56 protein-coding genes, 1 tRNA gene and 2 pseudogenes (2 of these 59 cut by a window edge) are annotated in these 56245 nt (G+C 69.6%); 12 read left to right on the forward strand and 47 right to left on the reverse strand.

Annotated elements, in window-relative coordinates; genetic code table 11:
• From AB0383_RS23975 to AB0383_RS24030, 12 genes are all read right to left on the reverse strand, one after another.
• A protein-coding gene (locus AB0383_RS23975; protein ID WP_364176511.1) for an AraC family transcriptional regulator crosses the window boundary here: on the reverse strand, positions 1-851 show its 5' portion. 151 nt of this gene lie to the left of the window's left edge; the window shows 851 of its 1002 coding nt (coding positions 1-851); its start codon is at positions 849-851; the stop codon falls past the left edge of the window.
• Positions 852-1004: 153 nt separating this feature from the next.
• Positions 1005-2714, reverse strand: coding sequence for a carboxylesterase family protein (locus AB0383_RS23980; RefSeq protein ID WP_366188634.1), 1710 nt, complete (start codon positions 2712-2714; stop codon positions 1005-1007).
• A complete protein-coding gene (locus tag AB0383_RS23985) occupies positions 2690-3652 on the reverse strand; it encodes a PDR/VanB family oxidoreductase (RefSeq protein ID WP_364176505.1) in 963 nt (320 codons plus the stop codon). The genes AB0383_RS23980 and AB0383_RS23985 overlap by 25 nt, the downstream gene beginning before the upstream one ends.
• Positions 3653-3731: 79 nt before the next feature.
• Positions 3732-4349 (reverse strand): nuclear transport factor 2 family protein, encoded by a 618-nt coding sequence (locus AB0383_RS23990; RefSeq protein WP_366188581.1) that lies wholly within the window; start codon positions 4347-4349, stop codon positions 3732-3734.
• A 19-nt stretch (positions 4350-4368) separates the two neighbouring features.
• The gene (locus AB0383_RS23995) at positions 4369-5613 is read right to left on the reverse strand and encodes a cytochrome P450 (protein WP_364176499.1); all 1245 of its coding nucleotides are present in this window, start codon (positions 5611-5613) and stop codon (positions 4369-4371) included.
• Positions 5614-5977: 364 nt separating this feature from the next.
• Complete coding sequence (locus AB0383_RS24000) at positions 5978-7192, reverse strand: acyl-CoA dehydrogenase family protein (RefSeq protein WP_366188582.1); 1215 nt, start codon at positions 7190-7192, stop codon at positions 5978-5980.
• A gap of 185 nt (positions 7193-7377) precedes the next feature.
• Positions 7378-8301 carry a VOC family protein gene (locus AB0383_RS24005; protein ID WP_366188583.1) on the reverse strand — a complete coding sequence of 308 codons (924 nt, stop codon included), beginning with the start codon at positions 8299-8301 and terminating at the stop codon, positions 7378-7380.
• Between the two features lie 25 nt (positions 8302-8326).
• The gene (locus AB0383_RS24010; RefSeq protein WP_366188584.1) at positions 8327-9172 is read right to left on the reverse strand and encodes a fumarylacetoacetate hydrolase family protein; all 846 of its coding nucleotides are present in this window, start codon (positions 9170-9172) and stop codon (positions 8327-8329) included.
• Positions 9169-9852, reverse strand: coding sequence for a 3,4-dihydroxy-2-butanone-4-phosphate synthase (locus tag AB0383_RS24015; protein ID WP_366188585.1), 684 nt, complete (start codon positions 9850-9852; stop codon positions 9169-9171). Before AB0383_RS24015 ends, AB0383_RS24010 begins: the two co-directional genes overlap by 4 nt.
• Before the next feature lie 40 nt (positions 9853-9892).
• Complete coding sequence (locus AB0383_RS24020) at positions 9893-10291, reverse strand: YciI family protein (protein ID WP_364176484.1); 399 nt, start codon at positions 10289-10291, stop codon at positions 9893-9895.
• Positions 10292-10353: 62 nt separating this feature from the next.
• Positions 10354-11568 (reverse strand): acyl-CoA dehydrogenase family protein, encoded by a 1215-nt coding sequence (locus tag AB0383_RS24025; RefSeq protein ID WP_366188586.1) that lies wholly within the window; start codon positions 11566-11568, stop codon positions 10354-10356.
• 58 nt (positions 11569-11626) lie between these two features.
• Positions 11627-12124: a flavin reductase family protein gene (locus tag AB0383_RS24030; RefSeq protein ID WP_366188587.1), complete on the reverse strand. Its 498-nt coding sequence runs from the start codon at positions 12122-12124 to the stop codon at positions 11627-11629.
• 128 nt (positions 12125-12252) lie between these two features.
• Here AB0383_RS24030 and AB0383_RS24035 point away from each other — a divergent pair, with 128 nt between their 5' ends.
• Entirely contained in the window at positions 12253-12948 is a 696-nt protein-coding gene (locus AB0383_RS24035; protein WP_366188588.1) for a GntR family transcriptional regulator, read from the forward strand.
• Between the two features lie 28 nt (positions 12949-12976).
• Here AB0383_RS24035 and hisC read toward each other — a convergent pair whose 3' ends face one another.
• The 6 genes and pseudogenes from hisC to AB0383_RS24065 form a co-directional block, all read right to left on the reverse strand.
• Positions 12977-14071 carry a histidinol-phosphate transaminase gene (gene hisC / locus AB0383_RS24040; RefSeq protein WP_366188589.1) on the reverse strand — a complete coding sequence of 365 codons (1095 nt, stop codon included), beginning with the start codon at positions 14069-14071 and terminating at the stop codon, positions 12977-12979.
• Positions 14072-14273: 202 nt separating this feature from the next.
• Positions 14274-14801, reverse strand: a complete 528-nt coding sequence (locus tag AB0383_RS24045; protein WP_364176474.1) for a hypothetical protein — start codon at positions 14799-14801, stop codon at positions 14274-14276.
• 865 nt (positions 14802-15666) lie between these two features.
• Positions 15667-15903 (reverse strand): annotated as a pseudogene (locus tag AB0383_RS24050) (hypothetical protein); the annotation flags it as partial.
• Positions 15904-16432: 529 nt separating this feature from the next.
• Positions 16433-16909 (reverse strand): (2Fe-2S)-binding protein, encoded by a 477-nt coding sequence (locus AB0383_RS24055; protein ID WP_364176471.1) that lies wholly within the window; start codon positions 16907-16909, stop codon positions 16433-16435.
• 9 nt (positions 16910-16918) lie between these two features.
• Complete coding sequence (locus tag AB0383_RS24060) at positions 16919-19249, reverse strand: molybdopterin cofactor-binding domain-containing protein (protein WP_366188590.1); 2331 nt, start codon at positions 19247-19249, stop codon at positions 16919-16921.
• Between the two features lie 165 nt (positions 19250-19414).
• Complete coding sequence (locus tag AB0383_RS24065) at positions 19415-20614, reverse strand: helix-turn-helix domain-containing protein (RefSeq protein WP_366188591.1); 1200 nt, start codon at positions 20612-20614, stop codon at positions 19415-19417.
• 599 nt (positions 20615-21213) lie between these two features.
• Here AB0383_RS24065 and AB0383_RS24070 point away from each other — a divergent pair.
• The 3 genes from AB0383_RS24070 to AB0383_RS24080 are packed head-to-tail and all read left to right on the forward strand — an operon-like array spanning position 21214 to position 23460.
• Positions 21214-22011: a helix-turn-helix transcriptional regulator gene (locus AB0383_RS24070; RefSeq protein WP_366188592.1), complete on the forward strand. Its 798-nt coding sequence runs from the start codon at positions 21214-21216 to the stop codon at positions 22009-22011.
• A gap of 31 nt (positions 22012-22042) precedes the next feature.
• A complete protein-coding gene (locus tag AB0383_RS24075; RefSeq protein ID WP_364176460.1) occupies positions 22043-23158 on the forward strand; it encodes an exo-alpha-sialidase in 1116 nt (371 codons plus the stop codon).
• Positions 23155-23460 (forward strand): MoaD/ThiS family protein, encoded by a 306-nt coding sequence (locus tag AB0383_RS24080; protein ID WP_366188593.1) that lies wholly within the window; start codon positions 23155-23157, stop codon positions 23458-23460. The genes AB0383_RS24075 and AB0383_RS24080 overlap by 4 nt, the downstream gene beginning before the upstream one ends.
• 478 nt (positions 23461-23938) lie before the next feature.
• Here AB0383_RS24080 and AB0383_RS24085 read toward each other — a convergent pair whose 3' ends face one another.
• The gene (locus tag AB0383_RS24085) at positions 23939-26668 is read right to left on the reverse strand and encodes a glycosyl hydrolase family 65 protein (protein WP_366188594.1); all 2730 of its coding nucleotides are present in this window, start codon (positions 26666-26668) and stop codon (positions 23939-23941) included.
• Between the two features lie 518 nt (positions 26669-27186).
• On the opposite strand from AB0383_RS24085, the gene AB0383_RS24090 reads away from it, so the two are divergent.
• Positions 27187-27477, forward strand: coding sequence for a hypothetical protein (locus AB0383_RS24090; protein ID WP_366188595.1), 291 nt, complete (start codon positions 27187-27189; stop codon positions 27475-27477).
• Between the two features lie 254 nt (positions 27478-27731).
• Here AB0383_RS24090 and AB0383_RS24095 read toward each other — a convergent pair whose 3' ends face one another.
• On the reverse strand, positions 27732-28235 hold the full coding sequence (locus AB0383_RS24095; RefSeq protein ID WP_366188596.1) for a DUF6461 domain-containing protein: 504 nt from the start codon (positions 28233-28235) through the stop codon (positions 27732-27734).
• Positions 28236-28603: 368 nt separating this feature from the next.
• Here AB0383_RS24095 and AB0383_RS24100 point away from each other — a divergent pair, with 368 nt between their 5' ends.
• A complete protein-coding gene (locus tag AB0383_RS24100; protein WP_366188597.1) occupies positions 28604-29065 on the forward strand; it encodes an ATP-binding protein in 462 nt (153 codons plus the stop codon).
• A 135-nt stretch (positions 29066-29200) separates the two neighbouring features.
• Here AB0383_RS24100 and AB0383_RS24105 read toward each other — a convergent pair whose 3' ends face one another.
• The gene (locus AB0383_RS24105) at positions 29201-29329 is read right to left on the reverse strand and encodes a hypothetical protein (RefSeq protein ID WP_364176444.1); all 129 of its coding nucleotides are present in this window, start codon (positions 29327-29329) and stop codon (positions 29201-29203) included.
• Between the two features lie 175 nt (positions 29330-29504).
• Positions 29505-29577 (reverse strand) — tRNA-Asn (locus AB0383_RS24110).
• Positions 29578-29700: 123 nt separating this feature from the next.
• Here AB0383_RS24110 and AB0383_RS24115 point away from each other — a divergent pair.
• Positions 29701-29919: a hypothetical protein gene (locus AB0383_RS24115; protein WP_364064724.1), complete on the forward strand. Its 219-nt coding sequence runs from the start codon at positions 29701-29703 to the stop codon at positions 29917-29919.
• Positions 29920-29966: 47 nt separating this feature from the next.
• Here AB0383_RS24115 and AB0383_RS24120 read toward each other — a convergent pair whose 3' ends face one another.
• Genes AB0383_RS24120 through dnaG form a run of 3 tightly spaced genes read right to left on the reverse strand, consistent with a single transcriptional unit; the run spans position 29967 to position 33237 of the window.
• A complete protein-coding gene (locus tag AB0383_RS24120; protein ID WP_364172795.1) occupies positions 29967-30731 on the reverse strand; it encodes a trans-aconitate 2-methyltransferase in 765 nt (254 codons plus the stop codon).
• A 54-nt stretch (positions 30732-30785) separates the two neighbouring features.
• Positions 30786-31310: a hypothetical protein gene (locus AB0383_RS24125; protein ID WP_366188598.1), complete on the reverse strand. Its 525-nt coding sequence runs from the start codon at positions 31308-31310 to the stop codon at positions 30786-30788.
• Between the two features lies 1 nt (position 31311).
• Entirely contained in the window at positions 31312-33237 is a 1926-nt protein-coding gene (gene dnaG / locus AB0383_RS24130; protein WP_364172800.1) for a DNA primase, read from the reverse strand.
• A 43-nt stretch (positions 33238-33280) separates the two neighbouring features.
• On the opposite strand from dnaG, the gene AB0383_RS24135 reads away from it, so the two are divergent.
• Entirely contained in the window at positions 33281-34237 is a 957-nt protein-coding gene (locus AB0383_RS24135) for a sigma-70 family RNA polymerase sigma factor (RefSeq protein ID WP_364172803.1), read from the forward strand.
• Positions 34238-34250: 13 nt separating this feature from the next.
• On the opposite strand, the gene AB0383_RS24140 is transcribed toward AB0383_RS24135, so the two are convergent.
• The 11 genes and pseudogenes from AB0383_RS24140 to AB0383_RS24190 form a co-directional block, all read right to left on the reverse strand.
• The gene (locus AB0383_RS24140) at positions 34251-35117 is read right to left on the reverse strand and encodes a GNAT family N-acetyltransferase (protein ID WP_366188599.1); all 867 of its coding nucleotides are present in this window, start codon (positions 35115-35117) and stop codon (positions 34251-34253) included.
• 65 nt (positions 35118-35182) lie between these two features.
• The gene (locus tag AB0383_RS24145) at positions 35183-35749 is read right to left on the reverse strand and encodes a carboxymuconolactone decarboxylase family protein (protein WP_364172808.1); all 567 of its coding nucleotides are present in this window, start codon (positions 35747-35749) and stop codon (positions 35183-35185) included.
• Positions 35750-35855: 106 nt separating this feature from the next.
• Positions 35856-35972 (reverse strand): annotated as a pseudogene (locus tag AB0383_RS24150) (CPCC family cysteine-rich protein); the annotation flags it as partial.
• A gap of 3 nt (positions 35973-35975) precedes the next feature.
• On the reverse strand, positions 35976-37772 hold the full coding sequence (locus AB0383_RS24155) for a glycosyl transferase (protein ID WP_364173487.1): 1797 nt from the start codon (positions 37770-37772) through the stop codon (positions 35976-35978).
• Between the two features lie 35 nt (positions 37773-37807).
• Positions 37808-38896 carry a serpin family protein gene (locus tag AB0383_RS24160; RefSeq protein WP_366188600.1) on the reverse strand — a complete coding sequence of 363 codons (1089 nt, stop codon included), beginning with the start codon at positions 38894-38896 and terminating at the stop codon, positions 37808-37810.
• A 376-nt stretch (positions 38897-39272) separates the two neighbouring features.
• Positions 39273-40550: a deoxyguanosinetriphosphate triphosphohydrolase gene (locus tag AB0383_RS24165; protein ID WP_366188601.1), complete on the reverse strand. Its 1278-nt coding sequence runs from the start codon at positions 40548-40550 to the stop codon at positions 39273-39275.
• Between the two features lie 44 nt (positions 40551-40594).
• Entirely contained in the window at positions 40595-41236 is a 642-nt protein-coding gene (locus AB0383_RS24170; protein WP_364172819.1) for a YdcF family protein, read from the reverse strand.
• A gap of 52 nt (positions 41237-41288) precedes the next feature.
• Positions 41289-41894: a response regulator transcription factor gene (locus tag AB0383_RS24175; RefSeq protein ID WP_366188602.1), complete on the reverse strand. Its 606-nt coding sequence runs from the start codon at positions 41892-41894 to the stop codon at positions 41289-41291.
• Positions 41891-43114 (reverse strand): histidine kinase, encoded by a 1224-nt coding sequence (locus AB0383_RS24180; protein WP_366188603.1) that lies wholly within the window; start codon positions 43112-43114, stop codon positions 41891-41893. Before AB0383_RS24180 ends, AB0383_RS24175 begins: the two co-directional genes overlap by 4 nt.
• A 22-nt stretch (positions 43115-43136) precedes the next feature.
• Entirely contained in the window at positions 43137-43877 is a 741-nt protein-coding gene (locus tag AB0383_RS24185) for an ABC transporter permease (RefSeq protein WP_354874136.1), read from the reverse strand.
• A complete protein-coding gene (locus AB0383_RS24190) occupies positions 43874-44833 on the reverse strand; it encodes an ABC transporter ATP-binding protein (protein ID WP_366188604.1) in 960 nt (319 codons plus the stop codon). The genes AB0383_RS24185 and AB0383_RS24190 overlap by 4 nt, the downstream gene beginning before the upstream one ends.
• Positions 44834-45034: 201 nt before the next feature.
• Between AB0383_RS24190 and AB0383_RS24195 the strand changes: the two genes are divergently transcribed.
• Together AB0383_RS24195 and AB0383_RS24200 are read left to right on the forward strand one after the other, a co-directional pair.
• Positions 45035-45214 carry a hypothetical protein gene (locus AB0383_RS24195; RefSeq protein WP_366188605.1) on the forward strand — a complete coding sequence of 60 codons (180 nt, stop codon included), beginning with the start codon at positions 45035-45037 and terminating at the stop codon, positions 45212-45214.
• A gap of 6 nt (positions 45215-45220) precedes the next feature.
• Positions 45221-45403: an Imm1 family immunity protein gene (locus AB0383_RS24200; RefSeq protein ID WP_366188635.1), complete on the forward strand. Its 183-nt coding sequence runs from the start codon at positions 45221-45223 to the stop codon at positions 45401-45403.
• Between the two features lie 128 nt (positions 45404-45531).
• Here the strand turns inward: AB0383_RS24200 and AB0383_RS24205 are convergent, their stop codons facing one another.
• The 4 genes from AB0383_RS24205 to AB0383_RS24220 all read right to left on the reverse strand — a co-directional run bounded on the left by AB0383_RS24205 (position 45532) and on the right by AB0383_RS24220 (position 49492).
• Positions 45532-46920 carry a glycine--tRNA ligase gene (locus AB0383_RS24205; RefSeq protein ID WP_364173490.1) on the reverse strand — a complete coding sequence of 463 codons (1389 nt, stop codon included), beginning with the start codon at positions 46918-46920 and terminating at the stop codon, positions 45532-45534.
• 91 nt (positions 46921-47011) lie between these two features.
• The gene (locus AB0383_RS24210; protein ID WP_366188606.1) at positions 47012-47662 is read right to left on the reverse strand and encodes a class F sortase; all 651 of its coding nucleotides are present in this window, start codon (positions 47660-47662) and stop codon (positions 47012-47014) included.
• 75 nt (positions 47663-47737) lie between these two features.
• Complete coding sequence (locus tag AB0383_RS24215) at positions 47738-48376, reverse strand: class F sortase (RefSeq protein ID WP_364172838.1); 639 nt, start codon at positions 48374-48376, stop codon at positions 47738-47740.
• A 6-nt stretch (positions 48377-48382) separates the two neighbouring features.
• Positions 48383-49492 carry a hypothetical protein gene (locus AB0383_RS24220; protein WP_366188607.1) on the reverse strand — a complete coding sequence of 370 codons (1110 nt, stop codon included), beginning with the start codon at positions 49490-49492 and terminating at the stop codon, positions 48383-48385.
• Between the two features lie 280 nt (positions 49493-49772).
• Between AB0383_RS24220 and AB0383_RS24225 the strand changes: the two genes are divergently transcribed.
• Entirely contained in the window at positions 49773-50174 is a 402-nt protein-coding gene (locus AB0383_RS24225) for a metalloregulator ArsR/SmtB family transcription factor (RefSeq protein ID WP_364172843.1), read from the forward strand.
• A gap of 2 nt (positions 50175-50176) precedes the next feature.
• Complete coding sequence (locus tag AB0383_RS24230; protein ID WP_366188608.1) at positions 50177-50620, forward strand: Fur family transcriptional regulator; 444 nt, start codon at positions 50177-50179, stop codon at positions 50618-50620.
• A 6-nt stretch (positions 50621-50626) separates the two neighbouring features.
• On the opposite strand, the gene AB0383_RS24235 is transcribed toward AB0383_RS24230, so the two are convergent.
• The 7 genes from AB0383_RS24235 to AB0383_RS24265 all read right to left on the reverse strand — a co-directional run.
• Entirely contained in the window at positions 50627-51406 is a 780-nt protein-coding gene (locus AB0383_RS24235; protein ID WP_366188609.1) for a TIGR03943 family protein, read from the reverse strand.
• The gene (locus tag AB0383_RS24240) at positions 51403-52422 is read right to left on the reverse strand and encodes a permease (protein ID WP_364172851.1); all 1020 of its coding nucleotides are present in this window, start codon (positions 52420-52422) and stop codon (positions 51403-51405) included. The genes AB0383_RS24235 and AB0383_RS24240 overlap by 4 nt, the downstream gene beginning before the upstream one ends.
• A gap of 129 nt (positions 52423-52551) precedes the next feature.
• Positions 52552-52968: a YbjN domain-containing protein gene (locus AB0383_RS24245; protein WP_220242778.1), complete on the reverse strand. Its 417-nt coding sequence runs from the start codon at positions 52966-52968 to the stop codon at positions 52552-52554.
• Positions 52965-53801: an isoprenyl transferase gene (locus tag AB0383_RS24250; protein ID WP_366188610.1), complete on the reverse strand. Its 837-nt coding sequence runs from the start codon at positions 53799-53801 to the stop codon at positions 52965-52967. Before AB0383_RS24250 ends, AB0383_RS24245 begins: the two co-directional genes overlap by 4 nt.
• Before the next feature lie 43 nt (positions 53802-53844).
• Positions 53845-54606, reverse strand: a complete 762-nt coding sequence (gene recO / locus AB0383_RS24255; protein ID WP_285973984.1) for a DNA repair protein RecO — start codon at positions 54604-54606, stop codon at positions 53845-53847.
• 57 nt (positions 54607-54663) lie between these two features.
• Entirely contained in the window at positions 54664-55137 is a 474-nt protein-coding gene (locus AB0383_RS24260) for a CD225/dispanin family protein (RefSeq protein ID WP_364172858.1), read from the reverse strand.
• Between the two features lie 121 nt (positions 55138-55258).
• Positions 55259-56245 carry the 3' portion of an RDD family protein gene (locus AB0383_RS24265; RefSeq protein ID WP_366188611.1) on the reverse strand. It continues 240 nt past the right edge of the window, so the window shows 987 of its 1227 coding nt (coding positions 241-1227); its start codon lies beyond the right edge, outside the window; its stop codon occupies positions 55259-55261.

Here is a 56245-nt window from a genome sequence, read left to right on the forward strand (position 1 = left end):
ACCCGTCGAAGCCGCACACTGAGAATGAATGCGCCAGGAGTGGTGCCGATTTCCTCGCGAAAACCCATTTGCAAAGTACGCACGCTGACGCCGACGGACGCCGCCAGGCTCGCGGGTGTGAAACAACTCTCCGGCCGCGACTCGACCAGCTCGACAGCCTCCCGCACCGCAGTTCGAGCGACGGGCTGGCGGACACCCCCGGTCAGTTGAACACGAAAGTCCGGCTGATTCATCAGCAGAGTGAGCATCGCCTGCTCTCGCACTCGCGTCCTGATCGCCCCCGGCCATACGCTCGCACCGGCGAGCTGGGCCGTCGTCGACCGGATCAGGTGGGCGACTCCGTGCAGCCCCGCCACGCCGTTCGAGTCCGCCACCATCGGGTCAAGGCGGAATTCCAAGTCGTCGTGGCCGGTGAGCATCCGGGCGAAGGAACTGAGTGCCTCGGCCTCGATGCGCATCATCGCCAACCGCAGGCCGGGACTCCATTGCAGCACCATGGGGGCATGAGGGCTGATCACCGCCGCCGTCCGGCCGGCCACGGCGTCGAACCGGTCGCCGGCATGGTCGACGCGCACCGCCCCCCGCACGGGCATCAACGTGTCGATGTAGCCTTGCATGGGCGGCGCGGTGACAGTGACACCTGCCGCGTAGCTCAGGTGGTAAAGAGCGACCGGGCCGAGGGAGACGCCACGGATCCGCGCGTGAAGCCCGCCCCTCCCCACCCTCAGGCGATGCGGCGAGAGCAGTCGGGTACCACGGATCTCGGCCTCTTCGGCCGAACGCGTCTGCACGAGAACCCTGCCGATGCCCGCGTCCTCGACATCGGCCATCGGGATGACCGGTCCGGACATCGCGATCACCTCCTCCGCACCACGCCCCCTCAACACTGCGCCACCAACATCGAAAAGTCCGATGATTTTCAATATTAGCTCGCCCTGGTGCGCACGACAACTTCAGCTCAGCCACGATCACCTCCGTCCGGCCGCACAGCCCTGCTCCGGCACTCAAGCAGTCGTCGCTGCTGCCCGACGAGTGAGCGCGTCCCAGAAATCACTGTGGTGCCGTTGACCGAATGAGTTCACCATCCCCGATTCCGGAGTTGTCAAAATCATCGCGTTGTCGGCTCCGTGCTCGTACGGGGCCCAGATCGGCCCGCCTGCGATTCCGGCATCCGGCTCGCCACATCGCGCGAACCCTGTCCAGAACGCGACCATGTGCCGCGCCAGTCGTTGCTGCGGCTTCGTCAGCTCCCGAGGCGTCCCTCCCCCACCGTGAAAGCCGCGAAACAGGTACTGGAGCTCTTGAGTGTGACCAGAGCCGTAGGGGAACGACACCTCAGGCCACGAGACAGGCGAGTCCGGAACGTCCCACTCGTAGAAGTAGACCTCAGGGACGAACTCCGCGATGACACGCGTGGTACGCCGACCGCCGGCGCTGATCAACCCGCAGTCCCCGACGATCGCGGCGACGGCGCTTGCCGGGCTGGGATATGCCGCACAGGGATAGCGGTCGAGGATCTCCGGCAGTGCGTCGTCCGGAACCGTCGTGCCCAGCACGGGGACCTGCGCGAGGGCCGCCAGCGCAGCCGCCACGGCATGCGGGTATTCGTCAGCCGAAATCACGTGCCCGGTGTGCAATTCCATCATCGCCTGGAACCAGGTGAACTCGTTCCGGTTGACGCCGTTGATCACCGGTACCCGGTTGAATCGACCGGTGCTGAACAGCTCCGACATCCGCTCCGGAATGACAGAGCCGTCCGCGACCAGTCCGATGTGATATTTCCCCACTCCGAGGATCTGTTCCGCCATCGCGTCGGCATCGAGCAGCTCTCGCGTGGTGAGGGCACGAAGCCCGTCCGGGGTCTGTGCGGCGCACCCGGCCGCCGCGGCCAAGCCCTCACCGACGTGCGCCAGGGACTCGATGCTCGGCGTTGCCATCAGGGCTGTCGGCCCACAGCTCTGCAGGATGGCGCGGTGGAAGAGCTCTGCCGATCCCGGCGAGGCAATGTGCGCGAGAACGCTGATCGCGCCGGCGGACTCGCCGAAAATCGTCACGTTTCCAGGGTCGCCACCGAATTGTGCGATGTTGCGCCGGACCCAGCGCAGCGCCAGCTGCTGGTCCATGATTCCGTAATTCCCGGCGGGGTGCCCTTCCGAGTTGATCGCCGGGTGGGAAAAGAAGCCGAAGACATTCAACCGGTAGTTGACCGAAACGACCACAACACTTCCGTCGACAACCAGCGAATGCGGCTCGTAACCGGTGCTTCCTCCGCAGTAAAGACCGCCGCCCGGAAACCACACCATGACCGGCAGCACCTGCTCCCGATCTTGGCGGTCCGGCGTGAAAACGTTGAGGTAGAGACAGTCTTCCGTCTCGCTGAAGTGCCCGAATCCCGGCAGGCCGGTGCTGTCCTGGGCGCAGACGGCACCGAAACTCGTCGCGTCGCGCACTTCGGTCCACGGCACGGGGGCGACGGGTGGGCGCCATCGCCGATCGCCGGTCGGTGGCATTGCGTACGGGACCCCCAGGAACCGGCGAACCCCATCGGCGCATGTTCCGCGAACCGGTCCGTCAGTCGTGGAGACAACTGCTGTCGTCCCGCTGTCCTCAACCATCTCGGGTTCTCCCGTTCTCCGACGTTTCTGTTGCCGCGTCAGGCGCGGATCGGGTGGGTGATGCGTCGCCCCGTTCAGAGATCGAGTACCAGGCGGCATGACCGAGCTCGGGACACGCACACGATGATGCGGTCGTTCGCAGCTCGCTCCTCAGGCGACAGCACCGAGTCACGGTGATCCGGCTCCCCGGCGAGCACTGCCGTCTCGCAGGTTCCGCACGTGCCCTCCTCGCAGGAGGTCATGACGTTGACGCCGGAATCCCACAAGACGTCAAGGAGCCGGCGATCGGCCGGGACTTCCACTTCGCCGCCGGTGACAGCGAGTTCCACCGTGAAATCGTGATCCTCTGAAGCCTGCTCGCCAGGAACCGGAACCGGGGTGAATCGTTCGACGCGCAGTGCGCGGCCTGACTGCGCGGAGCAGCTTTGCGCGAACGCGGCCAGGAGCGTCTCGGGGCCGCAGCAGTACACCGGCCAGGCGCTGGGGGTGTCCTCGAGGATCTCGTCAATCCGCAGCGGCCCCTCCTCGTCCTTCGGAAGGATCGTGACCCGTTCGTCGCGAGCGAGCTCGCCACAGTAAGCCATGCTCGCGCGGCGGCGGCCGCAGTAGTAGAGCCGAAAATCTGTGTTCGCGTCACGAGCTGCCTCGATCATCGGCAGCAGCGGGGTGATCCCGATCCCACCGGCGACGAACACATAGCCAGGCGCGTCCTCGAGGACGAAGTGATTGCGCGGCCCACGAAGCACCACGACGTCGCCGACGCCGACCGTGTCGTGGACCTGCCGCGACCCGCCCCTCCCGTCGTCGTCCCGCCGGACGGCGATCCGATACTGACTGGCGTCGGCGAGCGGCCCGCACAGGGAGTACTGCCGGACGAGCCCGTCGCCGAGCACAAGGTCGATGTGCGCTCCAGGCGCCCAGGCCGGGAGAGCGGCGCCGTCGCGACGCCGCAAGCTCAGCTCGACCACACCCTCGGCAACGCTTCGCCGACCGGCGACCACCGCTTCGAATTCGATTTGTTTGCTTCCGTCGACCATGCCACCTTGTCGTGTCGTGCTTGCCATCAGCGTCCTTTCCCCGGTGTGTCCACACACACGGCTGGAGCGTCCATCGCCATCACCGGGCCGGCGATGCGGCCGAATCGACCCATGCGGACAGGGAGTGGTAGAACTCTGCGACGGGCTCCGGCCGGTCGACGCCGTACAGGTCGCCCCAGATCGTGTAGCCGTGGTCGGCGAGGTGGTAACCGAGGAACCGGCAGGGAGCACGGAACGTCGAGAGCAGGGCCCGGTCGAGATCGGGGACCTCGCCGGGCATCACCGGGGTCAGGGTGTCGCGCTCGTAGATCACGTCCAGCGCCACTATCCGCCAGGTGTCCGAGGTTTTCTCGAGGCGGTACACGAGACGGGTGAAGGACGCCAGATCCGCCTCCACGCCGCCGATGACGTCACGGAACTCGATGCTCGCAGGCACTTCGGCGACCGCCCGGGTACCGGAGAGCGAGGTCACCGGCGGGGCGAGCCGGTGGGTGGCCTGCTGGCCCCGCGCAGCCATCTCCTCCGATTGCTTCACGAAATCCGCACCGGTGCCCTGGAACCAGCTCAGTCGGATGGACGCCTCGGGGTGGATGCAATCGCGCATCCGGCCCCACTGGCCGCGATCGCGTGCCCGCCGTTCAAGCAGCACTCTCCGGGCCACAGCGCTGAGCCCGTGATCGGCCTCGGTCATCGTCATACCTCGTTTCGTACGTCGGTCAGGCGGTTCGGCTCGTGCTCGTCGGCGCGCGGCCGGTGCTCCGGTGCGCCCGGAGTGGGAGGCTGCCGAGCGCGCGGAGCGCGTTGTTGAGGCTCGGAGCCGGTGTGCCGGCCAGGTCCCAGCGCTGTACCCGTCGGGCGAGGGCCTGCAGCAAGGCTTCCGCCTCCAGCCGGGCGACCATCTGGCCCGCGCAGTTGTGGATCCCGGCGCCGAACCCCGCGTGCCCGGCCGCGTTGCGGGTGATGTCGAAATCGTCGGGGTCCGTCCAGCGCGACGGGTCGCGGTTCGCACCGGCGAAGAAGACCATCACCTTTCGCTCGCCCGGGATGGTCGTCCCGGCCAGCTCGGTGTCCGCGGTTGTCGTCCGGAAGAACGCGATCACCGGGGAGTCGACCCGCACGACCTCGTCGAAAGCCGCACGGGCCAGCGAGGGTTGTGCGCGCAACCGGTCCCACTGATCGGGGTGTTGAGCGAAGCGCAGCAAGGCGAACCCGAGTGCGCTGACCGTGGTGTCGACCCCGGCCGTGAGGAACGACCGGACCAGCAGCCCCGCATCGGCCTCGGTGATCGTGCCCTCGTCCGCCGCCCGGAAGATGTCGGGGCCGAACCCGCTCGCCCCGAGACCGCGCCGCGAGCAGGCGCGCTCGACCCAGCCGGCGAGCCTCTCGGCGTCGCGCATAGCAGCGGTGAAGCGAGCGTTGCGGGGTCCGAGCGCGTTGAAGGAGACCCCGCCGTACGGAAGCAGGTTCTCACGGCCGTCGGCGGGGAGCCCGAGGGAGTCCGGGAACACCTTGAGAACGAACGGCCGCACCAGGTCCTGGACCGCGTCCACCTCGGCGACGTCACCGGTGAGGACGCGGTCCACCAGCAACTCGGCTTCCCGGGCGAAGCGCTCGGTGAGGTCGCGCAGCGCGCGCGGCGAGAGGATCCGCGCCAAGACTCGCCGGTTCGTCGTGTGAATCGGCGGATCGACCTCGAGGATCAGGCTCGGTGAGCGCCAGGGGTCTTCCCGGAGCAGATCCGAGTAGCCGACGCCCGCGGCGTTGGAGAAGTCCGTGGGCTGCCGCAGGACTGACGTGACCTGTTCGTGGCGGGCAACGCCCCAGACACCGTAGCGCCGCAGATAAAAGACCTCACCAAGATCGCGCAGCTCGGCCAGCGCCGGGAACGGGTCGGTGAGGAACTCATCGGAGAACGGATCGATGTCCGTGACGGCGCAGTCCGCCGGGTCGCCGTCGTGCATGGCTGAACCTCCTTGTCCGGTGTTGCAGGTGTTCGTGTCCAGCCGGCGCATCTGCCGGATCCCTCCGGCTCAGACGTCGGTGGAAGCCAGGACGAATGCGGCACCGCGGACGGCGCGTGAGTACCGCCCCGCGCCGATGACCGTGCAGGCGAACGGCGACGGCGGGCCGATGATCAGAAGCACTCCGGTGGTTGGCGCGCATCCCGAGGTGAGGATCACCGAGTTTCGCAGGACGCAGGCTCCACCTGTCGAACAGGACACCGACCCCGGCTACAGCAGGCCGGCCGAGCCTGCCGAACGCCTTCGGCACCGCGTGGCCGACGAAAAGCATTCCGAGCGCGACACACAGATGACCGTGACCGCCTCAGACGAGCGGGCTGACGCCGCTGGTGAAGCCGAGCAGCGCGCGCCCGTACACTTCCGCGCTGATCTCGGGGTTGGCCACCGCGTGCCGGCTCGCGACCTCGCTGTCGCGCCAGATGCGCTGCATCGGGCTCACCTCCGCGAAACTGGAAGCCCCGTGGGCCGAGACCAGTTCCCGGATCGCCTCGCGCGCGAAAATGATCGCGCGGCCGGTGTCCATGCGGACCCGCGCTCGTGCGGCGTAGTCCGGGAACACGCCGCGGTGTGCGGCTTCGTCGATATCCGCGGCCGCGCGGTAGGCGTGCAGGTGCGCGGAGTCCACAAGAGACGCAGCTTTGGCGACGGCCAGCTGGAAACCAGGGGCGTCGGTCTGCCTGTCGTAATACGTGTACGCGATGCCGCGCTGCGGCGCCTTCCCGAGCACGACGTCCAGTGCGGCCTGGGCGAGTCCGAGCTGCGGCCCGGCCAGGATGATCGCGGCCCCCGGCACGAAGGCGGCTCTGTAGAGCTCCTCGTCGCGGTAGGGGTTGGCCACTTCGCCGTCGATCAGCTTCAGCACGGAGACGTAGCGGTGAGCGGGTACGAAGACGTCGTCCGCAACCAGGGTGTTGCTTCCCGTGCCCTTCATGCCGGCCACGAACCAAGTGTCCTCGATGGACAGTTCGGACATCGGGATGAGAACCATCCCCTGGTCGGCCGGCTGTCCGCTCTCGTCGGCGAGCGGGACCCCGACGAGCGCCCACTGGGAGTGCAGGCACCCGCTGGCCCAGCCCCACCGACCGCTCACCCGGTAGCCACCCGGCACGACCTCGGCCGTGCCGGTCGGGGCGAATACACCGGCGACGCGGTTGGCCGGCCGCTCGGCCCACACGTCCTTCTGAGCCTCTTCGCCCCACAGCCCCGTGAACCACGCACACACGTTCATCAGGCTGGTGGCCCAGGCCGTGGAGCCGCAGCCTCGCGCCAGTTCGCGGGTCACCTCGAGCTTCGTGCGGAAGTCCACCTGCAGGCCGCCGAACCGCTTCGGCCGCATGATCGAGAACAGCTGCGCTTCCTCGATCGCGGAGAGGTTCTCCTCCGGAATCCGGCGCGACTTCTCGGTACGGGCCGCGTTGGTTGTGAGCACCGGGACGAGTTTTGCTGCCCGCTCGACGAGGTCAGCGCGCAGGTCGCGCTCGGCTGCGGTCACGGACGGTCGATCCAGAACGTAGTCCATCACGTCTCCTTGCCTGTGTGCTCATTCGCGACGCTAGCCGCGGCCGGCCCCGGACGGGAGGCCGCTGCGCGAGTCGGACATCATCCGTTCGCGATACGGCCATCCGACCTCCCGGCCCGCGTATGCGCGGGTCAACGCCGCCGATGACGACAGTCGCCGCCCGGTCGCCGCGGCGCCGGGGCACGTCAGCCGGGCGAATGTGCTCCGGTCATGAGCGCCGCCAGGTCGTCCGGGTGCAGGAAGGACGGGGGTGGCGGCGGACCCCAGTTGAACAGGCCGGCCGCGCCCTCGAACGCCTCGGGCTTCCACAGCTGATCTTCGAGGATGCAGTCGAGATCGCTGTAGTACTCCGAGAAGTTGCCCGCCGGATCCTTGAGGTACCAGAAGAAGTTGGACCCCGCGTGGTGGCGACCGAGCCCCCATACGTGCCGTTCCGGATGGTCCTCCAGCATGCGGGTGGCGCCGCGGCCGACCTCGTCGATGTCGTCGACCTGCCACGAGGTGTGGTGCAGAAAGCTCACGGGTGCCTTGAGCAGCAACAGGTTGTGGTGGTCGGTCGAGCAGCGCAGGAACGCCCCGGTGTCCTTGATCAGGTCACTCACCTTGAACCCGATACCGTCGACGAAGAACCGCTGGGACGCAGCGAAGTCGGTGGTCCCGAGCACGACGTGGCCGAGCTTGCGGGGCTTGACCGCGTTCGTGCGCAGCACCCCGTCGGCCCGCGCGCCGGCCCGCTCGATCCGGCCCGGCGCGTTGTAAACGGGTGTCGGGACCTCGGCCTGCCGCAGCCGCGGCATGATCTCGAGCGTGACCTCCACCCCACCGACCGGGTCGATCGCCGTCAGTCGTCCCGGACCACGGCTGACGAGCGCCTCGACACCGCGCAGCCGACTCTCCGCGCGGTCGAGGTCGTCGGGATTGTCGACGCCGACCGTGAACGCCACCAGCCTCCGCATCGCGGACTCGACCAGGCGCAGCTGGTTTCCTCCGTCCACAGTGGAAAACCAGCCGTCGCCGCGGGGAGTGAGCCCGAATTCGGTGTAGTAGGCCGTGGTCTCGGCGAGGTTCGGAACGCCGATGACGACCGCGGCCATCTTGTGCAAAGCCACGTTTCCTGCTCCCTTGCTGTCGTGCCTACGCCCGCCGAGCGGTCATCACGTGCCGCATCTCGCCGATTCCGCGCACGTAGCTGGTCAGCTCGTCGCCAGGCTTGAGGAACCACTTCGGGTTGCGGGCCATGCCCACGCCGGCCGGGGTCCCGGTGAAGATCACGTCGCCTGGGTAGAGTGTCACCACCTGCGACAGGCGGGCAACCAGCTCGGGGATCGAGAACACCATGTCCCGCGTCCGGCCCTTCTGTACCTCGTGGCCGTTGACCGAACACCCCAGCTCGAGGTCGTCGGCGTCGGCGAGCTCGTCCGGGGTGACCAGCCACGGGCCGATCGGCGAGAACCCGGGGAACGACTTCCCGAGCCCGAACTGCGGCACCGGCCCGCTCATCTGCACACTCCGGTCGGACAGGTCCTGGCCGACCGACAAACCGGCGACGTACGACCACGCGTCGGCCACCGGGATCCCGTGACCCTCCTTTCCCACCACCGCGACGAGTTCGACCTCCCAGTCCACTGTGTCACCGCTGAGCGCGACCTCACCGTGCGCGCCGGTGAAGCTGGACACGTACTTGGGGAACACCGTCGGCGAGTCCGGCACCGTGAACGCGGCTTCGGAAGCGTGGTCGGAGTAGTTGAGGCCGATCGCGAACACCTGCTGCGGACTCGGGCACGGCGGGCCCAGCCGAGCCTCGTCCACAGTGAACACGGCGTCGGCGGAATGGTGTTGTTCGAGCGCGCGCAGCTTGTCCCAAACGCCGAAGAGATCGTTGACGGCAGAGGGCAGTTCCCCGCCGCTTGCCCGGTTGACGTCGACCACGCCTCCGGGCACCGCCAGCACAGCACGGCCGTCGAGATTGCCGATTTTCATGGGAGTCCTCTCTTCAGAGCCGCGGGAACGTGTTCGTCGACCGCGGCCAGTTCGTATTCCACGACGTCCGTCAGCGAGAGGCGCGCCAGCCCGTGCACAGTCGCGAATTCAGTGGCTTCGAGGCCGTCGCACATCCGAGTCTGGTCCATCGTGCTGACCACGTCGGCCAGCACGGCCACCGGCGCGAGACCGGCGATCTCGGCCAGTCGGATCGCGGCCTCGGCCCGGGCCGGCCGCTCCAGCACGCGTCCGTCGGCCGCCCGGAGCGGGATCAGGTGCCCAGGACGCACCAGATCGTCCGGAGTGGTCGCACCCTCGGCGACCAGCTTCGCGCCACGAGCCCGGTCACGCGCCGAGATTCCCGTCGTCGTACCCTCCGCGGCGTCGAACGCCACGCAGTAGTCGGGCGTCGAGCTTCCGGTGCGCGCACACATCGGCGGGAGCTTCAGCTGCGCGCACCGCGCTGCGGGAAGCGCGACGCACACGAACCCCGAGCTGTGCTCGATCAGGAACGCCATCGTCCGCGTTGACGCCTTTGCGGCGGCGAAGACCAGAATCCCGACCCCACCGGCGAGGTCATCCTCCAGGACGATCGCGCGTCCCCGCGCCAGCTCGGCGACGGCACCGCGCACCCGGTCTCGGATCGAGTCAGCCGCTCTGCGCTGCTCCACCACCGTCATGCGGTCACCTCCTTGTCGTCCGACGGCCTCGAGTTCGAGATCAGCCGATTTTCGGTTTGCCGCCCGAGTAGAACAGCTGGACCGAATACGTCCCCTCGTTCAGCAACCACAGGCGGACGCGGAAACTACGGGCACCCGCCTGGTGCATGGGATCGGCCTCGGCGAACTTCGTGGCCTGCTCGAGGGATTCCGCACGGTAGACGAACATCCCCTCGCCGTGCCACTCCTGCAGATCGTCACTGGCGAACGGGCCGGCGGCGAACATGACGCCTTCCCGTTCCATCTTCGTCTGGTACTCGACGTGCGGATCGAGGTTTTCCAAGACCGGGCCGAGCCCGTTCGTCGGGGTCGAAACCACGACGTACAGCTGCTTCGCGAGCAAGCCGTGCGTCTCCGAATACTCGACCAGGTCCTTCCACGGCATTCGTTGTTCTGCCACGGTTTTCACTCCTCTTCGGTTGTTCTTCGCGGCGCGCGGCCGCGGGCCCGCTCTTCCACGGGTCAGACGAGCGGGGTGACGCCTTCGTGGATGCCCAGCAGCGCCCGGCCGTAGACCTCGGCGCTGATCTCGGGATTGCCGACGGCGTGGCGGCTGGCGACCTCGCTGTCGCGCCAGATGCGCTGCATCGGGCTTGATTCGGCAAAGCTCGAAGCGCCGTGCGCGGTCACCAGCTCCCGGATGGCCTCGCGCGCGGTGACGATGGCCTGGCCGACGTCCATCCGCGCTTTCGCCCGCGCGGTGTAGTCGGGGAATACGCCGTTGTGGGCGTTCTCGTCGATCTCCGCCGCGGCGCGGTAGGCCAGCAGGTGCGCGGTGTCGATGAGGTTCGCGGCCTTGGCCACGGCGAGCTGCACCACCGGTGCCTGGGTCTGGTTATCGTAGAAGGTGTAGGAGATTCCGCGCTTGGGGGCCTTTTCCAGCACGAGGTCGAGCGCCGCCTGGGCCAGGCCGAGCTGCGGCCCGGCGAGAATGATCGCGGCACCGGGCACGAACGCCGACCGGTAGAGCGCCTCGTCCGTGAACGGCGTGGCGACGTCACCGACCGTCATCTTGGGCACGGAGATGAACCGGTGCTCCGGGACGAAGACCTCGTCGGCGGCGAGGGTGTTGGAGCCCGTGCCGCGCATGCCGACGACGAACCAGGTGTCCTCGATCGTCAGGTCCGCCATGGGAATGAGGACCATGCCCTGGTCGTAGGACTTGCCCTCACCCTCCACCGGTGGCGTGCCGACCAGCGCCCACTGCGAGTGCAGGCATCCGCTGGCCCAGCCCCACTTGCCGCTCACGACCAGGCCGCCCTCGACCACCCGCGCAGTTCCACTCGCCGCGAACACACCGGCGACCCGGTTGTGCGGGTTCTCCCCCCACACGTCCTGCTGCGCCTGCGCGCTCCAGAGCCCGGTGAACCACGCGCAGACGTTCATCAGGCTGGTCGCCCACGCCGTCGAACCACATCCGCGCGCGAGCTCCCGCGTGACCTCGAGCTTCGTGCGGAAGTCGACCTCGAGACCACCGAAACGGCGCGGCTGCATGATCGAGAGCAGCCCAGCCTCCTCGATCGCCCGGATGTTCTCCTCGGGCACCCGCCGATCGTCCTCCGTCCGCTTCGCGTTCGCCGCCAGCAGCGGAACGAGCTTTCCCGCGCGTTCGACGAGGTCGGCTCGAAGCTGCCGATCCGCCAAGGTCGCGCTCGGCCGATCGAGAATGATGGACATCAAATGCTCCTTTGCTCGGTGGGTTGGAACCGTCGTGGTGATCACGCCGCCGGCGGGCTTACGACGACAGCTCGATCCGGCGCTCGAACCGGGAATGGGTGCCGAACGTCCGGCGTGCGTAGACGAGAGGCGCGGCTTCGGAGACTTCGGACGCGACGACCTGCACGAGCACCAGCACATGATCACCGCCGGGGACGAGCCAGTTCACCGTCCCGACGAGCCACCCGCCCGCGCCGGCGAGCCGCGGCAGCCCGTCGTCCTCGTGCCAGGGCACCCCGGTGAACTTGCCCTCGCCCTGTCCCGCGAAGGCCGCCGCGACGGCTTCCTGCCCGTGTGCCAGGACGTTGACCCCCACCCGCCGGGACTCGCGAACGTGCTGGAGTAACGCCGATCCGTTGTCGAGCGCGAAGCTCACCATCGGGGGCCGCAGGGAAAGCGAAGCGAAGGAACTCACGGTCGTGCCGTGCGGGCGTCCCTCGCCTGTGGTGGTGGTGACCACCGTGACAGGCGCGCAAACCGCACCCATCAGCTCGCGAAACGCTGCTTCGTCCACCATGTAGCGGCCTCCTCGCCGGTCGTCTCAGCAGCTCAGCGTGCTGTAACACCAGACTGGTTCAGGGTTATCAATAAGTCAATACATTTTCGACATTGCCTGTAGACCTCGAACATGGTTGACTTGTGGGTATGGCCCCGACCAAGTCCTCGACCCGGGCCGAGCGCGTGTATCTGGCTTTGCGCAAGGACATCCTCGCCGGCCGCCGGACCCCGGGCAGCCGGCTGCCGTTCGCCGAGCTGTGCAGCACCTACGACGCCAGCATGGGCGTGGTCCGCGAGGCACTGTCACGGCTCACGGCCGAGGGCCTGGTCCAGGCCGAGCCACAGCTCGGATTCCGCACCACACCGGTCTCCATCAAGGACCTCGAGCATCTGACCGAGGCCCGGGTAGCCATCGAGTCGCTCGTCCTCCGCGAAGCGCTCGAACACGGTGGAGTGCAGTGGGAGTCCGACGTCCTCGCCGCGCACCACCGGCTCCAGCAGACCCCGCAGATGGACGCCGATGACCCGGAGCGACTCTCCGACGCTTGGGTCGAAGTGCACGCCGCCTACCACTTGGCGCTACTGTCCGGTTGCCCAAACCCTCGACTGCTGGCGATCGCCCGCTCCCTGCGCGACTCCGCCGAGCTCTACCGCCGCTGGTCCGTGCCGCTCGGCCACGAGCATCGCGACATCGTGAGCGAGCACAAGTCCATATTGGACGCGATCCTCGCCAAGGAGGCCGACGCGGCCGTGGCAATCCTCGTTGAGCACATCCGCCACACGACCCAAGTGCTGCTACGAACCGTCGACGCGCCTGCGACCGGCAGTTCCTCGACAGCCTAGCTCCGCTGGGCCGCTGAGCGTTAACGCTTCACTCTATTGAAGCGTACGATTTCACTGATAACGGCCTTGCCACGCCAAGGAACTCTCGGGCCGCCGCAAGGAAGAGGTCGTTCTCTTCGGCGGCGCCGACAGTAACACGAATCCCTTCGCCGACGAAGGGGCGAACAATGAGCTTGCGGTCGAGCATGTAATCGGTGAAAACCGTGGCGCGCTCAGCCAAGGGAAGCCATACAAAATTTGCCTGACTGGGTGGAACCTCGTAACCCATAGCGATCAGCGAGTCGCGGACACGGTCACGTTCGACAGTGATGCTGCGACAGCGCTCAAACATCTCGTCGCCGGCATCGAGTGACGCAATGGCGGCAACTTGCGCAATAGCGTTCACCGAAAATGTGATGCAGACTTGTCGAAGCGCCTCACATACGACCTCGCTAGCAATGGCGTACCCGATGCGCAAGCCGGCAAGGCCGTAAGCCTTCGAGAAAGTGCGAAGCACAGCGACGTTACTTCGCGCGCGAACGAATTGTACACCGTCCGGAACATTGGCGTCAGTGACGAACTCTTTGTAAGCTTCATCCAGAACGACCAGCACATTTTCCGGAACGGCGTCGATGAAGCGGGCGAGTTCGTCACGATATACAGCCGTACCGGTCGGATTATTCGGATTGCAAATGAAGATCATCTTCGTGCGCGGCGTGATGCCTGCGAGCATCGCATCCAGATCGAGGCCATGCCCTTCAGAGAGAGGAACCGTAACGCTGACGGCATGCGCCACTTGCGTCACAATCGGATACGACTCGAAGGAGCGCCAAGCGAACAGAACCTCGTCGCCCGGACTGCACAGTGCCTGGACTAGCTGCTGGAGCAGCGCTACCGATCCGCAGCCTATTGCAATCTGCGCGACGTCGACATCCAGGTCACGCACGAGCCGCTCCCGCAGAACCTGGGAATCGCCGTCCGGGTATCGGTTGACCGTCGGCGTCAATCGAGAAATCGTCTCTACGACACTGGGCAACGGCCCGTCGGAAATCTCGTTGCTCGCCAGCTTTATCGCGCCGCGAACCGTCCGTCCCGGAATGTACTTCGGCAGAGATTCAAGATCTCGACGAGGAACAACTGGCATCTTCGGCCGTCCTAAGCGATGTCTCGCAACCCGATTCGGGTCTGTTCGTGGTCAATTGTCGGTGATGGTGTGGCGCAGGCGGTCTCAACGTTGCGGCCGGAGTGGATTGCCTCGTTGACAGCGTTGGAACCGAGTCCGTCCGCGGAGAGCCCCCTTGCCTGAAGGCGCCGCGACGCGAACGTTGTCGCCATGCACGCCCGGGTTATCGAGTCTCGCTGAAACCAAACCCGACGCAGCGGGTCTGGCGCGACGATGAGGTCGTCGGTCGCCACGCGGTCGGCAACCCGGAGATCAGCGCCGAGGTATACGGACGCGTATTGCTCGGCTCCACCAGCCCGTGGACGCGAACACCTCTGCCATGCGGTTGACGGGGCGCTCGGCCCACACCTCCTTCTGTGCCTGCTCGCCCCACAGTCCGGTGAACCAGGCACAAACGTTCATCAAGCCGGTGGCGCAGGCGGTGGAACCGAACCCGCGCGCGCTCGCGTGCGACTTCGAGTTTGGTGCGGAAGTCCACCTGCAGCCCACCGAAGCGCTTCGGCTGCATAATCGAGAACAGCTCCGCGTGCTCGATCGCGGCGAGGTTCTCCTCGGAGATCCGGCGGGTTTCCTCGGTGCAGGCCGCGTTGGCGGCCAAGATCGGGACGAGTTTGTCTGCCCTCTCGACGAGATCGACACGCGCGTCGCGCTCCAGCGAAGTCACCGAGGTCCGATCGAGAACGTAGTCCATCACGCCTCCTTGCTAATGCTGCTCCACGACGGTATCCACGCCGGTCTCCGTTCAGGAGCGCGCTGCGCAATTCGGATGTCAACCATGCGCGAAGCGGACATCCGGGTGCCGCCGGACCGTCGCTTTCGGACCCCGGGCGTTCTCGAGGAAGGAGACGACGGCCGGGTTCGTCCAACCGATCCCCTCCTGTGCCGACCGGCGAACCCGCTGCCTCGAACTCGCCCGGGACGTGGCCGGCACCGAGGCCCAGTTCCAGACGGCCTCCGGTCAGCCGATGGACATCGGCGACGTCGCCGGCAAGGTAGGCGGGAGTGAGGCCGGCGGCGCGGCCTGCTCGACTGCCTCGACAATCCCTGCAGCCCGCTGGTCGTCGCCTCGGCGCCGGGATCGTCACCACTCGCGCACGCCGCTGCCGGGCCGAGTCGGGCCCGCGGAATCCAGGGGTGAGGAACCGGAGCAGGCAGCCGGCGAAGCCGACGATCCGGCTACACCAGGTGGCTCAGCACGTCGGCCTCAAGGAGAGGGACCGTACCAAGCGGCGTACGGTGGACGACAAGATTATTGCTCGATCAGGCAAAGGTATGGACCTGAATTCGGCAAAGTAATCCGTGACATCGACGATGGCGAACCCCGGCAGTCGGTATATTCGATCGATCAGCTTACCGCCGCCCGCGCCGACCGTGATCTGCTGGATTGGTTGCGTCAGCGTCTGCATGCGCGCCGTTGCAGAGCCTTCTCGAACGAGCTCCGATGGGTAGCGCCGTGGACGCAGCTCCTGCGGACATGATTGACCGACAATCACGCGTGGTGCGGGTTATGCGCGATTGTCGCCGGCAGATGTCACGAGCAGCACAACCGCAGAGGCTTAATTGGTACTGCAACGGCAGTGAGGTGAGTGGGTAGCCGGGTCGTTTGTAGTGGCTGAGGCGTGCTTGGTGTTGTCGTCGACGGCGGCAGCGTGACCACGACCAGACGCGGTCGACGACGTCGACGACACGCAGGACGCGTCGGCGAGCATCAACAGAGTGATGTGGGCGTACCGCGGCCGCCAGGACCGGACCTGAGAGTGATCCAGCCCGGTTTCGTTTTTGGCCTGCTGGAAACGGCTTGTCTCGACGTGACGCCGGAATCGGTCGGTCAGTCAGAAGCGGGAGTCAGTCGCCCGTGGCCGGACGTGCTGCTACGTCCCGCGGACCAGCTCGAGGCACTGACCGCCTTCTTCGCAACGGGCCGACCACGCCCCGCTCGATGTGTCGGGCTTCGCTGGTGGTGAGGCCGCGGTCCAGGTCGACTCCGCGGTCGAGGCGGATCGAGCAGTTGAGAGCTCCGTCTTCGTCTTCCCCGCCAATCGCCGAGCCTGCGTCACCCGGGCTCGATCGAAAGCGGTCGCCATTCAGAACCAGGACACAGGCTGTTCCATGACCTCCCCCCAGCGCCGCGGCAACGGCGAGGACGTGGTGATCACCACGTCCTCGCCGACAAGCCCACCGAGCTCGTACTGGACCTGACCGGGACGACATTCTTCTCCTCCGCCGCCCCGGTGCCTTGGCAGACGCCGACCTTCCGCCGGCGTTCGCGTGGCTTGTGCCCAACAGGGGTCATGGTGTGGCACGGCGTCACGCGATCCGGGCTCACATGTTCTTCGCACCCTCCACAATGGCCTCGCGGATGCGGGCATAAGTGCCGCAGCGGCAGATGTTGCGGATCTCGTCGAGGTCGTCGTCGGTGAGGTCGCGGCCGGCGGCGCGGGCCTGGCGGACCTTGGCCACCGCGGCCATGATCTGCCCGGGTTGACAGTAGCCGCACTGCGCGACGTCCTGCCGCAGCCACGCTTCCTGCATCGGGTGCAGGTCCTTGCCCACAGTGGCGGGCAGGCCTTCGATCGTCGTGACCTCGTCGGTGGGAGCGATTTTCGAAACAGGCACCGAGCAGGGGTTGAAGGCCTTGCCGTTGATGTGGCTCGTGCACGCCTTGCAGACGTCGAGCCCACAGCCGTACTTCGGGCCTGTCACGCCGAGGCGGTCGCGCAGCACCCACAGGAGCCGTTCGGTGTCTTCTGCTTCCACCGTGACCTGCTCACCGTTGAGCTTGAAGGTGTGTTGTGGCACGGAGAACTCCTAGTAGGCGTAGTCGAGACCATCGACGGGGGAAGGCGGGGTGGAGGGTTCCAAAGGCAGCGGCTCGAACGAGAGCGTGCCGTGGTTGATCGGGAACGAGGTCGGCATCTTCCCGGTGGCCCGCGCGTACGCGCAAGCGACGGCGGCGAACGATGGCGCGACCGCCAGCTCCCCGGCACCACTCGGGGTGTCCGAGGTGTTCGGCATGATCACGACCCGCGTCTCGACGGGGGTGTTCCACTCGCGCGTGTAGAAGTAGTTGTCCCAGCTGCCTTCGAGCGGGATGCCGTCCTTGATGTGGAGGCTGGAGGTCAGGCACATCGCGATGCCGTCGTTGAGGCCGCCGATCATCTGCGCTTCCAGGCCACGCGGGTTGATCGCGAACCCGGGATCGACCACGACGAGCGCCTTGGTCACGCGCGGCCCGGTCACCGCCTCGCGGACCTTCCGGTTCACCGTCTCCGGGCGGCAGTCGATCTCCACCAGCACCGCCACGGCGCCCTTGTACTCCGCGTGCAACGCGATGCCCTGGGCGGTGCCCGACGGCATCGACCGGCCCCACTCACCGACCTGGACGGCCTTGTCGAGCACCGCGCGCAACCGGGCGTCCTTGAGGAACTCGCGCCGGAACTGCACCGGGTCCTTGCCCATCTTCTTCGCCAGCTGGTCGACCACGAGCTCTTCGGCCGTCACCACGTTCGGCGAGTAGATGTTGCGCATGCTGCCGGTGTTGAACTTCAGCGGGATCTCGTTGAGCAGCTGCGTGGTCACGCCGAAGTTGTATGGCGAAGACTGCGTCAGCTCGAAGATCGACTCCGCGAAGCTCAGGTTGCCCGCGATGGGCAGCTTCGCCGTGGTGGAGGTGAGCATCTCGCCGAGGCCGTGGCTGAACTCCGTCTGAACGCTGGTGTGCCGCTGCTCGAAGCTCACCACGTTGCCGAGGGCGTAGGTGGCGCGCACCCGCGAAACGCACATCGGGTGCACTCGGCCCTGCCGGAAGTCGTCGGTGCGCGACCACATGAGCTTGACCGCTTTGCCCATCTTCTTCGACGCCTCGGCGGCTTCGAGCGCCGCGTCGTGGAACAGGTGCCGGCCGAACGAGCCGCCGCCCTGGGTCACGTGCACGGTGACGGCACTCTGTGGCAGACCCACCGCCTGCGCGATCTGCTGCTGCGCGACGATCGGCACCTTCAAGCACGACCAGATCTCGGCGCGGTCCGAACGGACGTCGGCAATCGCCGAGCCGGTCTCGAGCGGGCTGTTGCTGGCGAACGCGAAGGTGAACTCCGCGTCGAGCGACTGCGTCAGCACTCCCGGCACGACCAGCGGCAGCTGCGCGGCCTTGAGCTTCTTCAGCACGGTCGCGTCGGATTCACCGTCGACGGTGCCAGGACCCCAGTCCACCTTCAGCGCGCGGATGGCGTCGATGCACTGCCCGAACGTCTCGGCCCGCACGGCCACGCCGTGGGAGATCGCCGCGATGTCGGTGACGCCGGGCATTGCCTTGACGTCGGCCTCGTTCTGGATCGAGCGAACCGTGCCGTTGATCGTGGGCGGCCGGGCGACCATCGTCGGCAGAGCGCCGGGGACGTCGTGGTCGAGGGTGTACTTCTTGCGCCCGGTCACGGCCTCGTAGGCGTCGATGCGGTTCTGCGCGGTGCCGAGCACCTTGAAGTCCGCCCGCGACTTGAGCTCCGCCGTGGCGCTGGTGGTCTTCACGGCGGCGGCGGCCTTCGCGAGCGAGCCGTACGACGCCTGCTTGCCGCTGGTGTGGTGGACCATCCCGTCGGCGGTGCGCAGCTCCGACTCGGACACCCCCCACTGAGCGGCGGCCGCCGAGACCAGCCGAGCCCGGGCGATCGCCGAGACGGTGCGGACCGGGGTGAAAATGCTCCGCATCGAGTTGGAGCCGCCCGTGAGCTGGTTCATCAGCAGCTCCGGGCGGGCGTCGGCGAGCGTGACGTCGACCTTCGACAGCGGAATGTCGAGCTCTTCGGCCACCATCATCGCCACCGCGGTGGTCATGCCCTGGCCCACCTCGGTCCGCGGCACCGCGAACGACGCGCGTCCGTCCGTCCCGATCTGGACGCTGATCAGGCCGGACGTGGGTGCGGCGGCGAGGTTCTGCAGGTCACCGAGGTCGAAGAGGTCCTCGGGCTGCGGGAGGGACGGAAGCGCGGCGTCGGCCGCCTGCGGCGCCACACCGGCCTGGGTGATCTGCGCGGCGACGGCGAGCGTCGGTGCCGCCAGCACGAAGCCCAGGAAACGGCGCCGGTCGATGTGCCGCGGCGCCTCCGGCGTGGGCCGGGCGTCGTGGTCCTGCTGTGCCATGGGCGGCGGGTTCCTCTCGAACGACGGTGTCAGAGAAGTGCTCGGAGAATGCGGGGAGTGTTCGGATCGGGCCGCAGTGTTACACAACATCCCTCGCCACGGCCATGCACCGCGTGCCTACGTTTGCCGCAATGTCGTTGGGCGCCGTGCACAACGCGAAGGGAGTCACGACCGCCGGCGGGGCGGCAGAAGCGGGAGGGCGCGCACGACGAGGGCCAGCTCGATCGGGATTTCACCACCCGGCAGACAGCGCCCGGTCAGCGCTTCGATCCGGCGCACGCGGTTGAGCACCGTGTTGCGGTGGCAGTGCAGATCTTGCGCCGCCCGGGTGGCCGATCCGCCGGTCTCGACCCAGGACGCGAGCGTCTGCAGGAGGATCCGCCGCTCCTCATCGGGCAGGTCCAGCAGTCCGCGCAGCCACTGCTGCATCAGGGAGCCGGTGAGCTCCGGCGAACTGAGCAGCAGCGCTTCCGGCAGCCGTTCGGCGAGGCAGACGACTGCCGGCTCACCGTGCGGGACGGTCCGCAACGCGAGCACCGCTTGCCGGTACGCGGTGTGCACTTCGGCCAGTCCATCGACCACCAGCGAGACACCCACCGACCCGCGGACGGCGGGAAGAGCCTTCATCAGCTCCGCGGTTTCGCACCCCGGCAGAGACACCAAGCCCACGAGCGCGTCCGCGCGAACCTGCCACGCCGAGTGGAGGCCCGATTCGTCGAGTTTGCGCCCGAGCGCCTCGGTGAGGTCGCTCGTGGCGAACCGGCCCTCGGCCGCGACGGCCGCGTACGGCCCCTCCACGGGGAGCCGGATGATCCGGCCCGCCTCATAGGCGAACGCCGCGTCGGAAGCCCGGCCTTGCAGCAGGCCCTCCCACAGAGCCGCGCGGCGTTGTTCGTCGGCGCGGACCAGCGCCCGCTCAGCTGCGTGATACGCAGCCGCGACCTGGGACGAGATCGCGTCCACCAGTTCCCAGACGCGGGTCGCGAGGTCGAGCAGATCGTCGGTGTCCGTTTCGTGCTCCGCGCGGGCCTGCGTGATCAGCGCCTGCCAGACCATCCGCCCGCCGATGCGGAACGACCGCAGCAAGTCGTCCAACGGCAGCCGCTGCTGCGCCCGCCGCTGCCCGGTCGCGCGTGCGGCGTCGTAGAACTGCGCGACGCGCTCCGCGTCGTCGCCTTCCTGGCCGACCATCTGCAGCACGCGCTCGAGGTTGTCGTGGCACGACTTCCACAGGTCGGCTTCGGGTACGACGTTGAGCTGCCGGTAGCCCGGGTTCTGCTCGTTGATGACGCGGACAAGCTCATCGGTCAGATCGTCGACCCTGCCCAGCACGCTGCTGGCCAGCATGTGCGCCGCCGCAGGCATGTCCGCCCCCCGAGATCCACCACTGCCACTGCTCGTGTCACCGCTCGACGGCCCGACCCGGGTACGCACCCACAATCCGGCGCCTGGATGCGGAGTCCCCGTCGACTGGTTCCCAGGGAGTATCGGTCAGCGGTTCCACAACCGCAGATCCGGTATGCCGTCAGGAGGCTCCTGCCGCGCTGGGGCGAGCAGGCACACCACGTCGATGAGGACGGTGGCGTCCGGGACGAAGCCGGTTTCCAGACCCCGACGATCACGAGCATCAGGCCGATGGCGGCGGCATCCACGAACGCGCGGAGGCCGCGGATGTAATGCGCCAGGACCGCGCCCTGAACGACGGGCACGGCGAGGTCATGATGGAGTTCTTCGACGTCGGGCAGTCCGCTCCCATCCCTGGGAAACGGCGGCCCGAGGCAACGCGCTTGCCGGCGGCGATGCGCGACCCCGAGCGCGGGTTCGGCGCCGTCGTGATCGGTGAGTCCCAGCGCCCTTCGGAGGCCGAAGCCACATGGTCGAATTGGAAGACGGCTGAGCGCCGAGGTCGCCGGAATTGTCGGGGCCCGGAACTAGCATGGCGGCACATCCGAGGGAGGTGTGCGATGCGGGATGCGGTGCTCGAAGCGGCGCGGTTCCTCGCCGCCGAACGCATGCGGCAGCTCACGCTCGAGGACGTGGCCGACCACGTCCGGTACAGCCCGTTCCACCTGGCGCGCGCGTTCGAGCGGCAGGTCGGCCTGCCGCCGGGCAAGTTCCTCGCCGCGCAACGGTTCCAGCTCGCCAAGGAGCTGCTGCTGGACACCGGCGAAAAGGTCGTCGACATCTGCCACGAGGTCGGGTTCTCCGCGCCCGGCACCTTCACGACACGGTTCACCGCGGCGGTCGGGGTGAGCCCGCACCGGTTCCGGCAGCTGCCCGACCTGCTCGCCGAACACCCGCCGGCTCCGGTCCGGGTGGCCGGCGCGGACTGCGCAGGTGGAGCGGTCACCGGCCGAGCGCTGCTGAGCCCGGCCGCGCTCGCCGCGCTGGACGGCGGCCCGGCGGTCTACGTCGGGCTGTTCGCCGCGCGGGCGGCGCGCGGCATCCCGGTCAGCGGCGCGCTGCTCGGGCCTGACCTGGAGTTCGTGCTCGCCGGCGTGCCGCCCGGCACCTACCGGTTGCTGGCCTGCGCCCTGCCGGCGGCCGCCGATCCGCGCGGACAGCTCGCGCCGAGGGTGCAGGCGGTCGGCTCGGCCCCGCGGCCGGTGCGGATCCGGCCTGGCCCGGTGCCGCTGCGCCAAGACGTCCAACTGGACCTCGCGCCGTCGTGGTCGCCTCCCGTGCTGGTCGCGCTGCCCCCGCTGGCCTCGGCGGGAGCGCAAGAATGGAGAAGCGGCGGCCGTCTCGCGCGAATAGGTTGAGCTGGTCAGGGGACGGAGGCAGGGAGCGGGCATGCCTGGAGTTCGAGTACTGGTCGGCACGCGCAAGGGCGCATTCATCCTCACCGCGGACGAGGACCGCACGCACTGGGAGGTGGACGGACCGCACTTCGGCGGCTGGGAGGTCTACCACCTCGCGGGTTCGCCCGCGGACCCCGAGCGGCTGTACGCGTCGCAGTCCACGTCGTGGTTCGGGCAGCTGATCCAGCGCTCCGACGATGGCGGCAAGACGTGGCGCCAGGTCGACCACGACTTCACCTACGAGGGCGGCGCCGGCGAGCACCTCTGGTACGACGGCACGCCGAAGCCGTGGGAATTCACCCGGATCTGGCACCTGGAGCCGTCGCTCACCGACCCCGACACCGTGTACGCGGGAGCGCAGGACGCCGCGCTGTATCGCAGCACCGACGGCGGGCAGAGCTGGCGGGAACTCACCGGGCTGCGAAAGCACACGTCCGGGCCGGGCTGGCAGCCGGGCGCAGGCGGATTGTGCCTGCACACCATCATCCTGGACCCGCGGAACTCGGAACGAATCTTCGCCGCGATCTCCGCGGCCGGCGCATTCCGCAGCGACGACAGCGGCGAGACCTGGCAGCCGATCAACCGTGGGCTGCACTCCGACGGCATCCCGGACCCGGACGCGGAGGTCGGGCACTGCGTACACCGGATCGCACTGCACCCCTCGCGGCCGGACGTGCTGTTCATGCAGAAACACTGGGACGTGATGCGCTCGGACGACGCCGGGGAACACTGGCGGGAGATCAGCGGCAACCTGCCGAGCGACTTCGGCTTCCCGATCGCGGTGCACCCGCACGAACCGGAGACGGTTTACGTGGTCCCGATCCACAGCGACTCCGAGCACTATCCGCCGGAGGGCAAGCTGCGCGTGTACCGCAGCCGCACCGGCGGCGACGAATGGGAGCCGCTCACCAACGGCCTGCCACAGCAGGACTGCTACGTGAACATCCTGCGCGACGCGATGGCCGTCGACTCCCTCGACGAGGCAGGCATCTACTTCGGCACCACCGGCGGCCAGGTCTACGCGTCCCGCGACGCGGGCGAGAACTGGGCCCCCATTGTGCGGGACCTGCCTGCGGTGTGCTCGGTCGAGGTACAGACCCTGCGATGACGACCGTAGTCCGCGTCAAGCTACCCCCGCACCTGCGCCACCTGGCCAAGGTCGACGGTGAAATCCAGCTGCCGGTCGACGACCCGCCGACGCGCGAGACCCTGCTGGACGCGCTGGAACGCACCTACCCGCAGTTGCGCGGCACCATCCGCGACACGACCACCGGCAAGCGCCGCGCGTTCGTCCGGTTCTTCGCCTGCGAGGAGGACCTGTCGAACACCGCCCCGGACGCCGAACTGCCCGCACTGGTGCGGTCGGGAGCCGAACCGTTCCTGATCATCGGCGCCATGGCAGGCGGCTGACCACGAACCACCAACTGGGGAGGCTTCCTGGCCTCGGTGCGGCCCGGGGGCGCACCGAGGCCAGGGCTCGTTCGGGCTCTTCCCCGCACCAATACCCATACCCGCTCCGGGCGTCACAGCGGCCGAAGTCCTCTCCGGACGCGGCCGTCCCGAACAGCACAGCGATCATCTGATCCTTCGTGTTGTTGAACTGGAACAGCGACCGCGAGACGTGGCGGCAATGCGGCGCATCTCGGAGGATTCGGCCGCACCCACAAGAGCCGAACGAGCCCGGACCTGCCCGTCAATTGCCGTGGAGCAGATCTGGAGCGTTACCGTGAATTCGACGACAGCCAACCGCATCGAATCTCACCCAACGCGCTGTTCGGAAGAACACCCACCGTCATTTCTTCACGTCGAGCTCTGCGGCTGCTCGGCTTCACGGACCTGACCATCGCCCTCGGCCGGAGTCCCTGAGGGGTCCGGCCGAGGGCGATGATCAGGAGCCGCAGTTGGTAGCGTCGCCTGCCGGGTGCCTGGTGGGCATCTGCAGCACGGTCCCGGGCCTGACCTGGCGCACGTCATCGCTGCCGCTGCCGACCCGGACCGGGAGTGGCGGGCCGGAGCGCAAGGTCAGTATCGTCGTTCGGTCGACAACGGACAGGTCGAACGAGCGGCCGTGCCACTTGACCCCGGTGATGTCGACACCCGGCAGTTGCGGCGGCAGGAAGGGATCGACGGTGACGACGTCGGTTCCCCAGCGCAGCCCTGTGAACCCGTAGAGGAACTCCTGCAGGTAACCGCCCTGGCCCGTGGTGAAGTCGAACGCTCCGCCGGTGCGGGTCTCGTACCACTGGTTGAACGGCGCGGCCAGGTACGGGTCCGAGCTGTTGCGCAGGGAGGTGTAGACGTCGCAGCCGGGCGACCCGAGGGCGGCACCCGCGATGGTGGCGATCGCGTCTGTCATGGACGGGCCGTTGAGGTCGGTGCGCTGCTTGTAGTAGTCGAGGTCGTTTTGGGCGAGGCCGCGCGACATCGGCACCGCCAACGGGTACTGCAGCAGCGTGACGTCGGCCTGTTTGACGGTCTGCCCGGAGTACCCGTCGAACTCGGGATGGATGTTCGTCGTGGTGTCGACCGGGATCTTCAGACCGTCAGCGACCTTGCGCCAGGCCGGATCGGCGGTCCGGCCGAGGATGCCCGCGGCGCGGATCGCGATGCGCAACGAGGCTTGCGCCCCGGCGTTGGTGGTCACGCTGTTGTTGACGTTGTCGTGGTACTCGTCCGGACCTTTGACATCGTTGATGGCGTAACCGCCGGCCGGGTCGGGAACGGCACGCGTGGCCCAGTAATCGGCGATGCCCTGCAGCACGGGCCAGGCCTTGTCCCGCAGCCAGGTCTTGTCGCCGGACGCTTCGTAGTACTGCCACTGCGCGAGGGCGACGTCGGAGTTGATGTGGATTTCCTGCTTGCCGTCGGGGGACCAGTCCGGGGTTGTCTCCTTGCCGGTCAGCGCGCTCTGCCAGGGGAACTTCGCGCCCTCGATCGGATGGTCCGGAGTGGACAGTGCCGCAGCAGCGGCCCGGGCCGCAGGCAGGCGCTGCTGCCGGTAGGTGTTCGCGTCGGCGGCGATGTCGGGGTACTGGGCGAGCAGTGCCGGGTACATCCACGTCTCCGTGTCCCAGAACACGTGACCGCTGTAGCCGTCCGAGGACAAACCGCCCGGGCTGGCACTCCAGAGGACCCCCGCGCGCACACTCGCGAGCAGGTAGAACATCGACGCGTGGATCTGCGCGGTCATGGTGGGGTCACCGGGAATCGAGATGCTCGACTGCCACAGGCGTGACCAGGCGTCGCGGTTGCGTGCCAGCGCGCGCTGATAGCCGTCCGCGGCGGCGCGGGCCGCGGTCTTCGCGGCGGCCTGCTGCGGAGTCGCGGCCGCGAGCGGGCGGTCGGTGTCGACGCTGGAGGCGACGCCGACGTACTTGGTGATCTGCAACGGCTGTCCGGCGCGGACCGGCAAAGTCGCTCGCTGTCCGGCACCGCCGTCACCAGGGTCGGCGATCGCCTGGGTGGGAACCGTCTTCCCGTCGACGCGCAGCACTGAGTTCAGCCCGGCGGTGACGAGATTCCCGTTGCTCACGACGGTCTGCGACAGTGTCGCGGTCTTGCCGTCCACGCGCGGGCCCGTCGTCGACGCGTGGTCCAGTCCCCGGCCGTCGAACTCGTCGACAGCGGTGGCCGTTCCGCTCCAGTGCGGGACGGCCCGCACATTCACCGTGCCCAGATGACCCTCCGAGCGGTTGGCGTTGACCTCGTAGGCGAAGCTGGTCGTATCCCCCGCGGGCGAGGTCCAGTCGAACGACGTGGTCAGCACACCGGTGCGCAGGTCCAGCCACTGCCGGTAGTTCGCGGTGGTACCGATCGTGGCGGGAGCGATCTGCGTCGGCGGCTGCGCGCCGTCTGGATACAGCGCGAGGTAGTCGACGTTCACCCGCGCCGTGTCCCCCTCGGCGACGGTGACCTCGAGCGTGTTCGCGCCCGCGTTCAACGTGACCGGCACGGTCACCACCGCCCAGTCGTCCCAGCCGGCCAGGCTGGGTACGGACAGCTGCTGGAGCGTGCCGTTGACGCTGATGTGGATCGTCTGCGGGCTGCCGCTGCCGTTGCCGTACCGCACGGCCAGCGTCGCCGGGCCGGCCGGTGCGTTCCGGATCGGGATGACGTCGGTGCCGCCGACAGTCGGGGTGTTGTTGTTGTTCAGGCCGGCCAAGTAGCTCCCGACGATCGAGCCGGGATGGGAGGACTCGACGAACGCGCCCCCGGAAATCTTCCCGTACGCGGTCGGACACAACTCGCCGAACCCGCAAGACCAATCCCCGAGCCCGTAGACGTCGCCGTCGCGGCCGAACCCGAGCGTGGTCCAGGCCGGCAGGCCCGCTCGCTCCTCTTGCCCCGCGGCGGGGGCGCCGTAGAAGCCGGCGAGCTCGGACTGGGTGACGATGGGCTTGGTGCTGTACCCGTGGCCGGCCGCGGGTACCCGTGCGGCGAGGTAGCCGTTGCCGACGAACGTCGGAGAGTAGTTCTTCGATGTGTCGCTCGTGCTCAGCACCCAGCCGTCGCCACCGCCGGCCGGCCCCGGCACGGGAGCGGCCGAGGCCGGTACCGTCACCAAGCCCAGCATCAGACCGCCGGCCGCCAGCAGGAAGCCCGCCCTGCTCCTGAGCACGCCCGAACGGGAACGGCCCCAGGCCGGCCCACGGCGCGAGGCGCGAGGCCCCGTTCTGCCGGCTCCTGTGTCCTTGCCGTGCATCTTCATCGAAACGGCACCTCCTGGCGACGGGACGCGCGGCGGCGAGACAAGCCGGCCACTCCCTGAGCGGCCTGGCCCGGTTCCGGTACCCACCACGGCACATATGTTGCGGGCAACAACATATAGGCGGGAGGAGGGCTGGTAAAGATACAGAACGGTGGCGACGGAGGTGTCCGGAGTCACCCGCTCGCGCGCAGACGCGTGCCAGATGTGGGCCGCGGCCTCGCGCTGTCAGTCGGCCAAGGTCCGGACCAGGTCGCCCGGTCGCAGGTCGAACCCGCCCATCGCCTCTCGCCGGAGTTCAGGTCCTGCCGGTCGAACCGCCGCTGCGGAAACTCGGCTTCTCGGTACGGGACGGCGTCGACCCCGCGACCGGACGGCCGTACACGATCGCGACGAACGAGCCGGGCACCGAGCGCGCGTGGGGGATGTACGTGATCGACCGCTCGGCGCCGCCGTCGCTGGTCGTCGAGGTGCCGCATCCGGGGTTCGACCTGCGGACGGAGCTGTTCGGGGTCGACCTGTTCCGGCAGGTGCCCGGCGCAGTGCTGCTGGTCGCGGGCGCGCACCGGAAGGCCGACGACAGCCACGCCGACGTCGCACACGAAGAGGATTCGGTGTTCCACGTCGTCGCGGCCGCGCTGGCGGCCCGCGGGCTGCCTACAATCTGCCGTCGCTCATTCGATGTGACTTCACCGTCGGAACAACTCCCAGGTGCGTCATAAAAGACTTCGTCCCGACATTCAATATCGACAGCGTCGAGTTCCCGATCGCCGAAACGCGAGAAGGCGGAAGCATGAACGGACCCGACTGCGCTGAGGAACACGGACGTGGGCGTTGATCTCGGACAGTTGTGCAAGATCAGCAGGTCCAGGACGGCGAAGCGTCCCGGGTCACCACCCGATGAACCGCCGGGGCTGGGAGCCATTCGAACTCGGATGAGTTAGGGCAGCTCCCAACCCCCTCGAGCACGCCACATTCACGAAGATCGTCGACGCCGGCGAGCCACCAGGCCCGCCGAGAGTTCGGCCTCGAGCACCAGGTTTGTATCGGCAACCACCCCCGAAACCTCAGCAGCCAACCGGTACATCTCGTGCCCCCGCAACATCTCGGCGCGTGAGGGATCAATGCCCGACGCACGCATCTCTGTCGCCAGCACGTCCGGATTGCTGCCCGTCCGCGCCACGGGGCTGATCGGATCGAATTGGCACTGTAGCTCTCCGTCGCGCCAGTAAACAAAGCCTTCCAGCCCGGAACCCGTCCGAGAGACCTGGACGGCACGCCTTCCACTCGTGGACAAGCTACGGAGCACCTCTGGCTTCGTCGCAATAAGCGACTCCAACTCCACAACCACAGCCCAGCCGCCAGACTGAGCTATACGAATACCGCTTCGGTCACCACCAGCCAGCACACTCAGCGGCCCAGGCCTCATCGGCACATCAAGTTCCTCAGCAGAAAGGATTCCAAGGATCTCTCCCGGCATGAGCCCTCGACGAACGTCAAGCAAACCATCACCACGGCCGGGTCATCGGCCCACCCGAACGGATCATTCCCCGCGTCCAGCATCCTCAGATCCTAACCAGCAACGGCGAAGCAAGATCGGACGTCTGCGTAGCGATCTCGAAGTACGCGGCGCAGGCCATGACGCGACCACTCAGGGAAACCAACAGCCCGTGCTGGCCGTCGGATCCAAGGGCGATGCGCCCACGTGACCGGAACTGACGACATACGCTGCAGCCGTGATCAACTGGCGCAACACCACCCACGACTGGGCCGGCACGGTGGACACTGCACACCTCGAGGCCATCCGCTCCGCGCCCCCGGAGTTCGCCAGGCGGTGTGCGGCATCTGGTGCTCGAGGTCTTGGCCTACGCGGCAGAGGAGGCCGAGGCGTGCGGCGGCGGTACCGTCGTGGTCACCGAGCACGCGGATGGTTCGATCTCTGTCGCCGACGATGGGCGCGGCACCGACACCCGCGTCGGCAATGCCGGGCGCACAGTCAAGAAGCCGGTCATGGCGACCAAGGACCTGCGCTTTTTCGACCACCCGGCGGCCGCCATGCTGCCTGACGGGCATCCGCGCCGGGGCATGTCGGTGGTGGCAGCGCTGAGCGAATGGCTCGAGCACGTCAACCGGCGCGCGAACGGATCGTGGCGGCAGCGCTACGAGCGCGGCATCCCCGTGACCGACCTGACCCCGATCTGCGATGACGGCGCCACAGGCACCACCGTCCACTTCCTTCCGACACTGCGCGGGCCGGTGGACTTCAGGGGGCTCGACTTCGGACCGCACTTCACGGTGGTCCTCCGCTGACGCGCCGAAACACACTTAGGTCGCGCGCAGCGCGCGCCGTCCTGGGTCTCTCCCACCAGCGTGCCCTCGATCAGCAGGTGCAGCCAGTCGGCCGCGCGCTCACGGTGGCGTGGTCCATCTCCTGCAAGTCCCACATCAGGCGCTCACGAAGCGACCGGCGGAAACGTCGGTCTCGACACAGACCGGATAGTCGAGAATCTCGAGGGCGACGTCACTGGCGAAGCTCAACGCCGACACCGGGCATGGCTTGTCGGTCGAGATCACCTTCGAGACGTTCGGCTCAGGGTCACGGATCGACTACCCGCGCGTCAGCCGATGCGACACCTGGGAAGACTGAGGCATGCCCGCGTGCCGTCACGAACGAACGGGGTTTATCGCCCTTAAATCGCCCCTACTCCGGGTAACAAAAAAGCCCAGGTCAGCGACCTAGGCTTGGATGCTCCCCCGCTTGGACTCGAACCAAGAACCCTCCGGTTAACAGCCGAATGCTCTGCCAGTTGAGCTACAGGGGATCGTATTCAGTTGTGCGCCGGAGGTCCGGCGCGATGGAAAGAACTTTAGCGCACCGCCTGCGCCACCCGAACAGGGGGCCCCTCTTCGCGGATCACGCCCAGGGGGCGCCGGATTGCTGGACAATGGAGAGTCGGGAGTCCGACGAACGAGAGGCGTGGCCGCTGATGAAGAAGTTCCTGCTGGGCGTGGGTCTGGGATACGTGCTGGGGACCAAGGCCGGCCGGGGACGGTACGAGCAGATCGTGCGCACCTACCGCAAGGTGATCGACCACCCGATGGTCCAGGGCGCCGCGGGAGTGGCGCGCGCCAAGGTCGGCGAGAAGTTCGGCCGGGGGCGCTGAGCCGCACGCGTACCGCCCAAGGGGGTCCGTGAGCGCGCCCGGAAACGTCAGAGGATCCGCGCGACGAAGAAGATGCGACGGAACTCGAACCACGTCGTGCCGTCCGCGCGGGGCGGGTAGGCCTCGTCGAGGAGCGGGGCCAGCTCGGCGCGGAAGGACGTCCAGTCGTCGTCCGGGAGGGCGGCGCGGATGGGGCGCAGGGCGGTGCCGGTGATCCACTCCAGCACGGCGTTCTCGCCGGCCAGGCGCTGCATGTACGTGGTCTCCCAGGCGTCGACGAGGCAGCCCGCGTCGGCCAGCAGGGAGGCGTACTCCAGGGGCGACGACACCGCCTCGTTCTCCCGCAGAACGAGGGAAGCCAGGCGCGAGGACCACGCCGGGGAGGCCGCCAGCTCGCGCGTGATGCGGTGCGACGGGGCACCGAAGTTGCCCGGCACCTGCACGGCCAGCACGGCACCCGAGGGCAGCTGCGAGACCCAGCGGCGCAGCAGGTCGTCGTGGCCCGGCACCCACTGGAGCACCGCGTTGGAGACCACCACGTCGGTGTCCGGGTGCGGCGCCCACTCGCGCACATCGGCGACGTGCGCGTCCACTCCACGAGAGCGGGCGGCGTCCACCATCTCCGGCGAGCTGTCCAGGGCCTCCAGCGTGGCGCCGGGCCAGCGCCGGCCCAGGTCGAGCGTGAGGTTGCCCGGGCCGCAGCCCAGGTCGACGACGCGGCGGGGCGCGTCGGACGAGATTCGCCCGATCAGGTCATAGAAGGGGCGGGCCCGAAGGTCCGCGTAGTCGAGGTACTTGGCCGGATCCCACATGGCGAACCTCCCGAAAGATAAACCGTACGCCCGTACTGAGTACGAGCGTACTGCTCACTCCCCCGGGTTGGCCAGCTTCTCGGCGACTTCCCCGGCGATCGCCTCCACCAGCGCCGGGTCGGTGCCCGGGTCGGGGCGCACTTGCAGCACCGTGCCGTCACGGCCGGGGACCTTGCGCTGCACGAACCACGCGCCGCCGCCGGTGCCGAAGTCGTGGCGGTGGCGCGAGCGCACTGAGCCGTCGACGCGCAGGCGTACCTGCGGCGGCACCTTGCCCGGCGCCGGCAGCCGGAACCGCACGGGCGGGCGGTCGACGACCACCATCACGGCACCGGCCTCCCCGGTCTCCTCGGACTCCGTGAGCTCGAAGACGCCCTCGCCCCACGCGGCCTTGGCCACGAGGTGCCAGTAGACGCGCCGGGGGCCGCCCTCGGTGGGGATCCACAGGCCCAGGCTGGTCACCACGAGCTCGCCGCCGCCTTCGACGCCCGCGACCGCGATCACGTTCTCGCCCGCAGCGAGCTCGCCCGGGTAGTCCGCGGGGAGTCCCCCGCCCATCAGACGGTTCAGCCAGCCCATGTCAGTCCCATCCGGACGCGGCCTGCTCGCGCAGCGACTTGCGGTACTGCTCCAGCGCCACGAGGTCGCCGAACAGCGCGCGGTAGTCGTCGGGCGCCTCGACCGGCGAAAGCCGTTGCAGCTTCGACTTGATCTCGCCGATCTGGCGGCCGACGAGGCTCTCCTGCACTCCCGCGAGCACGCCGGAAATGTAGCGCGAGTCCACTTCTCCCAAGGCGCGCAACGGTTCCACGGCCAGCTCGCTCAGCACGCGCCGCACCGTCCCTTCCGGACAGTGCTGCGTCGCGGCGTCGAGCAGGGCCGAGCCGGTGAGCCCCGACGCGGCGCCGCCGGCCTTCAGCAACGCCAGGTGCACGGCCACGTACACGGGGTGCGTGAACGCCTCTTCGGGCAGCGAGTCGTACTCCGGCCCGGCGATCGCGGGCTGCTGAAGTGCGGCCTTGAGCGCCTCGCGCTGGCCCATGAACCGCGGGTCGCCGGGGGCGGGCCGCGGCAGGTCCTGCTTCTCCGGAGCCGGCTCCGGCGCGGCGGCCTGCCGGGAGGCGGGCTGACGCAGCTGCGGCGTCTGGCCGCCGCGCTTGGCCGCCGTCCCGGCGGCGCCGCGCACGCGGTTCACGACCTGCGCCACGTCCTGCCAGCCGACCCACCACGCGAGCTTGGAGGCGTAGCCGTCGCGGCTCGCGCGGTCCTTGATGGCCGCGACCATCGGCACGGTCTTCTGCAGCGCCGAGACCTGGCCGTCGACCGAGTCGAGGTCGAACTGCTTGAGCGTGCTCTTGATCACGAACTCGAACAGCGGCGTCCGGCGCGCGACGAGGTCCTTCACGGCCGCGTCGCCCTTCGCGATGCGCAGCTCGCACGGGTCCATGCCGTCGGGCGCCACCGCGATGTAGGTCTGCCCGGCGAAGGTCTGGTCGCCTTCGAACGCCTTGAGCGCGGCCTTCTGGCCCGCCGCGTCGCCGTCGAAGGTGAAGACAATCTCGCCGCGGAAGGCGTCGTCGTCCATCATCAGCCGGCGCAGCACCTTCATGTGGTCCTCGCCGAACGCGGTGCCCGACGACGCGACGGCCGTCGGCACCCCGGCCGCGTGCATCGCCATCACGTCGGTGTAGCCCTCGACCACCACCACCTGGTGGCGCTTCGCGATCTCGCGCTTGGCCTGGTCGAGGCCGAACATGACCTGCGACTTCTTGTAGATCTGCGTCTCGGAGGTGTTGAGGTACTTCGCCTCGATGCGGTCGTCGTCGAACAGCCGCCGCGCGCCGAAGCCCACCACGTCGTTGCCGACGTCGCGGATCGGCCACACCAGCCGCCGGTGGAAGCGGTCCATCGGGCCACGCTGGCCCTCCTTGGACAGGCCCGCCGCGAGCAGTTCCTTGACCTCGAACCCGCGGTTGAGCAGGTGCTTCGTCAGCTTGTCCCAGCCGCCCGGGGCGAAGCCGCAGCCGAACTGCTTGGCCGCGGCGGCGTCGAACCCGCGCTCGGAGAGGAAGTCGCGTGCGGCGCGGGCCTCATCGGTCACCAGCTGCTCGATGTAGAACTCGCTCGCCGCGCGGTGAGCCTCGATGAGCCGCGAACGCGTGCCGCGGTCGCGCTGCACGCTCCCGCCGCCACCCTCGTAGTTCAGCCGGATGCCGACGCGGTCCGCCAGCCGCTCGACCGCCTCGACGAACGAGACGAGGTCGATCTTCTGGATGAACTTGATGACGTCGCCACCCTCGCCACAGCCGAAGCAGTGGAACGTGCCGTGAGTGGGGCGCACGTTGAACGACGGGGTCTTCTCGTTGTGGAACGGGCACAGCCCCTTCAGGCTGCCGCCCCCGGCGCGCCGAAGCGCGACGTACTCCCCGACGACCTCGTCGATCCGGTTGCGCTCACGCACCTCCGCGATGTCGCTCTCCCGAATCCGTCCTGCCACGGTATCCACAATAGTTCTCCCTCCCCGGTGGCTTTGCGGCACACTCGGCCTCATGCGCACACCGACGGCACTCGACGACCTCGCTGCGGAGTTCGCCGCTCACCGCGGCCACCTGATCGGGGTGGCCTACCGGCTCACGAGCACCCGCTCGGACGCGGAAGACGCCGTGCAGGAAGCGTGGCTGCGCCTGGCCGCGCTCGACGACGCCGGGCGCGCCGGCATCCGCGACCTGCGGGCCTGGCTGACCACCGTCGTCGGCCGCATCTGCCTCGACCGGCTGCGCTCGGCGCCCGCGCGGCGCGAGCAGTACGTGGGACAGTGGCTGCCCGAGCCGATCGTGACGCCGTTCGGCGCGCCGGTGAGCGAGGATCCGCTCGACGCAGCCGTGCGCGACGACGGCATCCGCATGGCCGCGCTCGTGGTGCTCGACAAGCTCACGCCCGAGCAGCGCGTGGCGTTCGTGCTGCACGACGCGTTCTCCGTGCCGTTCGCGGAGATCGCCGGGATCCTCGGCTGCTCCCCCGACGCCGCCCGCCAGCACGGCTCCCGGGCCCGGCGCGCGCTCGAGAGCGCCGACCCGCCGCCGCGCGCCGAGCTCACGGAGCAGCAGCAGGTGCTGGAGAAGTTCGTGACCGCACTGCTGGCCGGCGACATCCGGGCGATGGCGGAGGTGCTGCACCCGGACGTCGTGCTCATCGGCGACTCCGACGGCAAGGGCCGCACCACACGCCAGATCATGGTGGGCGCCGACAAGCTGTCGCGCTTCTTCCTGGGCCTGATCCAGAAATACGAGCCCGGCGTGATCAGCCGCGGCGCCCCGATCCTCGTCAACGGCGACCTCGGCCTCTGGCTCCCGCCGATGCCCGGGCACGACGGGTTCCTCTCCGTCGACGAGCACGTGCAGTCCATGAGCCTGCGCGACGGCCGCATCGTGGCCATCTACGACATCGTGAACCCCGACAAGCTCACGCACATCACGCGTCCCGGGTCGGCGAACTCGAGCGACTGAGCGTCATCGGGCTTCAGGCGCCTCGCGTTCGGTCCAGCCGCTCGGGAAGGCGCCGGAAACCGGCCGACTCATAGGTGGCGACGGCGGCGGCACGGGAGCTCGGGGTGCAGACCAGCGCGCTCGACGAACCCAGCTTATTGAGCTCGGCCGCCGCGGCGACGCAGATCATCCGGCCGTAGCCGCGCCCGCGATGGTCGGCGTGGACGCCCATCGGTTCGAGCAACCCCGGCTTCCCCGGACCGGCCGACCAGATCGTCACCCCCGCCACCGGAACCCCTTGGCCGTCGCGGGCGAGCAGACATCGTGCGTCGGTGTACGGCAGCCCGGCCGTCATCGCGCGCCACAGCTCGTCGGTGAACCGCGGGCGGCCCCACGCCGACCGGTGGACGGCGGTGAACTCGGACTCCTGCCCGAGCCCGACGACCTCGACCCGCAGACCCGATTGGTCCACCGGCGCAGTGAGGTCGCGGCGCAGCGGCGTCCACGGCTCGCCGGCGCTCCAGCCGACCTCGGACAACATCTCCTGCACCCGGGTGCCGTCCGGTGCCTCGACGGAGGCCTTTCCCGCCGGCAGGACGCCACGTCGTGGTTCGGACACGTCCGCGACGACCTGGTGAGCCAGCTCCTCCTCGCGCCAGGCCGGGGGCGAGACAGTCATCCGAACCACGTCGGGACCGTCCAGGAACCCGATGGCCAGCAGCTGTCCGTCCCGGCTCCAGGTCCGCACCGCCGCCGCCATCGCGTCCGCGCCGAACTGCCAGTGCCAGCCCAGGTCGCCCGGGTGCAGCTGGATCGGCGCGGTGTCGCGCTGCCAGGCGCGAAGGGCGCGGACGACGTCGCCGAGCCGGCCGGCGTCCGGTGTGCTCAGTTCGACGGCCACGGTGGTGATGAAACACCTTCAGGCCGGAGCGGGCACTCGAATTGCCGGGCCGGGACACCTGGCGGTCACGGCATCGGCACCCGGCACGCGTCGCCCGAGGTGAAGCCCTGGTCGACGATGCCGAGCGCGCTGTTCATGCGCGCGCGGGAGTTCTCGAGCGCGATCTGGTATGTCAGCTCCAGCACGCCGGCGCGGCCGAACTCGGCTTCGAGCTCGGCCACCTGCTCGTCGGTCACGCTCACCTGCGCCCCCGACATGGCGTCGGCGTAGGCCACGGCCAGCCGCTCGGTGCGGGAGAACGCGGGTGAGGTCGCGTAGTCGTCGATGTGGCGCAGCCGCTCGATGTCGAGGCCTTCGTGGCGCTGCAGCATCGTGCCGAAGTCCACGCACCACGAGCACCCGATCCGCGTGGCGACGCGGTACACCGCCAGCTCGCGCACGTTGGCGGGCAGCCGCTTCGACGCCTTCTCGGCCATCAGCTCGTGGACCACGGTCGCGCGCAGCAGCCCGGGGTTGTGGGCCACCACGGCCATCGGCTCGGGCACGGCGCCGAAGCGCTTCCCGGCGAACCGGTAGATCAGCTTCAGCAGCGGGCCGGCCTCGGTGGTGCGCTTCGCCGGGATGCGGGGCATGGTCGTCTCCTCTTCGTCGGTGCTGACGGAGGAACGAGACGGGCCGCGCGGATGTGACAGCGGCCGTCAGCGTCGACGGCGGGATCGACTTGGCGCCAGCCTCGGCGGGCCACCGCAGCTGGATCGCGTCGTCTTCCCAGAAACACACGGCGCAGATCGCATGAGAGCCCGGCGGTTCCTCGAACACCAGGTGCCCACAGCACGGGCGCGGGTACTGGGCCATCAGCTAGCGGCGGGCCGTGACCGCCCGCACGTCCCAGATCCACACCCCGTCGACGAACTGCGCGGGTTTGCGCAGCAGCAGCTCGACGGTGGCGCGGTAGGCGTCGGCGTGCTCGCGCGGGATGAGGACGAGCACGCTGGCGTTCCAGTAGCGCAGGTCCTTGATCGTCTGGTCGCGGTCGGCGTCGGTGACGGGCTGGACCTCGCCGGAGTCGCGGACGCGGTCGAGGAGGGTGGACGTGGGGACCTGGTAGGAGCCGTAGCGGCCGCGTTTGTCGTCGGGGCCGCTCGGGCCGACGAAGTAGCCCTCGGGCATCGCGTAGCCCAGGCCGGCGTCCATCTGCCAGTGCAGCGGCTCCGACTCGCCCGAGCCGGGCAGCGGGACGGGCACCACGGTGCCGCCAGGGGCGACGTAGGTGCGCCAGGTGCCGTCGGCGAAGAAGGCCGGCGTGGGCGGGCGGTCCTTGACCAGCAGCTGCGTCGGCGCGATCGGGAGGAGCACTGCGATCACCGCGCCCACCCAGAGCAGGCGCAGGGGCAGCCGGTGCTTGCCCTCTTCCGGGTCCGGCAGGGTCTCGGCCGTCGCGAACACGCGCTCGGTGGCGATCGCCAGCAGCGCACCGATCGCGGGCACGCACGCCATCGCCAGGCGCGACTCCAGCAGCGACTCGAACAGCGGCAGGTCGGCCAGCAGCTTCCACGGCCCGGCCACGCCGGTGTCCACGTGCACCGCCATGAGCTCGACGCCCATCGACAGCCAGGCCATGAGGAACATCGCGATCGCGAGCGAGCGCGCGACGGCCTCGCGCCACAGCCAGATCGTGACCACGGCCATGAGCACGATGAGCGGCCAGCCGAAGAACGCGTTCTCCTCGGTGCGGTTGATCGACACGTCGGCCGCGGCGTCGGGCTGGCCGGCGATCGACTGCGTGGCGAACCGCGTGAACGCGGCGAGGTCGTTGCCGACCGGGCCGTGCTCCAGGCCGGAGTAGCTCTGCGGGCCGAAGAACTGCCACCACAGCGGGAAAGCCACCAGCACGCCGGTGATCACCACGGCCAGCCCGCCGCCGAGCAGCAGCGGCCGCACCATCGCCTTGATCTCCCGCGGGCGCGACGCGAGGTACGCGACGGCGAAGATCACGAAGCCCAGCGCGAAGATCAGCAGCGGCTCTTCGCCGAGGAAGATCTGGTACGCGGTGAGCACGCCGAGCCAGATCCCGTTGCGCACGAGCTTGCGGCCCTGCGCCAGGTGGATCACCTTGAGCGCCAGGAACGGCAGCACGAACCACGCGACGAAGTTCGGGTGCGCGTTGCCGTGCGAGATCATCGACGGCGCGAACCCGGCCACCGCGCCGCCGATCGCCGCCGCCGCGCGGTGGCGCACGAGGTGGCGCGAGAACACCCAGTACCAAGCAGCCGCGGTGCCGGCGAGGCTGCCGGTGAGCGCGATGGCCCACGTGACCGTGGGGCCGAAGGCGAGCGTGATCGGCGTGAGCGGTATCCCGACGCCGAGCATGGCCGTGTTGGCCATCATGTTCACGCCGAGCGGCCAGTTCTGCAGGTCCGAGCTGAGCGGATTCTGCAGGTGCAGCACGGATTTCGCGGTGACGTCGAAGAACCACTCCCAGAGGTTCTGGTCCGACGCGCTGTTCCACAGGTAGCCCGTGCCGAGGTCGCCCCAGAGCCCGCCGTACAGGATGAAGGCGAACGCGACAAAGGCCGCCACGATGCCGGCGTCAGCCCACGACGGGCGCAGCTTCGGCGTGACGGCGGGCGCGGACGGCCCGGGAACGGCGGGGATCAGCTCGGTCCTCGCTTCCGGTTGGAAAAGACTCACTACGGGCGCACCACCCGCGCGAAGAAGTACACCGCGCCGGTGCCGGCGTGCCGGACGAGCAGGAGGAACGGCCGGTCCACCGCGACTTCGAGCGGCTCGGCCGTGGACAGGGACAACGTGCGCATCTGGATCGCCGTGGCGGCCGCGCCTTCGAGGCCCTGCTCGTCGAGTCGCAGCACGGCCTGGTGCACCACGCTGTCGACCCACAGCGGGCGCGCGGCGGTGAGCCCGGTGAGATCGGCGTCGGTGGTGAACACCTCGCGCACGCCCAGCGCGCGGAGGGCGCCGTCGAGGTCGGTGCGGACGTCGAGCTTGATCTTGGGCAGCGAGAGGCGCACCTTGCGGCGCTTCGGGCCGTCGAGGAGCTTCTTGAGGTTCCGCGTGTCGAGCGCGGCTTCGGCGGGTGCGAGGTCGCCATCCGGGAGCAGGACCACGGCTTCGACGCCGCCTTGCGCGGGCAGGCTCACGACCTGCCAGCCGTCGGCGTGGTGGTAGCCGACGGTCTCTTCGAGGTGCATGGTCGGTACCCGGCGGGTGGCCCCGGGGCTGTGGAAATCGGCGCGGGCCGTGGCGCCGTCGGGGAACGGGTGGCGCCAGGCGGTCTTGAGGTAGAGCGCGTTGACAAGGCTGGCGCGGGTGTCGGCGCTGATCGTGCCCGAGGGCAGCAGCTCCGGGATCAGGCCGTGGGTGATCCGGTCCACGTCGGTATTGATCAGCCCGCGCGCGGCTTCGGGGTCGGTGGTGAAGGGCGCGGTCTCGGCTTTGCCGCCGGGCCAGGTGACGAGCTGGTCGAGGAAGGCGCTCTCGACGGTGATGGCGTCGGACGCCCACAGCGTGTTGGCCACGGCCAGCTGGGCTTCGTCGCCGAGCGTCGCGGCGTCGCGCAGCGCCGTGGCGTGCGCGTCCAGGTCGGCGTCGCTGGTGGCCAGGAGCTTGCGCAGCTCCTCGGCGGTCCGCCCGCGCGCCGCCCGGGCCGCCAGGCCCAGCGCGCTGGCCGCTGAGTACGGCGAAAAACACGCGTCGCCCCCACCCGCCGCGGCGGTGCGTCCCAGGGCGAGCGTGAAGTCCAAGTGGCTGTCCACGGCCATGCGGCGACCGTACCCGACCGGGTGGTTCCGGCGGCACGGAACCGATCAGCCGAAGCCTGGGCGACACCTTCGCCGCCCGTTCGCCGAAGCTGCAGTCTCCTGGCCGCTCGACGGCTCTGGTCCAAGCCCGAGGTCACCGGTACCCACGAGCAGCTCCGCGGCGTGATCCCGGCGCGCCGGGATCACGGCAACCGAGGAATGGCGAGGGGCGCCGGGCTACGCCGCTTTCGGGCATGCCGATGCACCGCCCGCGCCTCGTGCAGGGGAGCCGGCGATCGGACCGTGAGCCAAGCCAAGGCTCGCGCGCCGGTTCGCTGCGTGGCCGGTCAGCCGTCACCATCCCGTTGCGCCCGCCAAGCAGCAAGACAGCGGCAGGTCAGACGTGCCGGCCCACGTGCCAGCGGTGCCATTCGTGGGCTTGCGCGTCGGTGAGCGAGGCAACCTGGTCGACGACCACCCGCAGGCGCGCGGCGTCGTCGGCGGCCGCGTGCCACGGGGGCACGAAGAGCGGGTCCAGGGACTCCGGTGCGCGGCGCAGCAGTGCGGCGACCAGCTGCGCGATCAGCTCGCGCTGGCCGTCCTGCATGGCGAGGCGGCGCCGGTCGCTCATGACGTAGCGCAGGGCCAGGGCCTTGAGCAGCGCGACCTCCGCCGCGACCTGGTCCGGGACGGCGAGGCGGGCGCCGTAGCGCAGCAGGGGGCCTTCGCCGTAGACGCTGCGGGTGCCGGTGACCGCGGCGGAGGCGAAGCGGCCCACTAGCTCGCTCGTCAGCTGCTTCAGCGCCACCTGCGCGCGCAGCGAACCGTCCGGGGCGGTGCGGACGAGGGCGGCCACGACGGGCAGGTCGAGCAGTTCCTTGGCCGCGCCCTCCAAAGTGGACGCCGACAGCGTGGAGAAGTGCCGCGCCGCGGCCTCCGCGACGGCCGCGCGTTCGTCCGGATCCGCCAGCACGCTCAGCGAGATGCGCCCGGCCAGCACGCCGTCCTCGACGTCGTGGACGGAGTAGGCCACGTCGTCGGACCAGTCCATGATCTGGGCCTCGAGGCACCGCCGCTCGCCCGGCGCCCGGGAGCGCACCCACTCGAACACGGGCACGTCGTCGGCATACACGCCGTACTTCTGCTGCCCCGGCCGGCGCCGCCAGGGGTACTTGGTGGTCGCGTCGAGGCAGGCGCGCGTGAGGTTGAGGCCCGCCGCCGCGCCGGCGTCGTCGAGGGACTTCGGCTCCAGGCGCGTGAGGATGCGCAACGTCTGCGCGTTGCCCTCGAACCCGCCGCACGCCTGGGCGACGTCGTCGAGCGCCTGCTCACCGTTGTGCCCGAACGGCGGGTGCCCGATGTCGTGCGCGAGCCCGGCCGTGTCGACGAGGTCCGGGTCGGCGCCCAGCTCCTCGGCGATGCCGCGCCCGATCTGCGCGACCTCCAGCGAATGCGTGAGCCGCGTGCGCGGCGCCCCGTTGACTTCGGCCCCTTCGCCGGGGCCGACCACCTGCGTCTTGCCCGCCAGCCGGCGCAGCGCGGCCGAATGCAGCACCCGGGCGCGGTCGCGCGCGAAGTCGCTGCGCCCGTCGGGCCGCGCGCCGGCCAGCGCCGCGCCCTTGGGTGCCTCGGCCAGCACCCGGGCGCGGTCGTACTCGGAGTACCCGTCGCTCACCCGGTCAGCTTAAGCGCGGCCACCGACAAATTCCCCGGGGAAGTTCAGCCCATGAAGGTGTCGAACAGCTCGTCGGCCGGCGATTTCGTGAGCTCGTAGAACAGCAGCGCGCCCGTCTCGCGGAAGATGTAGCGGACCTGCGTCACGCGCTCCTGCACGATCGGGCCGCTGTGCGTCGGCGCGGTCCACGCGTCGAGACCGAGGTCCGACGCCATCGTCCGCGCGCGGTAGGAGTGCCACGGGTCGCTCACGAGCACCGCCGTGTGCCAGCCGCGCGCCTGCACCTGGTCGGCCACGGCACGCAGGCTCCGCAGCGTGTCGCTGCCCTCGCCGACCGCCAGCGTCGCCGACGCGGGCACGCCGTGCTGGTTCAGCCACCGCGCGCCGGCCGCGGCCTCGGTGAAGTTGTCGGCCGCCTTCTTGCCCCCGGCGGTCACCACGGTCTTCGCGACGCCCGCGTCGTAGAGCTGGCGTGCCTTTTCCAGCCGCGCGGTGAAGATGTCCGACGGCTTGCCGTTGTACTGCGCGGCCCCCAGCACCACGATCACGTCGGCCTGCGTGCGGTCGTTCTCGCGCGCGACCTGCCACACGCGAAACGCCGTGCCGCCGACGACGGCGAGCACCACGAGCACCGCGCCGAACGCAATGCGGCGCAGCCAGCTCACAGGCGTGGGTGGTGTTCTCATGCCCGCCATCTTTTCAGAGCCGCACGCGATTCCGGCGCAGGCACCCCGGGCGTCAGAGCCAGCCGCGTTCCTCCGCCAGCCGCACGGCCTCGGCGCGCGTGCGGGCGCCCGTTTTGCCGATAGCGGCCGAAAGGTGGTTGCGCACAGTGCCTTCCGAGAGGAACAGCGCCTTCGCGATGTCCGCGACGGTGCTGCCGTCGCGCGCGGTCGAGAGCACGTCGCGCTCCCGCGCGGTGAGCGGGCTCGCCCCGGTCGCCAGCGATTCGGCCGCCAGCGCGGGATCCACCACGCGCAGTCCACTGTGGACGCGCCGGACGGCCTCCACGAGCTGCTCCGGCGGCGCGTCCTTCACCACGAACCCCGCGGCGCCCGCGGCCATCGCGCGCGCCAGGTACCCGGGCCGGCCAAAGGTCGTGCAGATGATCACGCGGCACGAGGGCAGCGCGGTGTGCAGCACGGCGGCCGCGGCGAGGCCGTCCTTGCCGGGCATCTGCACGTCGAGCAGCGCGACGTCGGGCGCGGATTCCTTCGCTGCGGCCAGCACCTCGTCCCCCGACCCGACCTGCGCGACGACCTCGATGTCGGCCTCCAGCCCGAGCACGGTGGCCAGGGCTCCTCGCACCATCGCCTGGTCGTCGGCCAGCAGAACGCGGATCACGCAAGTCCTCCCGCGGGTTCGGCGCGCACGGCCTGCACGGCCGGCGGCTCCGGTTCCGGAACCTCCGCCCGGACCACCCATCCTCCCCCGGACCGCGGCCCGCTGTGCAGCGTCCCCCCGACGCCGCCGACGCGTTCGGTGAGCCCGCGCAGCCCGTTGCCGGGCGCGGCCTCGGCACCGGTGCCGTCGTCGTCGATCTCCAGCCAGTCCCGGCCCAGCCGCACGCGCACGCGTCCGGCCCCGGAGTGGCGCAGCACGTTGGTGATCCCTTCGCGCAGCACGTATCCGAAGGTGCTCTGCAGCCGCGGCAGCACGTTGTCCACGGCGTAGGGCAGGTCCGCCTCGATCTCCGCCGCCCGCAGCGCCGCGCGCGCCCCGGCGAGTTCCGCGGCCAGCGACACCTCGCGGTAGTCGGAAACGGTCAGCCGCACGTCCGACAGCGCGCTGCGAGTGAGGCCCTCGACCTCGCGGATCTCCTCCACCGCGCGTCCGACGTCGCCGGAGCTCTCCAGCACCCGCCGCGCCAGGCCGGCCTTCACAGTGATCGTCGTGAGGCTGTGGCCCAGCAGGTCGTGCAGGTCGCGGGCCACGCGCTGGCGTTCGTTGGCCACGGCGAGCGTGGCGATCTCCTGGTTGGCCAGCTCCAGCCGGCGGATGGCGCGGATCAGGTTGGCCATGAAGAACATCGCCAGCGTGATCGAGGCGACGGAGATCAGGTCGCCGCCGCTCTGGTCGAGCCTGCCGTCGGCCACCAGCACGATCGCCACGGCACCCAGCGCCAGCGTGTCGAGGATCGCCGCCCAGCCGGCCGGGAAGAGGAAGGCGAGCGTGGCGGTGGCGTAGAGCAGGATGTACGGGCTGGCGTCGGTGAGCAGCGTGGAGAGCAGGCCCAGCGCGAGCATCACCGCGCCGAACGTGAGCTTCACCCGCCGCTCCTTGCCGAACACGACCGGGAAGACGACGTAACACGCGCTGTAGCCGAAGATGAGCACGCCCATCAGCACCCGCGCCCACATCGGGTCGGAGTTCTCGACCAGCCCGTGCGTGGCCGGGATCAGGAACGGCAGCAGGAACAGCACCGCGAAGATCGGCCAGCCGATCTTGTTGGGCCCGCCCCGGTGCCCGATCATCGGGTCGTCCCACCACGAGGCCCGGTCGTTCAACGCGAACCGGAACCTCGTGACGGCGATCGACGAGGCCTCGTCCTTCGTCGGCTCCACTGTTCGTTCCCTCCTGTCCCGGTCAGACCCGGGCGCTGTCCTTACGGTATCGCCTGATCACGAGCGCTCCGAGGACCACGGCCCAGCCCGCCAGCACCGCGAGCGCGGTCGGGAAGCTCACGAGCAGCTCGTTGGTCACGGCCGGGCGCACCAGCCCGATCAGCCAGTAGGTGGGCAATAGCTGCGACACGTCCTGCATCCACGCCGGCATGCCTTCCAGCGGGATCCACAGGCCGCCGAGGAAGCCCATGCCGAGCATCACGATCATGGAGATCGGCTGCATCGACTCCGGCGTCGCGATCTGGCCGATCAGCAGGCCGAGCAGCACGAGCGGGATGGTGCCGAGCCACAGGCCCATGATCACGCGCAGCCAGCCGGCCCCGTCGAGGTGCACGCCCTCGACGAAGATCGCCACGAGCGGCACCAGCAGCAGCGCGGGCAGGCCCACGAGCATGCCCGCCACGGCCTTGCCGCCGAGGTAGGACGTACCCGACAGCGGGGTCAGCCGCAGCTGCCGCTGCCAGCCACTGGCGCGTTCGAGGGCCAGGCGCGTGCCGTTGGTGGTCGCCGCGGCGAAGAGGCCGAACGCCATCATGTTGACCATCACCACGGCCACCACCGCGGCGTGGTCCGGGTCGGTCGCCTTCGTGAAGACGTTGGCCTGCAACAGGAACATCACCACGGGGAAGGCGACGACGAAGATGAGGAACCGCATGGAGCGGAACAGCCGCCGGATCTCGACGGCGAGGTAGGACGGGTTCATCGGGCTGCTCCCGGTTCGGTGTTTTCTTCGGAGGTCAGGGAAAGGAACGCGCCTTCGAGGCCGACGGCGCCGATCTCGATGTCGTGCACGGCCGGCACGGCGGCCATCAGCGCGCGCAGCGTGGCGTCCGACTCGCTGCTGGAGATCGCGACGCGCTCACCGCGCAGCTCGAAGTCGGTCACCGCGGGCAGCGTCGCCACGAGCCGCTCGGTCTCCTCGCCGGCGCCGGGCAGCACGGCCCGGATCGTGCGTCCGCCGGCGAGCGCCCGCACCTGCGCGACGGACCCGTCGGCGACCACGCGCCCGGCCCGCATGAGCACCACGCGGTCGGCGAACTCCTCGGCCTCTTCCAGGTAGTGCGTCGCGAACAGGACCGTGCGGCCGCTGTCGGTGAAGGAGTACATGGACTTCCAGAACTCGCGCCGCGTGCCCACGTCCATGGCGGCCGTCGGCTCGTCGAGCACGAGCAGGTCGGGGTCCGAAACCAGCGCGACGGCGAAGCGCACGCGCTGCTTCTGCCCGCCGGAGAGCTTGTTGGCCCGCCGATCGGCGATGTCCTCGATATTTGCGCGCTGCAGCGCTTGGTCGAGCGGCATCGGCGTGCGGTGCAGCTTCGCGACCATGCGCACGGTCTCGCGCACGGTCAGATCCTCCAGCAGCGCCCCGCCCTGCAGCATCGCCCCGATCATCCCGGCGCGCACCGCGTCGCCCGGCGTCTTGCCGAACACCGTGACCTCGCCCGCGTCGGGCTTGCTGAGCCCCAGGATCATGTCGACGGTGGTGGACTTGCCGGCCCCGTTGGGCCCGAGCAGCGCCACCACCTCGCCCGGCGCGATCGTCAGCTCGACCCCGTCGACGGCCCGCACCTCGCCGTAGTGCTTCCTCAACCCGCTCAACCGGACGGCGGCCCCCGCCGCGACGTCCCGCGCCCCGCGCGTGGCCTGTGTGGTTTCCATGCGGTGAAGACTGCCGGGGTTTCGGCGTCGGTCCGCAGGCCGAGCGTCACGTCGTGACCGTGACAGGTGTCAGGGGTGGGGCTCCGTCGATTCTGACGAAGCGCCTACAACTTCCAACCGCCCGTAGGCTCCCCTCCGTACCCTTCGTCGACGACCTGGCCGCGCGACGGCGCAACGGCTTGGCGTTGAGGAGCAGCAGCGATGACCCTTCACACGAGCGTCCCGACCCTCCGCGACGGCGTACCGGGCGGCCAAGGGCTCCCGCTCAACAATGACGCCGACGTGGCACGACTGACCGAGCTGCTGGCGCAACCGTGGGCCGACAGCGGGTCGATCCAAACCGACGACGTCGTGCTGGACGTCGCCATCCGCGACGGCTGAGGTTACCTGCAATACGCCGATGACGCGACATTCGTCGTCACCGACGGCGACCCGGCCCCGCCTGCCGCGCTAGGCGACGCCGACTTCTCCGTCGGGACAGGGCTGCCCATCGCCCAGGTGGTCACAGCCGTCCAGGAATTCGTGCGCACCGGAAAGCTGCCCGAAACCGTGCCATGGCGGGAAGTCTGACGCCGGAGTCTTCGGGCGTCAGGCCGAGCGTCACGTCGTGAGCGTGACAGGGGTCAGGTGCCAGTGGTTGGCCGCAACGCACCGCGGCCCTCCCCCGAAAACCGGGGAAGGGCCGCGGTGGGAAAACCTCAGCAGCCAAGCAACCGAGGCGCCAGGTAATCCACGACCTTGTCGATCGCGATGCGTTCCTGGGTCATGCTGTCGCGTTCGCGGACCGTGACGGCCTGGTCCTCGAGCGAGTCGAAGTCCACGGTGACGCAGTACGGGGTGCCGATCTCGTCCTGGCGGCGGTAGCGGCGGCCGATGGCCTGCGCGTCGTCGAAGTCGACGTTCCAGTGCTTGCGCAGGGTCGCGGCGAGGTCGCGCGCTTTGGGCGAGAGGTCGGCGTTGCGCGAGAGCGGCAGCACCGCGGCCTTGAACGGCGCGAGCCGCGGGTCGAGGTGCAGCACGGTGCGCTTGTCGGTGCCGCCCTTGGCGTTGGGCACCTCTTCCTCGTCGTAGGAGTCCACGAGGAACGCCATCATCGAGCGGCCGACGCCGGCCGCCGGCTCGATCACGAACGGGCGGTAGCGCTGGCCGGAGGCCTGGTCGAAGAACGACAGGTCCACGCCCGAGTGGTTCGAGTGCGTGGTGAGGTCGAAGTCGGTGCGGTTGGCGATGCCCTCGAGCTCGCCCCACTCCTGGCCCGCGTTGAAGTCGAACCGGTACTCGATGTCCACGGTGCGCTTCGCGTAGTGCGAGAGCTTTTCCTTGGGGTGCTCGAAGTGGCGCAGGTTCTCCGGCTTGATGCCGAGGTCCGTGTACCACTTGGTGCGCTCGTCGATCCAGTACTGGTGCCAGCGCTCGTCCTCGCCCGGCTCGACGAAGAACTCCATCTCCATCTGCTCGAACTCGCGCGTGCGGAAGATGAAGTTGCCCGGCGTGATCTCGTTGCGGAAGGACTTGCCGACCTGGCCGATGCCGAACGGCGGCTTCTTGCGCGAAGCCGTCTGCACGTTGAGGAAGTTCACGAAGATGCCCTGCGCGGTCTCCGGGCGGAGGTAGTGCAGGCCTTCTTCGGACTCGACCGGGCCGAGGTAGGTCTTGAGCATCATGTTGAAGTCGCGCGGCGCGGTGTACTTGCCGCGCGTGCCGCAGTTGGGACACGGCACGTCGGACAGGTCGTCCTCCGACGTCGCCTTGCCGGTGCGGCCTTCGTAGTCCTCGGCGAGCTGGTCGGCGCGGAAGCGCTTGTGGCAGTGGAGGCACTCGATCAGCGGGTCGGTGAAAACGTTCACGTGGCCCGAGGCGACCCAGACCTGGCGCGGCAGGATCACGGACGAGTCGAGACCAACCACGTCTTCGCGGCCCTGCACCATGGTCTTCCACCACTGGCGCTTGATGTTGTCCTTCAGCTCCACGCCGAGAGGCCCGTAGTCCCACGCCGACTTGGTGCCGCCGTAGATCTCTCCCGACGGGAAGACGAAGCCACGGCGCTTGCACAGACTGACGACGGTTTCGATGGTGTTGGCGGGCACTCCACGCTCCGGACGCATGCGGGGACGGTTGGACTAGGAGGTTCAGCGTATCCGGCCGCCCCCGCGGCGCTTCCGGCGAGGTGAGCAGGGCTCAGGGCCGGCCCGTCAGCGACGCCGTGACGACCCGGTTGTCGTCGTAGCCCTCGGTGCCACCGACGTAGTCGCCACCGCACGTGACGAGCACCAATTTGTGCGCCCCGTCCGGGGAAAACAGCTTCGCGGACTCCGCGTCGAGCCCCGACTTGTGGATCGTGCGGACCTCGTCGACGCGGTAGTTCCACTTGCCGCCCGAAGTGTCGGTGACCGTCACGGTCTGGCCCTGCTTCACCTGCCACAGCTGGTCGAACGGCCCGGTGCGGCCCTTCCAGTTCACGTGGCCGGAGAAGAGCGTGACGCCCTGGTCGGCGCCCAAGCCCGAGCCCCACCACGCGGCCTCGGCGAGGCTCTGCGGGATCACCAGCGCGCCGTCGTCACCCACCGGTTCCTGCACGAGCTTTGCCGTTCCCCCACCGGGCAGCAGCACAGTGCCGGGCGTCTGCCCCGGGTCGGCCTGCTTCTGCGCCGACTGCTGCACAGCACCGGCTACCGCCGCCGGTACCGGTACCGAGGCCGCGCCACTGGCGAGACCGGGTTCATCGTTTCGTGTGAAAATCAGCAGGGCGGCGACGAGCGCCACCACCACGGCCCCGACGGCGGCCAGAACCCACTTGGTCCTCGCGGGCCGTTCCTGTGTCCCTTGCATCGTGCTCCCTGCTCCGGTGTGTCGTGCGCAGGAAGACATGCCGCGGGACGCGGCCGGGGTTGCACCCGATCGGGCTCAGTCCGGACGCGAGACCAGATTCGCCGTGACGATGCGGTTCTCGTCGTAGCCCTCGGTGCCGCCGACGTAGTCGCCGCCGCACGTCACGAGCACCAGCCGGTGCGGCCCGGTCTGCGCGAACCACTGCGGCGCCTGCTCCGGGAGCTGCTCCTTGCGCACGGTCGCCGCGCCGGTCACGCGGTAGAGCCACCGCCCGCCCGAGGAGTCGACGATGCTCACGTTGTCGCCCGTGCGCACGCGCCACAGGTCGTCGAACGGTCCCTTCGTGCCGGCCCAGTTCACGTGACCGGACAGCACGGCCGCACCCTGCTTCGCGCCGAGGCGCGCGCCCCACCACGCGGCGTCGCCGAGGCCGCGCGGGATCGGCAGGATCCCGTCGCGCGTCACCTCGGTGCGCACGAGCCGGGCTTCCGACCCGTCGGGCAGCCGGACGCTGCCGGGCCGTTGCACGCCGACAGCGGCGCCGTCCGCGGGCAACTCGGCGGGCGCGCCGTCTTCACCCGGCAGCGAGCCGGGTGGGGGTTCCGCCGCGGCGGCGGGCACGGGCGCGGGGCCCCAGGTCAGCACGACCACGCCCGCGGCCAACGCGAGCACGGCGACCACCGCCGACACGACGGCCAGCGCGGTGCGCAGCACGGGGACCTACTCGCCGCGCGAGCGCGCCGTGCGCCGGCGGCCCAGCCCGATCGCGAGCCCGCCGAACACCAGGCCGGCGACCAGCAGGCCGAGGCCCAACGGCAGCCGGTAGTCGCTCGACGGGGCGGCCGCGGTCGTGGCGAGGTAACCGGCCGGGACCTCGGTGGGCACCGGCGGCTGCGTCGCGGTCGCGCCGTTGCCGTTGCCGCTGCCACCGGACACGGCCACGAAGTTCTTCGGGATCGAGCAGCTCACGCCGCCGAGCACGAGCGTGGTGCTCACGTCGGGCAGCACCTCGTTCGCCTCGTCGCGCACGTGGGTGGTCACGTCGACGCGCCAGCCGGCCTGAGCCGTGACGTCGCCGTTGCGCCAGCCGTCCTGCTTGATCAGCTGGTCGAACGAGGACACGCGGGACACCACGACATCCGAGAGCGACTTGGCCGGGTCGGCCCCGTCGATGACCCTGGGGGCGCCCATGCGCAGGTTCTTCACGCTCAGCGAGGCCGCGCCCGCGGGCATCGTGACCTGCTTGAGCGTGTCGTCTTCGCCGCGCACCCAGAGCCGGGTGAGCGTGGTGGTTCCGGTGGCCTTGTTCGGGGCCGAGCAGTCGGCGGCGCTGCGCGCGCTCTCCAGCACCAGCATCGTGTTGTCGACCGGGCGCGCCTTGCCGCGGGCGTTGTCACGCAGGGCGTAGTTGGTCTCGGCGACGGCCGTCGGCACGTTCGTCGCCTGCAGGGCGGCGACGACGTTGTGGTCGCGGCTCGCGATCCCAGCCGGGTAGGGGCTCGTGGCCGCCCCGCCGAACTTGCCGAGGTCGACCTCCCAGTTGCCGCCGAACGTCGAGCGCTCGCCGTCGTTCTTCGGCACGGCCACGCGGTCGGCCGACAGCTTCGACTGGCCGGGGGTGAGCGGTGAACGCTGCGTCTCGGTGATCAGCGAGCCGCCGTGCTGCGGGTCGGAGCCCAGCCGCACCGACGCCACGTTGGCGAACGACACGGGACCGGTCTTCTCGTCGACGGCCTTCACGGTCTGCGTCGTCTGAGCAGCTGCCACCGGAGCGAGCGCGGGCAACGCCGCCACCGCCAGGATCGCTGCCTTCGTAACGAAACGAGTCATTGTCTCCCCACTGCCTCCGCCTCGATTCGGGCGGATCGTCAGCGTACGAGAAGCGACGAAACGCCCCACGCCAACCTTGCACCGTCGGCCACCGGTTGCGAAGCCGAAGTGCCGATTGCTGACGAACTCACCCGATCGGGTGAGGATGGTGTGAGTGACCGGTGACCGACAGGGGCCACTGAGGGGAACACTACGATGACCGTGACCGTTGTCGACAATGACATCCGACTTCGGAACCCGCCGGCTCGTCCGGTGGCTTCGCGCGCAAGGGGAGGCAACGATGGCACCGGCCAGCACTGGCGCTCTTTCGGCCGGCACCGGCACGTCCGGTGACCCGGTGACGGCGCCGGCCGGCCCGCTCGAGGCTTCCGGTCCCACAGCAGGTCCGCTGGGTCCGTCGGGCGCCGCGCTCGCCGACGCCGGCGACCTGCTGCGCGCGCTCGCCGCCCCCGTCCGGATCGCCATCGTGCTTCAGCTGCGCGAGGCCGACCGGTGCGTCCACGAGCTGGTGGACGCCCTCGACGTCGCTCAGCCGCTGATCAGCCAGCACCTGCGGGTGCTGAAGACGGCGGGTGTGGTGCAGGGCGAACGCCGGGGCCGGGAAGTCGTGTACCGCCTGGTGGACGACCACCTGGCCCACATCGTCGTCGACGCGGTCGCCCACGTGCAGGAAGGGAAGTGACCATGACCTCGGCTTCGGCCCCCACCCCCAGCCCCAGCCCCAGCCCCCACTCGGCCCCCGTGCCCGGCCGCCGCTCGACCAAGCAGCGCGCGGCGGTGGTCGATCTGCTCAACACAGTCGACGACTTCCGCTCCGCACAGGAGCTGCACGACGAGCTGCGCAAGCGCGGCGACGGCATCGGCCTGACCACCGTGTACCGCACGCTGCAGTCGCTGTCGGAGGCCGGCGAGATCGACGTGCTGCGCACCGACTCCGGTGAGGCCATTTACCGCCGCTGCTCCACGCACCACCACCATCACCTGGTGTGCCGCGTGTGCGGGCGCACGGTGGAGGTCGAGGGCCCCGCCGTGGAGCGCTGGGCCGAGAAGATCGCCTCCGAGCACGGGTTCTCCGAAATCAGCCACACCGTGGAGATCACGGGCACCTGCGCCGAGCACGCGAGCTGAGGTCGCTCAGTACTCGTAGGGGTCCTTCGGCGCGGCGATCCGCTCGACGGTCGCGGGCACGAAATCGGGCGTGTACGAGTTGTTCTCGTCGGCCGTGCCCGGCACGACCTGCCCGGTGACCCGCAGCCACGTGTCGCTCGGAAACCGGTCGGCGGCCCCGCCCCTCAGGTGAACAGTGACGGGTGCCGCGTCGGCGGCGCAGCAGCTGATCACCAGACGCGCCAGCAGCGTGGTGCTGCCCTCGTGCACGACGAACCCGGACATGCCGATGGTCCGGCCGTTCATCGTCCCGTTGGAGTCCCAGCCCGCGCGCGTGACGACCTCGTTCATCGCCAGCTCCACGACCTTGCCCGCCGGCAACGGCGGGAACGCGGCCGCCGACGTGGTCGCGGCGCTCTGCGGCACGCGAGCCGCGGTGCGCGTGACCGAGTCGGCGCCGAGCGCGGGCGGGGCCACCAGGAACACCGCGAGCACCGGCACCACGAGCAGCCAGGCCGAGCGCGCGGGGTGGGCGTGCCCGTGGCCGTCGTCGACGTGGTCGTGGGCTTCGGGGGCTTGGTGGACGGCCGCCTCGGACTCGAGCGCCGCCGCCTTCGCCGCGGCCCGCGCCGCCACCAGGTCACGCAGGACCGCGACCGCGCCGAGCACCAGCATCACCACGCCGCCCGCGATGATCCACGGCTGCTGCGCGGGCTTGACGTAACGCAGGTAGTCGCCGTTCACCGCGATCTTCACCAGCGCCCCGCCAAGGAGGATCAGCAGCACGTTCTGCGTCTCGCGCCTCATCGCGCACCGCCCAGCAGCAGCGCGCCCACGACCGTGCCGCACGCGAGGGCGACCACGAACGTCACCGGCGCGAACCGCACCGCGAACGACTTCCCGAACGTGCCGGCCTGCAGCGCGAACAACTTCACGTCGATCGCCGGGCCGACCACGAGGAACACCAGCTTCGGCAGCAGCGGCACCGCGGTCAGCGAAGCGGCCACGAACGCGTCGGCCTCACTGCACAGCGCGAGCACCACGGCCAGCACCGCCATCACGATCACGCCGACCACGACCTGGTCCGCCAGCACCCCGAACCACTTGGCGGGCACGAGCACGTTGAGCGTCGCCGAGATCAGCGCCCCCAGCACCAGGAACCCTCCCGCTTCAACGAGATCCGTGCGCGCGGTCTCCGCGAAGACCTTCCACCGCTGCCCCGGCTCCACGTCGGGCAGCCGCCGCAGCGCGCGTTCGGTGATCCACGAGAGCTTGCCCCAGCGGGCCCAGATCCAGCCCATCACCATCGACGTCGCGAGCGAACCCAGGAACCGCGCCAGCACCATCTCCGGCCGTCCGGGGAACGCGACCGCCGTGGCCACCAGCACCACCGGGTTCACCGCGGGCGCCGCCAGCAGGAACGTGAGCGCCGCGGCCGGCGCGACCCCCTGGCCGATCAGCCGCCGCGCCACCGGCACGGACGCGCACTCGCACCCGGGCAGCGCGACGCCGGCGAGCCCGGCCACCCCCACCGCCGCGCCCGCGCGCTTGGGCAGCACGCGTTCCAGCACCCGCGCGGGCACGAACGCGGCGATCGCACCGCTGATCAGCACGCCGAGCACGAGGAACGGCAGCGCCTGCACGCACACTGCGACGAACACCGTGGAGCCGGTGCGCAGCGCGGGCACGTCGAACATGTCCTGCAACCGGCCCTGCGCGAGGATCGCGACGAGCAGCACCGCGCAGAGGATCTCGATCGAGCTGATCCGGATCCGCCGTGCGCGCCGCTTCTGCTCGGGCGCGTTGTCGACAAGGGTTTTCACGAGGCCCGATGATGCCAGCCCGGGCCCGCCCGATCCCAGCGGGACACAGCACGAGGGGACCGCTCGGACCGGTTTCGGCCCGAATCCGCCGTTCGCTCCCCCGTCAACCGGACAAGCCGGGCGCGAACCTCAGTCCAGACCCGGCAGTTCCGTCCGCAGCTGCGACGCGGTGGAGACCACGAGCATCAGCAACGTGCCCAGCGCCGACGGGTCCATGCCCTCGGCCGGGAACGCGTAGCGCAGCGTCACGTCGACTCCGCTGTCGGTGTGCCCGACGCCGAGCGTGCCGAACAGGCCCTGCCCCGCGCGTTCGGCCACGGCGACGGCGATCGCCGGGTTGTCGGGCAGATCCCACGCGACCACGCAGGTCAGGCTCAGCACCGTGAGGCCGTCGGCCAGGCGCGTGGCCTGGATGACGCACGGGACCTCGGCGTGGCGGAAGGTGATCGCACCGTCGTCGTCCACGTTGACGTCGAGGTAGCGCTCGAGGGCCTCGCGCGCGAGCCCGAGCAGCGCCGCCGTTTCGGCGGCCTCCGAGGTGCTCACGACGCTCCCCCGGCTGCGCGCTCGGCTTCCGCCTGGTCGACCGCGGCACCGAACCGGCGGTCGCGCTTGGCGAACTCGAGGCACGCGTTCCACAGGTGCGTGCGGTCGAAGTCGGGGAAGAGCGTGTCCTGGAAGACCATCTCCGCGTACGCCGACTGCCACAGCATGAAGTTCGACGTGCGCTGCTCGCCCGAGGGCCGCAGGAACAGGTCGACGTCGGGCATTTCGGGCTGGTACAGGTACTTCGCGATCGTGCGCTCGTCGATCTTGTCGGCCTTGAGCTTGCCCTCGACCACGTCCTGGGCGATCCGGCGCATCGCGTCACCGAGCTCGGCGCGCCCGCCGTAGTTGACGCACATCGTCATGTTCAGCGCAGTGTTGTTCTTGGTCTTCTCTTCCGCGACCTGCAGCTCCTTGATCACGCTGGCCCACAGCTTCGGCCGGCGCCCCGCCCAGCGGATGCGCACGCCGATCGAGCCCAGGTAGTCGACCTGGCGCCGGATGGTGTCGCGGTTGAAGCCCATGAGGAAGCGCACCTCCTCCGGGCTGCGCCTCCAGTTCTCCGTGGAGAACGCGTAGACCGAAAGCCATTTCACGCCGAGCTCGACGGCACCGCTGGCGACGTCGATCATCACGGCCTCGCCGCGCTTGTGACCCTCGATGCGGGGCAGGCCGCGCTGGTTGGCCCAGCGCCCGTTGCCGTCCATCACCAGCGCCACGTGCTTCGGCACGAGATCCTTCGGGATCTCCGGTGGCCGGGCTCCCGACGGGTGCGGATCCGGTGCCCGCAGCTCGTACCCCGACGCCCGGACCTCGCGTCCCCTGCGCAGCACTTCACGCCTCCTGGAAGAGTGAAAATTTCCTACGCGCAAGACCCTACTTGGCCGGTGTCACGGTCTCCCGGGCACGCCGTTCGACCAGTGGAAGCGAACGCAGCTGGCGTTCGAGGTGCCACTGCAGGTGAGCCGCCACCAGGCCCGACGCGTCGCGCCGGGTCACGCCATGCGAAGCCTCCGCCACCGGCCATTCGCCGTGCAACAGGGCCTCGAGCAGGGTGAGCACCTCGGGCGCGGGGTGCACGGAACCCGCGATGCGGCAGTCCGGGCACATCGAGCCGCCGGCGGCCACGTTGAACGCGGCGTGCGGGCCGGGCAGGCCGCAGCGGGCGCACTCGGTGATGGCGGGCGCCCAGCCGGCGTAGGCCATGGCCCGCAGGAAAAACGCGTCGAGGACGAGGGAGGCGTCGCGTTCACCGCCCGCGAGCGCACGCAACGCGCCCACGACCAGCAGGTACAGCTTGAGGACCGGCTCGCCCTCTTCGGCCGAGAGCCGGTCGGCGGTCTCCGCGATCGCGCTCGCCGCGGTGTAGCGCTGGTAGTCGGCGACCAGCGGCAGCGCGAACGCGTCCACGGTCTCGACCTGGGTGATCACGTCGAGCGTGCGGCCGGTGTAGAACTGCACGTCCACGTGCCCGAAGGGCTCCAGCCGGGCCCCGAACCGCGACGAGGTGCGGCGCACGCCCTTGGCCACGGCACGGACCTTCCCGTGCCGGCGGGTCAGCAGGGTGACGATCCGGTCGGCCTCACCCAGCTTGTGCGTGCGCAGCACCACTCCGGTATCGCGGTAGAGGTTCACCACCCCGACATCGTCCCACTTCCGGGCGATGCCGGGGCGGAGACACCCTGGTTCAGCGCGTCAGCAGCCGTAGTAGCCGGTGCAGTACGTGGAGACCGTGGTCGCCGCGACGATCCCGATGATGAGGAACGTGATCGCGAGGGCGTAGCCGATGCCGCCGATGATCGTGGCGATCAGGCACAGCGTCTTCGTGGTCTGCGACGCCTGCTGGGCCATCGCGTAGTTGCCCTGCATCTTGAAGGTACGGACCTCGTTGGACTTCATGATCGCGAAGATCGCGAGGATCCACATCAGGAAGATGCAGCCGATCGCCCAGCCCTTGTACTCCTTGATGGCGTTGATGTCGCCGCCCGGCGGCATCCCCATGCCGGGGCCGTAGCCGGGCTGCCCGAACGGCGCCTGCTGACCGTACTGACCCTGCTGGCCGTACTGACCCTGCTGGCCGTACTGGCCTGGCTGGCCATACGGCGTCGGCATCGGGCCGGACGGCTGCTGGCCGTAGGGCGGCTGCGGCTGACCGTACGGATTGGTCATGACTGGTTCCCCAAACTCCTCGTGCTTCCGGCGAGCTCCCCCCGCCGCGGGTCTTGGTCCGCGCCCCTGCCCGATCGAAGTCGTGGCCCGGCGCTGTCGATCAGTGCAGTGGCTTCTCGGGTCAATGCTGCGACGGCTGGCCGAACTCGCCCGGCTGGATCTTCTGCGTCTCTTCGGGCTGCGCCGGCGCTTCCGCGACCGGCGAACCCGGCTGCAGCAGCTGCGTGCGCTCGGCTCCGTCGAACGCACCGCTCTCGGGCTGTGCGGCGCCGCCAGACTTGAGCATCTGCGTGGGCTCGGCCTGCTCGAACGCAGTCGCGCCGGGCGCCTCGGCGCCCGGCTGCGCGAACCCGCCGCTGACCGGGGCACCCGGCTGGCCGAAGCCACCCGACGGCGCCTGACCCGGCTGGGCGGGCTGACCGAAACCGCCGGCGGCCGGCTGACCCGGCTGACCGAAGCCGGGCTGCGCACCGAACCCGCTCGGCTGCTGCCCGAACCCGGCGGGCTGCTGGGCGAACCCGCCCGGCTGCTGCCCGGCGGGCGGGAACCCGCCGCCGAAGGGCTGCTGCTGACCGAAGCCCGGCTGCCCGAACTGGCCCGCGGGCGCGGCGTCGGCGGGCACCACGATCGTGCTGACGACCTTGTCGGAGAACGTCTGGGACTTGTCGTCCCACAGCGGCCACAGGTACCCGAGGCCGCAGAGGAAGCCGTCGAGGACGTGCGCGAGGTCGCGCAGGAACGCCATGCCGGCGCCGATGGGCTGGCCGGTGGCCTCGCCGATGAGCTTGATCCCGACGATCCGCTTGCCCATCGACTGGCCGGTGTTGCCCGCGGTGATCCAGCGGTTGTAGATCGTCCAGCCGAGGTTGCCGAGGATCGCGAGGCCGTAGATGATGCTGCCGGCCGTCGGCGAGGCGATCATGACGAGCAGGGCGATGATGATGGCGGCGAGGAACGGCCCGAAGTCGATCAGGTAGGCGCCGGCGCGCTGGCCCCAGTTCGCGTAGGCGCCGCCGGGCGGGCCGTACGGGTTCGGCTGACCGAACCCATTGGGCTGCCCGAACGCGGGCGGCTGGCCGAAACCACCGGCGGGCGGTTGCCCGAAACC

Origin of the sequence: Amycolatopsis sp. NPDC051373, assembly GCF_040689465.1 — a bacterium.
GTDB lineage: Bacteria > Actinomycetota > Actinomycetes > Mycobacteriales > Pseudonocardiaceae > Amycolatopsis.

Coding starts and splice junctions, on each gene's coding strand:
- AB0383_RS23980 (WP_366188634.1), bottom strand. CDS start 2,714: ATGCCGCCTGGTACTCGATCTCTGAACGGGGCGACGCATCACCCACCC.
- AB0383_RS23985 (WP_364176505.1), bottom strand. CDS start 3,652: ATGGTCGACGGAAGCAAACAAATCGAATTCGAAGCGGTGGTCGCCGGT.
- AB0383_RS23990 (WP_366188581.1), bottom strand. CDS start 4,349: ATGACGATGACCGAGGCCGATCACGGGCTCAGCGCTGTGGCCCGGAGA.
- AB0383_RS23995 (WP_364176499.1), bottom strand. CDS start 5,613: ATGCACGACGGCGACCCGGCGGACTGCGCCGTCACGGACATCGATCCG.
- AB0383_RS24000 (WP_366188582.1), bottom strand. CDS start 7,192: ATGGACTACGTTCTGGATCGACCGTCCGTGACCGCAGCCGAGCGCGAC.
- AB0383_RS24010 (WP_366188584.1), bottom strand. CDS start 9,172: ATGAAAATCGGCAATCTCGACGGCCGTGCTGTGCTGGCGGTGCCCGGA.
- AB0383_RS24015 (WP_366188585.1), bottom strand. CDS start 9,852: ATGACGGTGGTGGAGCAGCGCAGAGCGGCTGACTCGATCCGAGACCGG.
- AB0383_RS24025 (WP_366188586.1), bottom strand. CDS start 11,568: ATGTCCATCATTCTCGATCGGCCGAGCGCGACCTTGGCGGATCGGCAG.
- AB0383_RS24030 (WP_366188587.1), bottom strand. CDS start 12,124: ATGGTGGACGAAGCAGCGTTTCGCGAGCTGATGGGTGCGGTTTGCGCG.
- AB0383_RS24035 (WP_366188588.1), top strand. CDS start 12,253: ATGGCCCCGACCAAGTCCTCGACCCGGGCCGAGCGCGTGTATCTGGCT.
- hisC (WP_366188589.1), bottom strand. CDS start 14,071: ATGCCAGTTGTTCCTCGTCGAGATCTTGAATCTCTGCCGAAGTACATT.
- AB0383_RS24045 (WP_364176474.1), bottom strand. CDS start 14,801: ATGGACTACGTTCTCGATCGGACCTCGGTGACTTCGCTGGAGCGCGAC.
- AB0383_RS24060 (WP_366188590.1), bottom strand. CDS start 19,249: ATGGCACAGCAGGACCACGACGCCCGGCCCACGCCGGAGGCGCCGCGG.
- AB0383_RS24065 (WP_366188591.1), bottom strand. CDS start 20,614: ATGCCTGCGGCGGCGCACATGCTGGCCAGCAGCGTGCTGGGCAGGGTC.
- AB0383_RS24070 (WP_366188592.1), top strand. CDS start 21,214: ATGCGGGATGCGGTGCTCGAAGCGGCGCGGTTCCTCGCCGCCGAACGC.
- AB0383_RS24075 (WP_364176460.1), top strand. CDS start 22,043: ATGCCTGGAGTTCGAGTACTGGTCGGCACGCGCAAGGGCGCATTCATC.
- AB0383_RS24080 (WP_366188593.1), top strand. CDS start 23,155: ATGACGACCGTAGTCCGCGTCAAGCTACCCCCGCACCTGCGCCACCTG.
- AB0383_RS24095 (WP_366188596.1), bottom strand. CDS start 28,235: ATGCCGGGAGAGATCCTTGGAATCCTTTCTGCTGAGGAACTTGATGTG.
- AB0383_RS24115 (WP_364064724.1), top strand. CDS start 29,701: ATGGAGAGTCGGGAGTCCGACGAACGAGAGGCGTGGCCGCTGATGAAG.
- AB0383_RS24120 (WP_364172795.1), bottom strand. CDS start 30,731: ATGTGGGATCCGGCCAAGTACCTCGACTACGCGGACCTTCGGGCCCGC.
- AB0383_RS24125 (WP_366188598.1), bottom strand. CDS start 31,310: ATGGGCTGGCTGAACCGTCTGATGGGCGGGGGACTCCCCGCGGACTAC.
- AB0383_RS24135 (WP_364172803.1), top strand. CDS start 33,281: ATGCGCACACCGACGGCACTCGACGACCTCGCTGCGGAGTTCGCCGCT.
- AB0383_RS24145 (WP_364172808.1), bottom strand. CDS start 35,749: ATGCCCCGCATCCCGGCGAAGCGCACCACCGAGGCCGGCCCGCTGCTG.
- AB0383_RS24160 (WP_366188600.1), bottom strand. CDS start 38,896: ATGGCCGTGGACAGCCACTTGGACTTCACGCTCGCCCTGGGACGCACC.
- AB0383_RS24170 (WP_364172819.1), bottom strand. CDS start 41,236: ATGAGAACACCACCCACGCCTGTGAGCTGGCTGCGCCGCATTGCGTTC.
- AB0383_RS24185 (WP_354874136.1), bottom strand. CDS start 43,877: ATGAACCCGTCCTACCTCGCCGTCGAGATCCGGCGGCTGTTCCGCTCC.
- AB0383_RS24190 (WP_366188604.1), bottom strand. CDS start 44,833: ATGGAAACCACACAGGCCACGCGCGGGGCGCGGGACGTCGCGGCGGGG.
- AB0383_RS24195 (WP_366188605.1), top strand. CDS start 45,035: ATGACCCTTCACACGAGCGTCCCGACCCTCCGCGACGGCGTACCGGGC.
- AB0383_RS24210 (WP_366188606.1), bottom strand. CDS start 47,662: ATGCAAGGGACACAGGAACGGCCCGCGAGGACCAAGTGGGTTCTGGCC.
- AB0383_RS24220 (WP_366188607.1), bottom strand. CDS start 49,492: ATGACTCGTTTCGTTACGAAGGCAGCGATCCTGGCGGTGGCGGCGTTG.
- AB0383_RS24225 (WP_364172843.1), top strand. CDS start 49,773: ATGGCACCGGCCAGCACTGGCGCTCTTTCGGCCGGCACCGGCACGTCC.
- AB0383_RS24230 (WP_366188608.1), top strand. CDS start 50,177: ATGACCTCGGCTTCGGCCCCCACCCCCAGCCCCAGCCCCAGCCCCCAC.
- AB0383_RS24235 (WP_366188609.1), bottom strand. CDS start 51,406: ATGAGGCGCGAGACGCAGAACGTGCTGCTGATCCTCCTTGGCGGGGCG.
- AB0383_RS24260 (WP_364172858.1), bottom strand. CDS start 55,137: ATGACCAATCCGTACGGTCAGCCGCAGCCGCCCTACGGCCAGCAGCCG.